The 50,642-nt window shown below is 58.7% G+C and carries 58 protein-coding genes, 1 tRNA gene and 2 pseudogenes; 28 read left to right on the top strand and 33 right to left on the bottom strand.

Translation table 11 applies throughout. The features are described from left to right. Nucleotides 1–329: 329 nt before the first annotated feature. Nucleotides 330–650 (bottom strand): DUF1330 domain-containing protein, encoded by a 321-nt coding sequence (locus ACR65N_RS21375; protein ID WP_440458655.1) that lies wholly within the window; start codon nucleotides 648–650, stop codon nucleotides 330–332. A 219-nt stretch (nucleotides 651–869) separates the two neighbouring features. On the opposite strand from ACR65N_RS21375, the gene ACR65N_RS21370 reads away from it, so the two are divergent. From ACR65N_RS21370 to ACR65N_RS21360, 3 genes are all read left to right on the top strand, one after another. Beyond that, on the top strand, nucleotides 870–1,688 hold the full coding sequence (locus tag ACR65N_RS21370; protein ID WP_440458654.1) for a helix-turn-helix domain-containing protein: 819 nt from the start codon (nucleotides 870–872) through the stop codon (nucleotides 1,686–1,688). A 218-nt stretch (nucleotides 1,689–1,906) separates the two neighbouring features. Beyond that, on the top strand, nucleotides 1,907–2,332 hold the full coding sequence (locus ACR65N_RS21365; protein ID WP_440458653.1) for a VOC family protein: 426 nt from the start codon (nucleotides 1,907–1,909) through the stop codon (nucleotides 2,330–2,332). A 68-nt stretch (nucleotides 2,333–2,400) separates the two neighbouring features. Next, entirely contained in the window at nucleotides 2,401–3,063 is a 663-nt protein-coding gene (locus ACR65N_RS21360) for a GNAT family N-acetyltransferase (protein WP_430306305.1), read from the top strand. Between the two features lie 99 nt (nucleotides 3,064–3,162). Here the strand turns inward: ACR65N_RS21360 and ACR65N_RS21355 are convergent, their stop codons facing one another. Then, nucleotides 3,163–4,065 (bottom strand): LysR family transcriptional regulator, encoded by a 903-nt coding sequence (locus ACR65N_RS21355; RefSeq protein WP_430306306.1) that lies wholly within the window; start codon nucleotides 4,063–4,065, stop codon nucleotides 3,163–3,165. A 91-nt stretch (nucleotides 4,066–4,156) separates the two neighbouring features. Between ACR65N_RS21355 and ACR65N_RS21350 the strand changes: the two genes are divergently transcribed. Together ACR65N_RS21350 and ACR65N_RS21345 are read left to right on the top strand one after the other, a co-directional pair. After that, on the top strand, nucleotides 4,157–5,173 hold the full coding sequence (locus ACR65N_RS21350; protein WP_440458660.1) for an NADP-dependent oxidoreductase: 1,017 nt from the start codon (nucleotides 4,157–4,159) through the stop codon (nucleotides 5,171–5,173). Nucleotides 5,174–5,243: 70 nt separating this feature from the next. Continuing rightward, the gene (locus tag ACR65N_RS21345; protein ID WP_440458652.1) at nucleotides 5,244–5,546 is read left to right on the top strand and encodes a putative quinol monooxygenase; all 303 of its coding nucleotides are present in this window, start codon (nucleotides 5,244–5,246) and stop codon (nucleotides 5,544–5,546) included. A 265-nt stretch (nucleotides 5,547–5,811) separates the two neighbouring features. Here the strand turns inward: ACR65N_RS21345 and ACR65N_RS21340 are convergent, their stop codons facing one another. The 11 genes from ACR65N_RS21340 to ACR65N_RS21290 form a co-directional block, all read right to left on the bottom strand. Next, on the bottom strand, nucleotides 5,812–6,558 hold the full coding sequence (locus ACR65N_RS21340; RefSeq protein ID WP_430306309.1) for an ABC transporter ATP-binding protein: 747 nt from the start codon (nucleotides 6,556–6,558) through the stop codon (nucleotides 5,812–5,814). Beyond that, the gene (locus ACR65N_RS21335; RefSeq protein ID WP_440458651.1) at nucleotides 6,555–7,331 is read right to left on the bottom strand and encodes an ABC transporter permease; all 777 of its coding nucleotides are present in this window, start codon (nucleotides 7,329–7,331) and stop codon (nucleotides 6,555–6,557) included. The genes ACR65N_RS21340 and ACR65N_RS21335 overlap by 4 nt, the downstream gene beginning before the upstream one ends. Next, the gene (locus ACR65N_RS21330; protein ID WP_440458650.1) at nucleotides 7,324–8,163 is read right to left on the bottom strand and encodes an ABC transporter permease; all 840 of its coding nucleotides are present in this window, start codon (nucleotides 8,161–8,163) and stop codon (nucleotides 7,324–7,326) included. The genes ACR65N_RS21335 and ACR65N_RS21330 overlap by 8 nt, the downstream gene beginning before the upstream one ends. Before the next feature lie 13 nt (nucleotides 8,164–8,176). Beyond that, the gene (locus ACR65N_RS21325; protein WP_440458649.1) at nucleotides 8,177–9,232 is read right to left on the bottom strand and encodes an ABC transporter substrate-binding protein; all 1,056 of its coding nucleotides are present in this window, start codon (nucleotides 9,230–9,232) and stop codon (nucleotides 8,177–8,179) included. Nucleotides 9,233–9,244: 12 nt separating this feature from the next. Continuing rightward, the gene (locus tag ACR65N_RS21320; protein WP_430306313.1) at nucleotides 9,245–9,583 is read right to left on the bottom strand and encodes a 4Fe-4S binding protein; all 339 of its coding nucleotides are present in this window, start codon (nucleotides 9,581–9,583) and stop codon (nucleotides 9,245–9,247) included. Further along, on the bottom strand, nucleotides 9,580–11,145 hold the full coding sequence (locus ACR65N_RS21315; protein WP_430306314.1) for an FAD-dependent oxidoreductase: 1,566 nt from the start codon (nucleotides 11,143–11,145) through the stop codon (nucleotides 9,580–9,582). The genes ACR65N_RS21320 and ACR65N_RS21315 overlap by 4 nt, the downstream gene beginning before the upstream one ends. A gap of 323 nt (nucleotides 11,146–11,468) precedes the next feature. Next, entirely contained in the window at nucleotides 11,469–11,747 is a 279-nt protein-coding gene (locus tag ACR65N_RS21310; RefSeq protein WP_430306315.1) for a hypothetical protein, read from the bottom strand. Between the two features lie 534 nt (nucleotides 11,748–12,281). Next, nucleotides 12,282–14,111: a sensor domain-containing phosphodiesterase gene (locus ACR65N_RS21305; RefSeq protein ID WP_440458648.1), complete on the bottom strand. Its 1,830-nt coding sequence runs from the start codon at nucleotides 14,109–14,111 to the stop codon at nucleotides 12,282–12,284. A 411-nt stretch (nucleotides 14,112–14,522) separates the two neighbouring features. Further along, entirely contained in the window at nucleotides 14,523–17,255 is a 2,733-nt protein-coding gene (locus ACR65N_RS21300; protein ID WP_440458647.1) for an EAL domain-containing protein, read from the bottom strand. 63 nt (nucleotides 17,256–17,318) lie between these two features. Beyond that, the gene (locus ACR65N_RS21295; protein WP_440458646.1) at nucleotides 17,319–18,458 is read right to left on the bottom strand and encodes a FecR domain-containing protein; all 1,140 of its coding nucleotides are present in this window, start codon (nucleotides 18,456–18,458) and stop codon (nucleotides 17,319–17,321) included. A 193-nt stretch (nucleotides 18,459–18,651) separates the two neighbouring features. Continuing rightward, complete coding sequence (locus ACR65N_RS21290) at nucleotides 18,652–19,671, bottom strand: ketopantoate reductase family protein (protein ID WP_440458645.1); 1,020 nt, start codon at nucleotides 19,669–19,671, stop codon at nucleotides 18,652–18,654. A gap of 371 nt (nucleotides 19,672–20,042) precedes the next feature. Between ACR65N_RS21290 and ACR65N_RS21285 the strand changes: the two genes are divergently transcribed. After that, nucleotides 20,043–20,297: a DUF6894 family protein gene (locus tag ACR65N_RS21285; protein ID WP_430306320.1), complete on the top strand. Its 255-nt coding sequence runs from the start codon at nucleotides 20,043–20,045 to the stop codon at nucleotides 20,295–20,297. An 86-nt stretch (nucleotides 20,298–20,383) separates the two neighbouring features. Here ACR65N_RS21285 and ACR65N_RS21280 read toward each other — a convergent pair whose 3' ends face one another. Both ACR65N_RS21280 and ACR65N_RS21275 read right to left on the bottom strand, forming a co-directional pair. Beyond that, complete coding sequence (locus tag ACR65N_RS21280; protein ID WP_430306321.1) at nucleotides 20,384–20,617, bottom strand: hypothetical protein; 234 nt, start codon at nucleotides 20,615–20,617, stop codon at nucleotides 20,384–20,386. A gap of 428 nt (nucleotides 20,618–21,045) precedes the next feature. After that, nucleotides 21,046–21,219 carry a DUF6894 family protein gene (locus ACR65N_RS21275; RefSeq protein WP_440458644.1) on the bottom strand — a complete coding sequence of 58 codons (174 nt, stop codon included), beginning with the start codon at nucleotides 21,217–21,219 and terminating at the stop codon, nucleotides 21,046–21,048. A 248-nt stretch (nucleotides 21,220–21,467) separates the two neighbouring features. Between ACR65N_RS21275 and ACR65N_RS21270 the strand changes: the two genes are divergently transcribed. From ACR65N_RS21270 to ACR65N_RS21260, 3 genes and pseudogenes are all read left to right on the top strand, one after another. Continuing rightward, nucleotides 21,468–21,680, top strand: coding sequence for a hypothetical protein (locus tag ACR65N_RS21270; RefSeq protein WP_440458643.1), 213 nt, complete (start codon nucleotides 21,468–21,470; stop codon nucleotides 21,678–21,680). Then, entirely contained in the window at nucleotides 21,680–22,018 is a 339-nt protein-coding gene (locus ACR65N_RS21265) for a hypothetical protein (protein ID WP_440458642.1), read from the top strand. The genes ACR65N_RS21270 and ACR65N_RS21265 overlap by 1 nt, the downstream gene beginning before the upstream one ends. 160 nt (nucleotides 22,019–22,178) lie before the next feature. Next, nucleotides 22,179–22,471: pseudogene (locus ACR65N_RS21260) on the top strand (SOS response-associated peptidase); the annotation flags it as partial. A gap of 39 nt (nucleotides 22,472–22,510) precedes the next feature. Here the strand turns inward: ACR65N_RS21260 and ACR65N_RS21255 are convergent. Next, nucleotides 22,511–23,476: an alpha/beta hydrolase gene (locus ACR65N_RS21255; RefSeq protein WP_440458641.1), complete on the bottom strand. Its 966-nt coding sequence runs from the start codon at nucleotides 23,474–23,476 to the stop codon at nucleotides 22,511–22,513. A 532-nt stretch (nucleotides 23,477–24,008) separates the two neighbouring features. On the opposite strand from ACR65N_RS21255, the gene ACR65N_RS21250 reads away from it, so the two are divergent. Then, nucleotides 24,009–24,455, top strand: a complete 447-nt coding sequence (locus tag ACR65N_RS21250; RefSeq protein ID WP_440458640.1) for a hypothetical protein — start codon at nucleotides 24,009–24,011, stop codon at nucleotides 24,453–24,455. Nucleotides 24,456–24,516: 61 nt separating this feature from the next. Here ACR65N_RS21250 and ACR65N_RS21245 read toward each other — a convergent pair whose 3' ends face one another. After that, nucleotides 24,517–24,906 carry a response regulator gene (locus tag ACR65N_RS21245; protein WP_440458639.1) on the bottom strand — a complete coding sequence of 130 codons (390 nt, stop codon included), beginning with the start codon at nucleotides 24,904–24,906 and terminating at the stop codon, nucleotides 24,517–24,519. A gap of 49 nt (nucleotides 24,907–24,955) precedes the next feature. Then, on the bottom strand, nucleotides 24,956–25,219 hold the full coding sequence (locus ACR65N_RS21240; RefSeq protein WP_440458638.1) for a DUF982 domain-containing protein: 264 nt from the start codon (nucleotides 25,217–25,219) through the stop codon (nucleotides 24,956–24,958). A gap of 640 nt (nucleotides 25,220–25,859) precedes the next feature. Between ACR65N_RS21240 and ACR65N_RS21235 the strand changes: the two genes are divergently transcribed. Further along, complete coding sequence (locus ACR65N_RS21235; RefSeq protein WP_440458659.1) at nucleotides 25,860–26,825, top strand: TIGR03885 family FMN-dependent LLM class oxidoreductase; 966 nt, start codon at nucleotides 25,860–25,862, stop codon at nucleotides 26,823–26,825. 102 nt (nucleotides 26,826–26,927) lie between these two features. Here the strand turns inward: ACR65N_RS21235 and ACR65N_RS21230 are convergent, their stop codons facing one another. Beyond that, nucleotides 26,928–29,306 carry a PAS domain S-box protein gene (locus ACR65N_RS21230; protein WP_440458637.1) on the bottom strand — a complete coding sequence of 793 codons (2,379 nt, stop codon included), beginning with the start codon at nucleotides 29,304–29,306 and terminating at the stop codon, nucleotides 26,928–26,930. Nucleotides 29,307–29,528: 222 nt separating this feature from the next. Here ACR65N_RS21230 and ACR65N_RS21225 point away from each other — a divergent pair, with 222 nt between their 5' ends. The 7 genes from ACR65N_RS21225 to ACR65N_RS21195 all read left to right on the top strand — a co-directional run bounded on the left by ACR65N_RS21225 (nucleotide 29,529) and on the right by ACR65N_RS21195 (nucleotide 33,253). Beyond that, nucleotides 29,529–29,849, top strand: coding sequence for a hypothetical protein (locus ACR65N_RS21225; protein ID WP_440458636.1), 321 nt, complete (start codon nucleotides 29,529–29,531; stop codon nucleotides 29,847–29,849). A 141-nt stretch (nucleotides 29,850–29,990) separates the two neighbouring features. Continuing rightward, the gene (locus tag ACR65N_RS21220; protein ID WP_440458635.1) at nucleotides 29,991–30,755 is read left to right on the top strand and encodes a Crp/Fnr family transcriptional regulator; all 765 of its coding nucleotides are present in this window, start codon (nucleotides 29,991–29,993) and stop codon (nucleotides 30,753–30,755) included. A 510-nt stretch (nucleotides 30,756–31,265) separates the two neighbouring features. Continuing rightward, nucleotides 31,266–31,448, top strand: a complete 183-nt coding sequence (locus ACR65N_RS21215) for a hypothetical protein (RefSeq protein WP_440458634.1) — start codon at nucleotides 31,266–31,268, stop codon at nucleotides 31,446–31,448. A gap of 342 nt (nucleotides 31,449–31,790) precedes the next feature. Continuing rightward, on the top strand, nucleotides 31,791–32,024 hold the full coding sequence (locus ACR65N_RS21210) for a hypothetical protein (protein WP_440458633.1): 234 nt from the start codon (nucleotides 31,791–31,793) through the stop codon (nucleotides 32,022–32,024). 294 nt (nucleotides 32,025–32,318) lie between these two features. Beyond that, entirely contained in the window at nucleotides 32,319–32,549 is a 231-nt protein-coding gene (locus tag ACR65N_RS21205) for a hypothetical protein (protein WP_440458632.1), read from the top strand. Between the two features lie 51 nt (nucleotides 32,550–32,600). Then, nucleotides 32,601–32,671, top strand: a tRNA-Lys gene (locus tag ACR65N_RS21200). Between the two features lie 405 nt (nucleotides 32,672–33,076). Then, on the top strand, nucleotides 33,077–33,253 hold the full coding sequence (locus tag ACR65N_RS21195) for a hypothetical protein (RefSeq protein WP_440458631.1): 177 nt from the start codon (nucleotides 33,077–33,079) through the stop codon (nucleotides 33,251–33,253). Nucleotides 33,254–33,526: 273 nt separating this feature from the next. On the opposite strand, the gene ACR65N_RS21190 is transcribed toward ACR65N_RS21195, so the two are convergent. Together ACR65N_RS21190 and ACR65N_RS21185 are read right to left on the bottom strand one after the other, a co-directional pair. After that, nucleotides 33,527–33,718, bottom strand: a complete 192-nt coding sequence (locus ACR65N_RS21190; protein ID WP_440458630.1) for a hypothetical protein — start codon at nucleotides 33,716–33,718, stop codon at nucleotides 33,527–33,529. A gap of 105 nt (nucleotides 33,719–33,823) precedes the next feature. Continuing rightward, nucleotides 33,824–34,096, bottom strand: coding sequence for a DUF6894 family protein (locus ACR65N_RS21185; protein WP_440458629.1), 273 nt, complete (start codon nucleotides 34,094–34,096; stop codon nucleotides 33,824–33,826). A 230-nt stretch (nucleotides 34,097–34,326) separates the two neighbouring features. Between ACR65N_RS21185 and ACR65N_RS21180 the strand changes: the two genes are divergently transcribed. Next, a complete protein-coding gene (locus ACR65N_RS21180; protein ID WP_440458658.1) occupies nucleotides 34,327–34,503 on the top strand; it encodes a pyocin activator PrtN family protein in 177 nt (58 codons plus the stop codon). A gap of 93 nt (nucleotides 34,504–34,596) precedes the next feature. After that, nucleotides 34,597–34,986, top strand: a complete 390-nt coding sequence (locus tag ACR65N_RS21175) for a PAS domain-containing protein (protein WP_440458628.1) — start codon at nucleotides 34,597–34,599, stop codon at nucleotides 34,984–34,986. Between the two features lie 63 nt (nucleotides 34,987–35,049). Here the strand turns inward: ACR65N_RS21175 and ACR65N_RS21170 are convergent, their stop codons facing one another. The 3 genes and pseudogenes from ACR65N_RS21170 to ACR65N_RS21160 form a co-directional block, all read right to left on the bottom strand. Continuing rightward, complete coding sequence (locus ACR65N_RS21170; RefSeq protein WP_440458627.1) at nucleotides 35,050–35,340, bottom strand: ArsR/SmtB family transcription factor; 291 nt, start codon at nucleotides 35,338–35,340, stop codon at nucleotides 35,050–35,052. A 564-nt stretch (nucleotides 35,341–35,904) separates the two neighbouring features. Beyond that, nucleotides 35,905–36,270 (bottom strand): annotated as a pseudogene (locus ACR65N_RS21165) (response regulator); the annotation flags it as partial. Nucleotides 36,271–36,407: 137 nt separating this feature from the next. Then, a complete protein-coding gene (locus ACR65N_RS21160) occupies nucleotides 36,408–36,791 on the bottom strand; it encodes a response regulator (protein ID WP_440458626.1) in 384 nt (127 codons plus the stop codon). Between the two features lie 173 nt (nucleotides 36,792–36,964). Between ACR65N_RS21160 and ACR65N_RS21155 the strand changes: the two genes are divergently transcribed. The 4 genes from ACR65N_RS21155 (at nucleotide 36,965) to ACR65N_RS21140 (ending at nucleotide 38,696) form a co-directional block, all read left to right on the top strand. Further along, a complete protein-coding gene (locus ACR65N_RS21155; RefSeq protein WP_440458625.1) occupies nucleotides 36,965–37,222 on the top strand; it encodes a hypothetical protein in 258 nt (85 codons plus the stop codon). An 87-nt stretch (nucleotides 37,223–37,309) separates the two neighbouring features. Further along, a complete protein-coding gene (locus ACR65N_RS21150) occupies nucleotides 37,310–37,801 on the top strand; it encodes a sigma-70 family RNA polymerase sigma factor (RefSeq protein ID WP_440458624.1) in 492 nt (163 codons plus the stop codon). A gap of 290 nt (nucleotides 37,802–38,091) precedes the next feature. After that, nucleotides 38,092–38,340 carry a hypothetical protein gene (locus ACR65N_RS21145; RefSeq protein WP_440458623.1) on the top strand — a complete coding sequence of 83 codons (249 nt, stop codon included), beginning with the start codon at nucleotides 38,092–38,094 and terminating at the stop codon, nucleotides 38,338–38,340. Between the two features lie 95 nt (nucleotides 38,341–38,435). Further along, nucleotides 38,436–38,696 (top strand): hypothetical protein, encoded by a 261-nt coding sequence (locus ACR65N_RS21140; protein ID WP_440458622.1) that lies wholly within the window; start codon nucleotides 38,436–38,438, stop codon nucleotides 38,694–38,696. A gap of 63 nt (nucleotides 38,697–38,759) precedes the next feature. Here the strand turns inward: ACR65N_RS21140 and ACR65N_RS21135 are convergent, their stop codons facing one another. Next, nucleotides 38,760–39,113 carry a hypothetical protein gene (locus ACR65N_RS21135; protein WP_440458621.1) on the bottom strand — a complete coding sequence of 118 codons (354 nt, stop codon included), beginning with the start codon at nucleotides 39,111–39,113 and terminating at the stop codon, nucleotides 38,760–38,762. Nucleotides 39,114–39,255: 142 nt separating this feature from the next. Further along, nucleotides 39,256–39,480, bottom strand: coding sequence for a DUF982 domain-containing protein (locus ACR65N_RS21130; RefSeq protein WP_440458620.1), 225 nt, complete (start codon nucleotides 39,478–39,480; stop codon nucleotides 39,256–39,258). 405 nt (nucleotides 39,481–39,885) lie between these two features. On the opposite strand from ACR65N_RS21130, the gene ACR65N_RS21125 reads away from it, so the two are divergent. The 4 genes from ACR65N_RS21125 (at nucleotide 39,886) to ACR65N_RS21110 (ending at nucleotide 44,401) form a co-directional block, all read left to right on the top strand. Then, nucleotides 39,886–40,752, top strand: coding sequence for a methyltransferase domain-containing protein (locus ACR65N_RS21125; RefSeq protein ID WP_440458619.1), 867 nt, complete (start codon nucleotides 39,886–39,888; stop codon nucleotides 40,750–40,752). A gap of 211 nt (nucleotides 40,753–40,963) precedes the next feature. Next, on the top strand, nucleotides 40,964–41,638 hold the full coding sequence (locus tag ACR65N_RS21120; RefSeq protein ID WP_440458618.1) for a GMC oxidoreductase: 675 nt from the start codon (nucleotides 40,964–40,966) through the stop codon (nucleotides 41,636–41,638). Next, nucleotides 41,631–43,073 carry a c-type cytochrome gene (locus ACR65N_RS21115; protein WP_440458657.1) on the top strand — a complete coding sequence of 481 codons (1,443 nt, stop codon included), beginning with the start codon at nucleotides 41,631–41,633 and terminating at the stop codon, nucleotides 43,071–43,073. Before ACR65N_RS21120 ends, ACR65N_RS21115 begins: the two co-directional genes overlap by 8 nt. 371 nt (nucleotides 43,074–43,444) lie before the next feature. Beyond that, nucleotides 43,445–44,401 (top strand): c-type cytochrome, encoded by a 957-nt coding sequence (locus ACR65N_RS21110; protein ID WP_440458617.1) that lies wholly within the window; start codon nucleotides 43,445–43,447, stop codon nucleotides 44,399–44,401. Here ACR65N_RS21110 and ACR65N_RS21105 read toward each other — a convergent pair whose 3' ends face one another. From ACR65N_RS21105 to ACR65N_RS21075, 7 genes are read right to left on the bottom strand one after another with little or no spacing between them, the layout of a single operon-like run. Then, nucleotides 44,402–44,812, bottom strand: coding sequence for a c-type cytochrome (locus ACR65N_RS21105; protein WP_440458616.1), 411 nt, complete (start codon nucleotides 44,810–44,812; stop codon nucleotides 44,402–44,404). Then, entirely contained in the window at nucleotides 44,787–45,680 is an 894-nt protein-coding gene (locus ACR65N_RS21100) for a cytochrome c oxidase assembly protein (protein WP_440458615.1), read from the bottom strand. The genes ACR65N_RS21105 and ACR65N_RS21100 overlap by 26 nt, the downstream gene beginning before the upstream one ends. Further along, nucleotides 45,668–45,967 (bottom strand): hypothetical protein, encoded by a 300-nt coding sequence (locus ACR65N_RS21095; protein ID WP_440458614.1) that lies wholly within the window; start codon nucleotides 45,965–45,967, stop codon nucleotides 45,668–45,670. Before ACR65N_RS21095 ends, ACR65N_RS21100 begins: the two co-directional genes overlap by 13 nt. Nucleotides 45,968–45,975: 8 nt before the next feature. Then, the gene (locus tag ACR65N_RS21090; RefSeq protein WP_440458613.1) at nucleotides 45,976–46,578 is read right to left on the bottom strand and encodes a cytochrome c oxidase subunit 3; all 603 of its coding nucleotides are present in this window, start codon (nucleotides 46,576–46,578) and stop codon (nucleotides 45,976–45,978) included. Then, nucleotides 46,575–48,488, bottom strand: a complete 1,914-nt coding sequence (gene ctaD / locus ACR65N_RS21085) for a cytochrome c oxidase subunit I (RefSeq protein ID WP_440458612.1) — start codon at nucleotides 48,486–48,488, stop codon at nucleotides 46,575–46,577. Before ctaD ends, ACR65N_RS21090 begins: the two co-directional genes overlap by 4 nt. Next, the gene (gene coxB, locus ACR65N_RS21080; protein ID WP_440458656.1) at nucleotides 48,485–49,465 is read right to left on the bottom strand and encodes a cytochrome c oxidase subunit II; all 981 of its coding nucleotides are present in this window, start codon (nucleotides 49,463–49,465) and stop codon (nucleotides 48,485–48,487) included. The genes ctaD and coxB overlap by 4 nt, the downstream gene beginning before the upstream one ends. Nucleotides 49,466–49,470: 5 nt before the next feature. Next, nucleotides 49,471–50,067, bottom strand: a complete 597-nt coding sequence (locus ACR65N_RS21075) for a c-type cytochrome (protein WP_440458611.1) — start codon at nucleotides 50,065–50,067, stop codon at nucleotides 49,471–49,473. Nucleotides 50,068–50,642: the final 575 nt, after the last annotated feature.

Genomic DNA, 50,642 nt, shown 5'->3' with positions numbered 1-50,642 from the left:
TGGCTCTCTACGGCTTCTGTCGATACACGAGGCTTAGGCATGAAGGAGAAAAGTGAACGGCAGCCTAGCAGGAGTAGACGCGCAATTGTGGAATGGCTTAGAAGGGTCACTTCCGGTGACCCATCCTTCGCAAAGTCGATCGCGAATGCTAGGTTTTTGCGACAGAAATTTTGCTGAAAATTCAACGTCGCTGATTTATCGCGAATTTCAGCGTTCGCCGCACTTGCACCGAAGGTGAATGACCCCTGTGGGCCGAAGCAGTTCTACTGCGGAAGCGCCACCTCCTCATAGATAACGCGTGTGCCGTTTTGCGATGCCGGTTCGATCAACTACTGCAGGATGTCGGTCGCGCGGTGGGCTTCGTCGACACCCTCCATCAAGAAGACGTCCCCATCGGCTCCCTGGCTCCTCAACCCAATCAGCGCCTGATAGGCGGGTGAGGCATACCAGGAACGCGCGGCCTCCATAGTCGGGAAGCCGATGACGATCAGGTCATCGGATGGCGCTCCTTCCAGCACTTCCTTTCTGCCACCGTGAATGATGAAACGCCCGCCAAACGGTTCCAGTGTTGCGTCTATACCGCACAGGTAAGCCACGATCCCATCGTTCAGGCGAACGTTACGGAGTAATCCGACGGCATAGGCGGTCATCGAAGTCGATCCACGTAAGGCGGTGATTGGCACTATGGCCGTGACGCCTGGTTTGACGGGAGGGGACGGGGTCACTTCTCCAGTCGATTTTGTCGGCACGTTCGGTAATGTCATCCCAATGTCTCCGGTTTCTTGCAATGCCGAGTATCGGAGACGGACACAGCCGGGTCGATTACCAATGAGGTAATCAAACTGATCTATACGAGAAGTCATTTGGATATGGACGCTCATTCTCGCTCGATCGGTGATCTGCTTCGGATGTGGCGCAAACGTCGCCGCCTCAGCCAACTGGAGCTTTCGCTGGATGCTGGGGTCTCGCAGCGTCACCTCAGCTTCATCGAGTCAGGACGCTCGCGGCCGAGCCGGGAGACCATTCTGCGGCTCGCCGAACCGTTGAAAATGCCGCTTCGCGAGCGAAACGCAATGCTGGTAGCGTCGGGCCTCGCGCCAGAATTTTCCAAAAGGCCGCTGACTTCTCCTGACATGAAGCACATTCAGGAGATGGTCGACCAGATACTGTGTGCACATCAACCTCATCCAGCTCTGGCATTGGACCGCGGCTGGAATATTTTGGCGCGGAACCGCACTGTCGGCGTGCTGACAGAGGGCGTCGACCCATCGCTGCTGGAGGGTGAGGTCAACGCTCTGCGGCTAACGTTTCATCCAGGCGGCCTAGCGTCGCGCATCGTCAACTTCCATGATTGGCGCGACCAGGTTCTGTGCAGGCTTTCGCACGACATCGATATAACTGGCGATAAACGACTGATAGAGCTTTCTGAAGAACTGAAGTCTTACCCTGTTCCTTTTCGAAGAACTACGTCGTCGACCCCTGAGGTGCCCGCCATTGCAATCCCTCTCATTCTCAACAGTCGGTATGGACAACTGACCTTCATTAGCGCGACGACCGTTTTCGGTACGGCCGTTGACGTCACCGTGTCCGATCTTGCGATAGAAACCTTTCTACCTGCCGATGAGCAGACCAGATCTGCATTGTTGCGGTACGCCAGCTCAACAAGTGACGGCCAGATGCGGCGTTAATAGCTCGTGTTGCCTAGACAGTGCTCGAGAGCTTCGCGCCGTAAGCAGACCTCCTTGACGATGGAAGCCTTGGAAGCTAGCTTCCTAAGGTCTAAAACAGGTTAGGTTCGGGAAGGTTGGCCCGACCCCCACTAAGGTGGGTCCTTCCGCTGGCATCTAGCGGCCCAAGACTACGATGGCATGTGCATGGTGCGCGTGCCGACTGTAGGAGCATGGGCATGAAGGCTAGAATATCCGTTTTGACGCTGGGCGTTGTTGATCTTGAAAGAGCTGTCTCTTTTTACCGCGATGGACTTGGCTTACCGACAGACGGCATCATAGGCCGAGAGTTTGAACATGGCGCGGTCGCATTCTTCGATTTAGCTGGAGGTCTGAAGCTTGCACTCTGGTCGCAGAGAGAGATTGCTCACGACACTGGCTTGCCCTTACAGCCTCGAAGCCCCACGTCTTTTACAATTGGCCACAATGTCTCGACGATGGAAGAGGTCGACGCCGTCATAGACGCCGCAGCGCAAGCCGGAGCTGAGATCATTAAAACTCCGATGACTACATTCTACGGCGGCTACGCTGGCTATTTCCGTGATCCGGATGGACATCTATGGGACGTGGTCTGGAACCCTCATTTGCTTCCTCCTGCCGACTAAGCTTGCAGAGCATCCCCAAGGCTCTCGGCTGATGCGATGTAGGTCATCCTTGTTGAACTGGAGGCTGAATGGAAAATTTACCTTGGGAACCGGGCGGACCTAAGCTGACTTGTGTAGTTCCTGGCAAGCGGGAGCATATCGGCGAAAGCGTCAAGCTGGTACCGCTCGATGAGCAACATACTGAGGACCTATGGAATGCAGCTCAGAATGCTGATGAAAGCTGGACCTACCTGGGATACGGTCCGTTCGCGACCCTTCAGGATTTCCGACGCCACATAGCAAAGCTAGCAGCTCTCGCCGATCAACCTTTCTTCGCCGTGATCCCGAAAGCCGGGACGGCTAGCGGCTGGCTATCATACTGCGATATCGAACCTCATAATGCTGCCATCGAGATCGGCAGCATCTGGTTTGCTCCCAGTCTACAGCGGACACGCGCTGCCACGGAAGCCGTTTACATTCTGCTCGATCATGCCTTTGGACAGGGGTTCAACCGCGTGGCGTGGCGCTGCAATGCTCTGAACCTCCGCTCACAGCGGGCCGCCGAAAGATTTGGATTTTTATACGAGGGAACGTGGCGGAGGGCTCACCTTGTCAAGGGACGGCGGCGGGACACAAGCTGGTATTCGCAGTTGGCAGACGAATGGCCTGCAAACAAAGCAGCTTTCGTTCATTGGCTAGGACACACCAATTTTGACGAGAGCGGTTATCAGCGTGCCCCGCTGCGGCGGTAAGCATACCGTCACCTTGGTTTCTTGTCACTGCAGCGGACCGCTATACGCTGGTCGCCGTCATGGCTCAAATGCGCCAGAAGCAGACATTCACTGCCAATGTCACGACAGCTCTGCTAGGGTGTTGAGGAAGGCGCGGACGGCGGGGTTCGACCGTCGGCTCTCAGGCCACAGCGCTGTTATATTGTGCCGGTCCACCGCATAGTCGGCCAGAACCGGCACTAGCGCTCCACGCCTCACCCAGGCGCTGGCCATGAAGCTCGTTGCCATTCCAATGCCGGCACCCGCCGAGATCGTCGCAAGCACGGCTTCGCTCGCGTCAACGATAACGCCGGAGGTCGGCACGATCTCCACCTCCCTGTCGCCGACACGGAAAGGCCAACGGAATAGCTGGCCACTACTCTGATAGCGCAGGGTGACAGTCTCGTGCTCTTCCAATTGGTCCGGATGGGTCGGCGGGCTGCGCCCGGTCAGATATCCGGGTGAGGCATAGCAGCATAGCCGATGCGGCAGAAGGCGGCGGGAAAGCAGGCGCGAGTCTGACAGATCGCCGATGCGGACCGCTACATCGATACCGCCTTCAATAAGATCAACCATGTGATCGCTCAGACGCAGATCTATGTTAACCTTCGGATGGAGCCTGCGAAACTGAGGAAGCACGGGCGCTATTACGTGCAGGCCGATCGGCAAAGATGCGGCGATCCGTAATGTGCCGGCTGGCTCGGTGCGCGCTGCTTTTGCCGCCTGCTCGATCTCTTCGGCGTCGTTCAGCAGCCTGAGCGCACGCTCATGCAGATCGCGTCCTTCGGCCGTCAGGGTCAGGGAACGTGTCGTGCGCGCAAAAAGCGAAACGCCGAGCTGCTTTTCCAGCCGCTGAATGCTTTTACTGACCGCCGAGGGTGAGATGGACAAGGAGCGGGCGGCGGCGGTGTAGCTTCCGAGCGAGCCGGCGCGAGCGAATGCAATCAGCCCCGTCAGCCTATCAATTCCGATTTGTTCCTTCATGGCACTAGTAAAGCGAATTGTCTGATGATTATCAATCGAAGGAGTTGATCGTATCTTCAGTCATCGAAACCAGTATCCAAGCGAGGCCATGATGACTGACATGATGAAAGCCGTGCGATTGCACGAATTCGGTGGACCGGATGTCCTCCTCTATGAGGATGCACCCCGACCGGAAATCTCGGCGGACGATGTGCTTGTTCGCGTCCATGCCACGAGCCTCAACCCGCCGGATCTCTATCTGCGCGATGGTTATCGGGCTCTCCCGCCGGAATGGCAGCCCAATCCAAGCTTTCCGCTGATCCTTGGCACGGACGTTTCCGGCACGGTTGCGGCCGTCGGAGAAGACGTGACGCAGTTCAAGGTCGGCGACGAGGTCCATGCGATGGTCCGGTTCCCGCATGATCTCATGACGGGAAGCAGCGCCTATGCCGAATATGTTCGTGTTCCCGCATCGGACTTGGCGCTGAAGCCCGCCGGGATCGACCACATCCAGGCTGCCGGCGCGCCGATGTCGCTTCTGACCGCCTGGCAATTTTTGGTCGATCTGGGACACGATGCGCCGAACCCTTTCCAGACCTTCCCGCATGCCCCGGCTCCGCTCGACGGCAAGACAGTGCTGGTGAACGGTGCCGCCGGCGGCGTCGGCCATCTCGCAGTCCAGATCGCGAAATGGCAAGGCGCGAAGGTGGTGGCCGTTGCTTCCGGCAAATATGAGGCGCTTCTCAATGATCTCGGTGCCGATATCTTCATCGACTACACGAAGACGTCTGCCGAAACCGTGGCCAAGGATGTTGATTTGGTGCTCGATGCCGTCGGCGGCGTGAATATGGAACGCTTTCTCCGCAGCATTAAGCCGTATGGCGCCCTGTTTCTCGTCAACCCGCTGGGTTTTTCAGGTCATGACGAAGCCGCCCGGCGGAAGATAACAGTCTCGACGACGCAGGTGCGCTCGAACGGCGCGCAATTGGCAGAGGCCGGCCGTCTGCTTGAGGACGGCTCCGTACGGGTGGTGATCGACAGGACTTATCCGCTGGCCGAGGCATCGGCAGCGCATCGTCGTGCTTCCGAAGGAAGCATCCAGGGCAAGATCGTGCTGGTCGCCGTCTGATCACCACTTGACCAGTCAAGGCCCAGGCCGCCGCGAACAGGTGGTCGGGGCCTAATGGAGGGGCTATCCCATGCTGATTATCACCGGCTACATGCACGTCGATCCAGCCGATCTGGCGCAATTAATGACAGAACTGAATGCGCTGGCATCCACAACACGAAAGCGTCCGGGAAGCATCACGTATGATGCTGCCGTGGACGATCCACAATCAGGTCGATTGCTGATATCGGAACGTTGGGTCGATCCGGCTGCGCTTAGCGCTCATTTGCAGGCAGCCGACACGATCGCGTTTGTCAGCCGCTGGAGCGGTAAAATGCGAGGCGAACTCAGGAAATACGACGCATCGAATGAACGCGACATCCTGGATTGCTGATGCTGCTACCTGGTTGGAGCTCTATGTCCGCTTTGGGCCGAATGCGGTCGACTGCTTCACGCTCGAAGCCGTCCCAGGAGTGAGAGTCTCGCATAGGCGAGGGCGTGCTCAGCCTGCACGATCCGAAAGCCTTTGGTAAACTAGATTAGCCGGCTAATAAAAACCGATAATATAGGTTATGGAACACACTAACCTTCCGCTAGGAGAAACGGCTGACAGAATCACTTTCGGGATCCGTAATGCGTTCCAGGCCAAATCGAGAGTTTCAGACGAGCATCGACAGGCACTGTCGCCGGAGCTCGATCAGGCGACTTGCAGCGCGGTCTCGAGGCCGGGGCAGATCGACCTCGATGATGTCGCGAATCCTCCCCGGGTTCGGCTCCATGACAATTATCCGGTCGCCAAGGTAGAGGGCTTCCTCCACATCGTGGGTGACGATGACGATCGCAACGCGGTTACTCTCCCAGATCGTCAGGAGCTCTTCCTGCAGTCGCATGCGAAGGATGGAATCGAGGGCGCCGAACGGTTCATCCATTAATAAGATCTCCGGTTCCTGGGCGAGAGCCCGAGCGATCGCCGCACGCTGCGCCATGCCACCCGAAAGCTGGCGTGGATAGGCCTTGGCAAACTCGGTGAGGCCGACGAGATCGATGTAGTGTCTAACCTTCTCCCGGCGCTGCGCTTGAGAGAGCGCGCTGTTATCGAGCGCCAGGCCGACATTGGCTTCGACCGTCAGCCACGGGTACAGCCTGTGATCCTGGAATACCATGCCGATCCGCCTGTCGCTGGCGTTGGCATCATGCTTGGTGATCGATCCACGGTAGTCCGTGTCAAGGCCGACGATCAACCTCAGCAGTGTCGACTTGCCGCAGCCCGACGCGCCGACGATTGAGACGATCTCGTTGTGTCCGACGACAAAGCTGACGTCTCGCAGAACGGGGCGGTGGACGCCGTCAAGCGGATATGTCTTCGTCACGTGTTCGACAGAGAGAGCCGATGCTGGTGCGTTCATGCGATGCCACCCGTCCATGGAAAGAGTTTTCTAATTGCTGTCGTCACCAGGCTGTTGAGTAGGATCCCGCCTGCCGCGAGCGCCACGACCCCGACGATGACGATGTCCATCCGGAACTGGTCCCGGGCGCTCGCGATGTAGCTGCCCAGCCCGCGCCCGTTGCCGATCGCATATTCTGCACCGATCGTTCCGATCCAGGCCGATAGCACGGCGATCTGGAGCCCGACATAGATAGCCGGCAGCGCGGCGGGCAAATAGAGCTTCCAGAGCCTAGTGCGATATCTCAGGCCGAGGACGTTAGCGGTCTCGATAAGCGAACGGGGTACCTGACGTATGCCCTGTTCAGCCGACAGGAACAGCGGGAAGAAAGCAGAGAGCGCGGTGAACGTGAGCTTCATGCCTTCGCCGTTGCCGAACCATGCGGTCAGCAACGGGATCCAAGCAAACAGCGCCACCTGCCGGACCGTGTGAATGGTCGGCGACAGCCCGAGCCCAGCGAGCCGGTAGAGGCCGGCGACGTAACCGAGGGAGAGACCGAGCAGGCTGCCGGTCACGCCTCCCGCCGCGACGCGGGCAAGGCTGGTGGCGAGCGCTCCCCACAGCTCTCGGCCGGACTGATCGAGAAACGGCGCTTCGATGACCTGCCGTGGTGTCACGACCAGCGGACCAGAGAGGAGGCTGGTCGAGGTCGCTCCGCACCAGAGCAGCAACACCGCCAGGGGCAGGATCGCCCCACGGGGAAGGTTGCGCGAGACGATGCCGGACTTAGCCATTGGCCCCGCTTTCCGCGCGGATGAAGGCTTCGCCCCTCTTCAGGAGAAGATCAATTAGAAAGCCCACCGACCCGACGACCAGCATGCCGACGATGACGATATCGAGCTGGAAGAGCGTCCGACCCCAGACCATCATGTAACCGAGGCCGTTCGTGCCTGCGAGCATCTCGACAACGATCAGCGACACGAAGGCCTGGCTGAGCGCGAGCCTGACGCCGCTGGCGAGAAACGGGGCCATGGCCGGAATTACGAGCTTGAAGAAGCGGGTCGTCCTGCTGACGCCCAGCACGTGGGCGACTTCCGACAGGTGCCTGGGGATGTTGCGAGCACCTTCGGTCGTGCAGATCACCATCGGCACGAAGCAGGCTTTGGCGAGGATGACCATCTTCAGCGCCTCCTCGATGCCCAAGAGCAGGATAAGGATCGGAAGCCATCCTAGTGACGGAACCGCCGCCAGCGCCCTGAATGTTGGCCCCAGATAGGCCTCGGCAGATTTGGAGTGACCGATCAGCAGGCCGAACAGGAAGCCCAACGTCGCACCGATCAGAAACCCTTGCGCGATGCGCCTGAAGCTGATCATCGCCGCTGATACGATTTCGCCGCTACTCGAAAGATCCACGAATGTCGAGAATACCCAGATCGGCGGCGGCAGGACCTGCGGCGACACCCAGGCCCGGGTTGCACTCACCCACCACAGCAGCAGGATGAGTGCTGGCACGAAGAGGATGACGGCAGCGCTTCCGAGCCTCCCGATCAGAGAGGTGCCGGACGCGCGCGCGCCGGTGCGAGCTTTCCGGTCGGAGATGTCAATGTTCGCGTCGAGCGCTGCCATCGATCCGCTCCGATCAGTTCTGCAGGGTGCCGTTGGCACCACGGTCGGGCCAGAGGGCCCGCAGCTTCAGCGAAGACACGGCGTTCTCGACATAGGACCGGTCCACCCATGCATCGAGATCGACGTCGCGGCGGATCAGTTTCTGCTCGGCGTCGAAGGCGATACCGCTCCGGTAGCGGGCGGTGAAGAAGGCGTCGAGGCGCGGATTGTACTTGTCCCTGAGCTGGCTGCCTGCATTGGCCTTGCGGATGACCTCGATCGGCGTCCCGGCACGTGACCAGATCTGGTAGGCCTCCTCGCGGTTCTTCTCGTCGGCCAGCCACTGGGCCGCCTTCACGAAGCCGTTCACCACTTTCTGCGTCGCCTCCGGATATGCCTTGCGGAACGTGTCGGTGGTGAGGAAGGCACCGAAACCATCCCCGGCAGCGCCCTGTTCGGATGATTTGTAGAAGACCTTCGCGACGCCCTTCTCCTCGAGCGGAAGCAGGAAGTCGGCACCGAAGGCTGCGTCGACGCTCTTGGCGGCTAGGGCTGCCAGTTGGTCGGCGTTCTTCAGGTCGACTATCGTCACGTCCTTCTCGGACAGCCCGGCGTTCTTGAGCGCTGAGATAAATGCCCAGTGAATGATCGTCGCCTTCTGGATCGCAACTTTCCGGCCTTTGAGATCGCTCACGGACTTGATAGTCAGGTCGGGCCGTGCGGCACCGAAGACCGTCGTTCCGCCGTAGGAGGCGAGAATGACCGTGTCCAGCCCGTTTGCCTTACCGATGATGTTGGGAACGGCGCCGTAGGAGGCGAAGTCGAGCTGCTTGTTCGACAGAGCCTCGTTGATGGCCGGCCCCGTGCCGGTGAAATAGGTGAACTGCAGCTTGGTCGGAGTTCCGTCGAATTCTTCGGCGATGAAGCCCTTGGCGTCTGCGATCGCCAGAAGGCCGACACCGAAGGGCGTGCCGAAACCGAAGCCGACATCACCGAAGCGGATCGTCTGCGGTGCATCTTCGGCGCGTGAGGGAGCGGCGGTGACAGCCACCGTGGCGGCGAGGATTAAGGAGGATATTAGTCTGCGCATGGTGCTCTCCAATCAGGGAATGATCGTGCCGGTTTCAAAGATGCGGTAGCTAAGGTCGCCAGCGGTTCCCCGCGGCTTGGCGTTCTTCCAGCCCATCTCGCGACGGAAGCTGCCGAGCACGCCGCGCTCGACCAGATCCCGTTCGCTCGTGCCCTCGATGGCTTCCGAGAGTGGCGAGACGTAAAGTGCGTCGGTCGGACAGAACAGCTCGCAGAGAAAGCAGGTCTGGCAATCCGCCTGTCGTGCGATGACCGGAACGCCGTCCGGCACCGCATCGAAGACGTTGTCGGGGCAGGCATCGACGCAAAGGTCGCACTGGACGCACCTGTCGGCGCTGACGATCTCGATCATGATGCTTCGCTCCTTGCCTGATGATCAGCGGTGACAGCGGACCACAGCGTGTCGGTGCCGCCGGTTTCAATGCTGCGGACAAGTGCGGGGTTCTGACCGGGGTGATCCAGCCGCCGCTGCAGGCCGCGGCTTTCCGGGCGCAGCAGTGCGCTTTCGGTTGCCCATCGGGCCGTGGCGATGAGAGCCTCGGCCTCGCGAAACTTCGCAGCGGGCAGTTCCCGCCATGTCCGATCGTGCCAGAGGTCGCGCAACGCCGAAGACGTCTCGTCCAGCGACCGTGCGGTGCGGAAGAAGCCGCGCTCCAGGGGCAGCATCCGGCTTTTTACAAGCTCGGTGACGGCGGTGACGTCCGGCCGGTTCCTGGCCGCCATCAGGAGCGGCGACGTGTTGACGCGCGCGACGGATCGCGACCGCCATTGCGAGCCCAGGCTTTGCACATATCTCGCGGCGTCTTCTCCTGCCCACGATCCGGTCGCCATCGCCCAGCTGGAGTTCGGACCGCCGCCGCCAGTGGTCGCGCCCGACATCGCTTCCCGCGTTGCTGCGTCGCCAGCTGCGAACAGGCCCGGAACCGTCGTCGAGGCGCGATGGTCTATCTTCAGCCCACCTGTTCCGCGAACCGTTCCCTCGTGCCGGAGGGTGATCGGAAAGCGCTCCCGGAACGGGTCGATCCCCATCCGGTCGAACGGCATGAAGATGTTCGGTTGCCCGCGCCGGAGCCCTTCCTGAAGCCGCGGAGGTGCCTTGTCCAGCACTGCATAGACTGGCCCCTTGATCAGCTGGTTGGCGACGGCTGTCTGACGATCTCCCGCAGCGCCGAGCACATTGCCGTCCTCGTCGGTAAACGTTCCCCAGAAGTAGACGACGCCCTTGGTGACACTCGAATAGGCCGGTGAAATGCCGTATTGGGCCGAAAACTCCATCCCTGACAGCACGGCCCCTGCCTCTGCGGCGATCAGGTAGCCGTCGCCGGTGAGGTTATTGGTGCCAAGCGCGCCGCTGAGGAAAGCGCAGCCACCCGTCGCGATAACGACCGCCCCGGCACGGATTCCGGCAGCCTCGCCGGTGCGACGATCCCGCGCGATGGCGCCGGCGACGCCGGTGTCGGAGACGAGCAGTTCTTCGGCCGGGAAATGATCAAGGATTTTGACGCGCGCCTTGATGAGCTTCTGGCGCATGAAACGGAGGTAGTCGGGTCCGCGCAGCATGCCTCGGTAGGGACGACCGTCCTCGTAGGACGGGAAAGGATATCCCCACTCCGCCAGCAGGTTGAGGTTCTGGTGGGTCCGGTCGAGCACCCGCTCGACACGATCCGGTTCAGTGAACCCGTGGCCGAGCCTGACCCGTTGCGCGATCGTCGCTGCACGTTCGGCGCTGCCATGCTTCGTATAGATCGTAGTGGTGTTGCCGGCCGCGGTCGCGCCGCTCGTTCCGACATAGCCTTTGTCGAGAAGTACGACATCCAGACCCCGCGATACCGCGTTCCACGCAGCCCAGCATCCCGCCGGACCGCCGCCGATTACCAGGACGTCCGCTTCGATAGTGTCAGTCAATCCACTCATCCGTCACCCTCTTTCCTCCGAAAGACTACCGGTTGAGTAGAGTTAAGCGAGGACGGGGGATTGCGGCTGATCTTGATGATGCGGAAATTAATTCTAAAGTTGCGCAGCAACCGGGAGGAGATGACCTGCCGCCCTCCGAAAGACGACGGTTACCACTTCCGGCGAAATCCCTGATGCCATCATCTGGTTGACTTTAGTGGTGGGAGGAGCAGAGGCCGATCGCGATGCCAAACTTTGTTGCTATCGAAGCGATGCTTCAACATACCGTTTGCTACTCTTCAAACCTCAAGCTCGGACGATCGCATGACGCGGTACCTCAAAAGTCACCACTGCTTCTGCGGCAAGGTGATGCCGCTGTCAGCGAGGAACCACTCGATGTGGATCATCTCGCCCGTCTCGATGGAGGCGTTTGCCGCGACGCCTGTGAGGACTGGCCAGGCGTCATCGATATGGCTCGAACCGCGGCCGTACCGGTTACCGGTCACCGAGGGATCGAAAAGGTGCGAGAGCATCACCGGGTCGGCACCGCCGTGATCGCCTTCGCCTGACCACACGTCTAGGCTTTGCGGTTCCTGGCCAGCCAGGTGCAGGATCGTCGTCATCGATCCGAATCCGTGCGACTTATTCTGATTGCCGCCGAACACTCCATGGATGGCGGGAGGCTGTGGGGGTTCCCGGCAAAGCCTAATCCTCAAATTTTCAAACGTCGTCCGCTGAACCTTCCGATGGCCCGACTGTGATGTTCTTCCGTCGGCAGCCAACTTTGGGAGCAGAAATTTTGTCATCCACGTTCACCTAGAAGTCGGCAGCCGCACAAACTGAATGCCATCTTCATCTAGTCAGATAGCTCACCTTCAGCTCGTAGACGAGCATCTGAACACCGATTAATGTCTGGTCGCGTATACGCTTCCACCCTCGAAAGATGACCAACTTCAGACCTGATTGGACGAAGCCGAATAGGACGTCGCCCTGGTTCCCAGTCGTGGGCCGGAGCCATTTCTGTCGGACTAGGCAAGCGTCGAATACCGACGCTAAGCTGGCAGACCGCGAAGGCCCCCGACCGTTTGGGGAATGCTCGAAATCGCCGTCTGCTAACTGAGTGCGAACGCGCCGACTGAGTGATAGGGCGGCCCCAGTCAATCGCTCGTGCGACGCTCAGCCCGTATCGGTCCTGACGGTTGTGTCTGAGGCTGACCGAAGTGCTGTAATAGGAGTGTCGCAGCAGTGATGTCTACCGCCTTTGAGAACAAGTAACCCTGGCCCAAGCTGCAGCCGAAACTCAGAAGCCTTTCTAGCTGCTCCTCCGTCTCGATGCCTTCTGCAACGACTTTGATGCCGAGCCTGTTGGCGATATTGATAACGCCTTCCACGATAACGCCGGCGCCCTCCTCGAGCGCCAGCCGGTCCACGAAAGACTTGTCGATCTTGATGATGTCGATCGGCACCGTCAGCAGATGGGTCAAAGATGCAAACCCTGTTCCGAAGTCATCAAGAGCGACACGCATGCCGAGAGATCTCAGGCCCCTTATTTCGTCGGCCACGACATGCTCGCCGTGTCCCAGATAGACCGACTCCGTCACCTCCAGGATGACATGCTTGAGCGGAACACCTGTCTCTCCGAAGATGCGTGAAAGCCGTTCCTTGAGATTCCTGGCATGAAAGTCTGCAGCTGCGAGATTGATGCCTACATGCTGAAGGGGCAATCCGCTGTCGATCCAGTCGCGCATGTCCCGGGCAACCTTGAGGAGCATGCACTCGGTCAGGTCGGATGCGACGTGCGCATCCCTTGTTGCCTCGTGAAAATTGGCCGCTGAAATGATCGTGCCATTCTTTGTCATCATCCGGCATAGCGCTTCGAATCCGACCACCTCGCCGGTGTCTAAGCGAACGATTGGTTGATAATGCGCGGTTATGCGGCCTTCAGCGAGAGCCAGGCCGACATCACGTATCGCGCGGAAACGCCTCGTAAAAGCCGTTCCCATGCCGGAATTGTAATGGACGTAGTTCCCCTTCGAACGCTCCTTCGCGTGGTAGAGCGCTATGTCAGCAGACTGTCTCACCTGGTCAGGGGTGTCGCCCTGTTTAGCTATCGCTCCACCGATCGTCACACTCGGCACGACAACGTGGCCATGGCAACTTGCAGGCTCCTTGATGGTGGCGAGTATCTTCGAAGCTTCCGCCTCGAGATCTATCGCAGTTTCACCATCTATAACGATAGCGAACTCGTCCCCGCCAATCCGGAATGTCCTGCCTTCTGGAATTGCTGCAGCCAACCTCTCGCCAGCTATGCAGATAAGACCATCACCGCTAGAGTGGCCGAACGTGTCATTGACCAGCTTGAGATTATCAAGATCCGCAATCAGAACACCCCACCATCGTCCTTGTCTGGCCGCTTGCTCAGCTAGAACAACGTTGAACCGTGCACGGTTCGGTAACCCCGTCAGGGCGTCGATGTAGGTCAGGCGCTGACGCTCTCGAACACGCTCTTCCCGTTCGATCGCAATGGCGCAAAGGTTAACGCAGGCAGCTACAATCTGCTGCTCGACGGTGGTCGGCCCTCTCAGTTCACGAAAGTAGAACGCGAAAGTTGCCACGACGCGACCATTGCTGAAGATTGGCGTCGACCAGCAGGCATTTGCGTTAAGCTGCAAAGCGAGATGCTTGAAATCAGCCCATCGCGGATCGTGTTCCAGATCGATGACTGTGACCGCTTCACCTAAAAAGGCTGCAGTGCCGCACGATCCTACCGAAGGACCAATGGGGATACCCTCGAGGGCAGCCGAGTAAGCGGCGGGAAGAGAAGGTCCTGCAAGCGGACGCAAACGATCGCCAACGACAGCGAGGACAGAACAGATGACGTCGTCAGCGATAAGCTCGACATCGCGACAGAGTTTATCCAGCGTCTTTGGCAAGGGCTCGCCGCGGGCTATCATCTCCAGAACGACGTTTTGCAGCTCGAGCAGCATGACGCATATCTCCTTGGCTGGTGGCCTGAATATCATGCGAGCATTAGGTAATGTTGACTTAACTAGTTAAATGGCAAGTTACTTCTCGAAGAGCCAGACGCCCGGAAGTTGAGTTACCAGGGCGGCGTTCGTCGCTTATTAGAAGGTCCTGGAGTTTTAGCGCTCCGATCACTAGACGTGCACCCACCTTTTCGTCCACTGCCGCACCGCCGAGATTCTCATACGATCCAGCAGCGTGCTTGGATGCGTGATGATTCCTTCGTGGAAAGGTTTTCACGGGCGCCTGAACAGCTCTCTACAAGCTCAAGGAGCATGGCCGGTTCCGGACCCAAGCCGGAAGGAGCAGTCTGCGACGCGGCTACTTGCGCAGCTACAATCGTGGCCGTGTGAGCCAGATGCCATCATCCGGCGTTAAGCTGCCGTGATCCAAGGGGCAGCATCGAGCAGTCTTAGTATATCTTTTGAGGTCTGAGGCTTTCCGAAGTAGTACCCTTGCCCCAATTCGCAGCCCATGGCAGCCAGCAGCTGAGCCTCAACTTGTGTTTCAACACCCTCCGCGACAACGCGCAAACACAACCCCTCTGCCATGGACTTGACGGTCTGGACAATTGCCAGGCTGCGTGGATCGTCAGCCAGCTTTCGGACAAAAGACTGATCGATCTTGAGTTTGTCGAGTGGGAACTCCGCGAGATGGGCCAGATTAGAGTAACCGGTTCCAAAATCATCAAGGGCGATCTCAATACCCATTTCCCGTAATGCTTTGATCGTGCCGAAGACTTGGCTGCTTCGTTCTACGAACGCAGATTCGGTGATTTCGAGTTGAAGCCTGCGCGACGTGATGCCGTGCCTCTGCAAAGCGAGCCCGACGTCGGCGACCAAGTCGCTCCGGATTAGCTGGACAGGGGCGACGTTGACGGCAACGCTTAGCTCGTCCGGCCACAGAGCGGCTTGACGGCACGCCTCATTGATCGCCCAACGGCCCAGCTCACACACGAACCCGTTCGCCTCCGCAACGGGGATGAAAGTGGCTGGCGATACCAATCCGAATGATGGGTGGTTCCAGCGCAGTAACGCCTCGGCACCGCGGAGACGTCCCGTCCGAAGGTCGACCTGTGGTTGGTATGCGAGATAGAACTCGCCGCGCGTGAGGCTGTCGCGCATCGCCCGTTCCAGTTCACGCGCATGTTGCTGTTGAAGGGCGGCAGCCGGATCATACGCGCGCCAACCACTTCCCGCCACCCTCGCTGCATCGTCAAGCGCATGCTCGGCGCGCTCTACCCATACATCACCTGCTTCATCCGGCAGCATGTCGGCACATATTCCGACGCGCACGCTGAGCTGGTTGCTGCTGAGACCAACCTTCATCGGTGCAGCGAAAAGATCCATGACGATCTCGATCATCTCTTCTTGTCGCTCGACACCACGTTTAGGGATCACGATGGCGAAGACGTCGCCGCCCAGCCTCGCCACGGCGGTTATTCGAGGCTCAGCCGTCAACAGAGCTGCGACACCTCGCAGCACATCATCTCCGGTGTCTCGCCCCATGGTCGCATTGATGACGCTTAAGCGGTGCAGCCCGATAGCTAGGACGAAGAACTGCCCTTCGTATTCCTTGAGATGGGTCGAGAAGGTTCTGCGGTTCATCAAGCCGGTTAGGTCGTCGAACTGCGAAAGGTATCTCAGACGCTCTTCATAATGTCTGCGCGCCGTCATATCCCTGATCATCAGGCTGCCGATAAAGGAGGTAGTGACGCTACGGCCCGTTTCATCGGGACGTTCCAAGGGAGACAGTGTCACGGTTGCATCCAGATGTCGAAGTGACCCATCGACCTCCACAGCCACCTCGTGGGTACACCCATGGACAGCAAGCGGCTCACGCACAAGCTCTGCTACGAGGCTGAGCACCTGACGATAGAGGGAGCTTGGCAACACATCTTCAAGTGATGTCCCGCGCCGACTTGAGGTGCTGGCGGCCAGCATCGGGCCGGCCGACGCGCTGACTTCGAAGATATTCATGTTGTGGTCGAACGCGATGACGGCATCCGTGCTGTCCGTCACGACCTTGCGCAACAACCGGCGAATGTTTCGTTGTTCGGCATTGGCAATCTCCATCAGGAACCGACTGAAATTCACCTTCTCGGTCAACGCTAGCAGTATGCCCAGCAGCAGGACGGCCCAGCAGCTCGCGGTAGAGAGGAGTATCCCGTAGTTCTTTTGCAGGAAGAAAGCCAAGCCTTCGATAGCTATCAACATCGCGGTGGCAAGCCACGCCACAAGGAAGGTAGGCCGGGCGCGCAAGCTCAAGACAACGGAGATTACCAGAGCCGCGAATCCCAAATCCAGCGGCAGTCGAGGCACAGGTCTCAGCAATCGGTCTTGTTTAAGGGTTTCCGCGCCAAGAATGTGCAGCAATGGCCCGGGAAGCTGTCGGTAGACTGGAACCGGGAAGATATCCTTGAGCTCGCTTGCATAAGCTCCAACGACGACCGAACGGGCTGCCAGCCGGTTGTCGTCGAACGCAGGATCGAACACGTCGGCCAAGGAAATCATGGGCACTGTCTTCGGATCGATCGAGTAGTCAATCAGCACGCTGCCGTCAGCATCATCAGATCGGCCCAAAACAGCCGCAACTGATTGTGTCTTCTGACCGTCCAACATATCGCCGCCTCGGATCGACCGCACGATGCTGTCGTCATCTGCAACGACGTTTGCAAATGCCAGCCAAGCGTTTGCACCGAGCATCGGTATTGGCCGGGTAACGGCCAGCAATCCAGGATCTCCCGCCGAAAGACGTTGACTGAAGACGGGAAGAATGACCCCGCCACCGACTTTGGCAAGGCCTTCTGCCAATGCGGTGTCCTCTGTCGGAGAGGATGGAGTGCTGAAATCGATGTCGATGAAAATGTCGTTGACGCCTGCCCCGGATAGCTTCTCCAGCAACTTCGCGTAAACGCTGCGCGGCCACGGCCAGGTGCCCACGGTATCGAGGGTCTTCTTGTCGATTGCCAGGTAGACGATCTCTCCCGATGCCGGGCGAGGAGCTGCCGCGAAGCGTCGGGCAACAAGTTCATTATCAAGATACTTAAGGAGCGGAACTGCCGCTCCTGCCAAGACTACCGCAAAGATCAGTCCGATAACGACCAACCGGACTGCGCGCGAAGCAGACGGTACTGTTCTAGACCAGATGGCTGAACAACGTCCCATCGCTCAATCCTTTTTCCCGTTCCCGTTCCCGGTCCCGCTGGTCGCACCGCGGCCATTGCCTTCATTTCCAGTACCGTTTCCTCCGCCGTTACCCTTGCCGTTACCCTTGTTTCCGTTGCCGCTATTTCCGCCGTTACCAAAGCCCTCGCCGTTTCCTACTCCGTTTCCGTTATCCGCCTTCCCGGTTCTAGTTCCATCGGTATTCCCGTTTCCGACGCCGGCGTTACCTTCCCCCGGACCTCTCCCAAGGCCGTCAGTTTTTCCGTTCCCGTTGCCGTTGCCGTTTCCTGCGCCGTCCTCGCCGCCCTTAGAACCTCCGTCACCTATGCCGCCGCTGTCTTTCCTGCTTTGACCGCCGGAAGAGCCGCGAATACCGCCACGACCCTTCTGGTCGCCGTCCGTTCTGCTGGTATTTGATTGATCGCTGTCGGGGTTGCGACTGCCGCCCTTCGCAGAACTGGCGCCGATAGAAGGGGCAGAAGGCGCTCTGCCTGGGGAACTGGAGCCAACTGCCGGACCGACTGGAGCGACTGCTCCCACAGCATTAACAGGAGCTGTCGACGGAGAAACAGAGGTGATGGACGGAGCCGACCGCACGCCGGAAACCGTCATACCATTTGAAGTGTCTACCGATGCGCGCTGACCAGGCCCTACATTTGCACGCTGGCCTGTTTGATAGGAGGTGACCTCAACCAGCCCCCGATTGACGGCCACTTTGGCACTGCCGTTGGCCACGGATACGCTAAAGTTGGTACCCTTCACCACAGCCGCCAAGTATGGAGTCACCACGGTCGTGTGCGGTTGATTGCGCTTCTCTATCTCCAAATCCAAGACCCCAATCTGCTGAATGACCTTGGTCTTTCTCTCGATGTCACCTCTGGTAAAAATTCCTGCCATGGAGTTTGGCTGTATGATTATGCTTTCGGTGCCGCGGACCAGTTGCGCACGGCCCCTTGGGCCGGTCTGAATCCAGGACTTGTTGGCGACGACATCGCCCACCTTTACCGCATGCCAAGGACGATCGGTGACCTTGACCGTCACCTGTTCGGTTGCCTTGACTACCTGCCAATCGCCCTCATCAGCTAAAGTGAAGGTCGTAATAGCAAAATACACGAATACTATAGCGAGAATTCTCAGCATCATTGCCCCCATGCGACAAAGAAGGGTAGCTTCTTCCTCTTAACACCGGTTGAATCGTCGGTAATCAACCTGCGAAACCAGAGAACTACACAATGCTGCGCGTCAGGAATTGCTGACGAACATGCGGGTTAAATGTGACTGCTGTAGAGGGAGCTTTCGAGGCGGGCCCTGCCATTCTCGGCCGGAAGGGATGGTTTTAAACGGCCGCTCTCATAGCTGCGTCGCTCTTGTACCTGGCGATAGCGGTGATTGTGCGGGTCAACGGCATGTCCAGTCCTCGAATGTCACCTAACTCTATTACTGCGTCGCAGATTGCTCCGAGTTCAAGGGGGTGCCCACTTTCGTAGTCCTGGAGCATCGACGTCTTGACCTCGCCCATTCCGGCAGCGAACTTCATCAGTGACTCAGGATCAAGTTCGAGGCGCGCGCCATAGCTGGCCGCTACAAGGAGCGCTTCGTTCAGGAGCTGCTTCACGACCCTGGACAAAGGTTCGAGCCCGCACAGGTCTCTCAGGTGAGTTTCGGCGACTACAGAAAGTGGATTGGACATCAGATTCGCAATTACTTTGGTCCAGAGCGGATCACGGATCCGTTCGCTGACGCGGGTCTCGATCCCGCATGCGTTCAAAAGGGCTCCAAGCTCGTGGCTACGGGGTTTATCCTGGTTATCAATTTCTCCCAGCACTAGCTTCACACCATTCATGGCCACCGCTTCCGATCGTGATATCCTGGCGGCGGTAAACATTGTGACGCAGCCAATAACGCAGGCGGAGGGCAGTAGCGCCTTCAGCTCGCGACCAGGATCCACAGCATGGATGTCGTGTGGCCGATGGCTAGCACCGGCGCCTTCGAAGTACCACCAGGGGATACCATTCACCACGGGAACGATGAGCGTTCCTTCGTGTAGAAGCGGCTGAATGTCCTTTGCCAGTTGGGGTAGATCCTGCGCTTTGGGGCACAGAAACACCACATCTTGGATCCCCAGCCCTTCAGCTGACGCCACGGGCACTTCCAGTGCGCGATGACCGTCTCGATCCGTTAATGCGATGCCCTTTTCACGAATGTCAGCTAAAGTTCGACCACGAGCCAAGATGCTTACGTTGGGGTACTGGGCTGCAAGCTTTGTGGCGAGCGTTATGCCTATAGCGCCTGCTCCAGCCACACATAGACGCAGCTGGTGCTGCTGCTCGGCAATGTTGTCTTCGACATCTTTCATTTTGGCACTCCGACGTTGCTGCGAGCGCTTATGGCTGGGCGTCGCCAACCTTCTATTGCAGGCGACCGCCGGATGGTTTCAACCTTAATGGGTAGAGCTTCGCTTGGGCTCCAGTGACTGTAACATGGGAAGTCGCTACAGCGCGCGACGCGGCGGCCACCGAGCTACTCCTACCAACTGGCTCCACCGTGGCATGCACCGGTTGGGAGCAGTGATCTGCTGCGGCGCCTCGGAGCGCACTCCAAATCTTCACACTCGATTGCCGTCGTCAAAACGGCGTCTTTGGCTGCCACAAAGAGTTGTGTCGCCCTTTGATCCCGGCGCTGGCGACTGAGAGAGTGACTGGCTCTTGCCCGATGTGGAGCACGAGCGTGGCCCTCTATTTCTTCAATATCTACAATGGCGAACAGATCCGCGACGAGATCGGAACCGAATGTGCCGACGCAGCTGCAGTGCGGCTTGAAGCGGCAGAAACCATGAGGCACACCTTCAAGTGGCGCAAGCTTGAAGAGGAAAACGCGGTCGCCATGACGATCAATGTCGTGGATGCAGACGGCAAGACGGTCATGATCGTGACCTGTGCGGCGACACTTGAGCCCGTCATCGGCTCTTCACTTGCAGCCTGACCTCGCGGACCTCACCTGGGGTGGCGGAGCTCCGGAAGCTGCTACTCGATCAGCGCGTCAATGAACCCTTACTGAGCACTGGCTGTTCACGAACGCGGCGTCAGCAGGCGAGCCTCGCCCTGAGCAAGGCGATGCATAAGGGAGAACAGCGCCTGGCTCAAATCACCGTTGCCGAGAGCGTCAGGATCGCCGAAAGCAGAAGCCAGGGTACGATCAACGAGCTGTCGCTGTGTTTTTTCGATGTGGCTGTACCGGCCGGCTCGCACCATGAGGAATTCGCGCAGTTGCCAAGGTTCTCTCAGGTCGATTGGCGGATACATGTCGGCCACTCCGGATTGAAACAAGTCGTGCCGCGGGAAGATTGAACCGTAAGCAGGGATTATAGCCGTGGAACTAAAAGTAGTTGGAAGTACGGGATTGCGGGCTAACGCCGCCGACTAATTATGCCTATGCTACGACAGTCTGAACCGATCGGATTGCCGGGTCGGCAAACAAGCTCTGTATCCTGTACCGCGACAGCCTCACCTCGTACGAATGACATGCGTCGTTGCGCAGCGACAGCGAAGGGACGCACGACTATTCGGAAGAGAGCGGCTCAGGCGCATCATCTTCATCGTAAAGCGGGAAGTTGCGCTCGATCATGCCCCAGAGCGGACTTGCTGGGCAGCTTTTCGCGCCAGAGCGGTGCGGCTTAAGAGGACCTCAGGAAGCAACTGTCTCAGCACCTGGATGATCACTGGTGGCGACACTACAGCCGGATGACAGAGTGAAACGGCACGCTAGTAATCAGACCGCGGCCGTGTACCCAGATCTCGAAACGCCGTCCGTCGATCAGAACGTTGTTGAGAACGGCCTCTGCGACCATCTCTCGCGCGGCCCCGACAGCCTCGTCCAGAGCCGCCTCGTCGGAATCCAAAAGCACCCCCTCCGGATCCTATTCGAAGACGTCGCCCTGGCGAAGATGGAAAAAGTACCTTTGCATCGCACCAAAACGATAGCTGCGGGAAGAGGTTCCTCTTCAGCAGACTGGTGGATTGTGACCCACAGTCGCAACCGGCCGGCTTGACTCCCATCAACCCATGGAACATATAGGGAACATCTGCCGCATGATCAGCGGCCATTTCCGACTTGATGACGAACCAAGCGTGCTTTCCGCGCGAAGGAGAACGTGTGTCTGCTGAACCGATCGCTGTTGAGCACGAGCAAGCAAGTCTCGCTGAGGAGATCGAGGCCGCCCTCGCCTATCATGGCGGCGACGCGCGTGCTGCTGTCGCGACGCTGCTCGATGACTGCCGGCATCTGCGGCTGCAGCTGGCATTGGCGGAGGGTGCCATGAGCCGCGGTATGACGCGCGGGTGGCGGCCGAGCTTCGAGCGCTCCTGATGCCTGCGGGCTACTATGCGGGGAGGTCTCACCCGTACCGCGACAACAAGATCCCTCGCCTGTCGAAGGCTCATGAGATTGGACAGTTCGTGCGGGTGAACTGTTCAATCTGCAGGATCACCCGTCACTATCAACCATCCGACATCCAGCAGCTGTGTGGCGACCTGAACGTCTTCCAGCTGCGCGGCCAGTTCCGCTGCGACCGCTGCAACGATCGAGACAGCGTGTCGATCGCCTTCGTCAGTCTGCTCGCAACGGAAATGCCGGGCCTCGTCGTGCGGCACCTAGAGCGCATCGAGATGCGCCGGGTTCCCATCTGGCGGGATGTGACGCTATGATCTGTATTCAGGAGATGGACCTTAGGGTTGGAGGACCCGACATGACGAGCAATTTGCTGTCGAACGCGATGTTATTCCTTGCAGTCCTTGCCGCAACCGTCTCTTCCGGCTTGCACGCCGCCGTCAGCTTCGGCTGGCTCTAACCGCGGAGCGATATAGCATGTGCAACCTCTACAACGTCTCGACGAACCAGGACGCCATCAGGGCGCTGACCAAGGCGCTGGACCGCCTCGGCAATATGCCCCCGGCCCTTGATGTCTACCCCGACTATCCCGCGCCGATCGTCCGCAACAATGGAGGCGAGCGCGAGCTGGCAATGGTGCGCTGGGCATGCCATCGTCGAAACGGGCATTGTTCGATGCAGCTTCCAAACGCGCTGACAAGCTGCGTGCCAAGGGTAAGTCTGCGGACTTCGATGAGCTCCTGAGGCTGGAGCCGGACGGCGGGACGTCGCAGGATTGAAGTTTCGCTGAGAGGCGATGGCTGATGTCGTCAGCAAGGCAAACCGATTTGCTCCGTGATCCACCTACGAATGTAGGCATTTGTCGTGGCCGCCACGGCTGTCGGCAAGCGGTTGAACCCGTGCGGTGCCTGGGGAACGACGACCAGCCTCGCATTGCCGTTGTGACCAAGCCAACTGCGATACATCTCCAGACTGTCATCTAGAATGGGATCGAGTTCGCCGGCGACTATCAGAGCTGGCGGCATATCATGCAGCGATGCGAACCGCGGGCCGTCCCGCTCCTCGTTTTCGAGGTCTGGGCGTAGTCTCTCAAGGTTGAGATATGCCGATGGCCCGCTGACGATCAAAGAGGAGGCGCCAGCGTGTCTCAAGCTGGGGGAGCCTTTCAGGTTGAAAGCGCCGCAGGTGGATACGAACGCCGATACTCTCTTCAATCCTCGCGACCGCCTCAACCGCAGCAGCGCTTGCGCTGCCAAATGCGCACCTGATGACTCGCCTCCCACGACGACGCTTTGAACATTGAAGGCGGAGAGGTTTTCAAGGACCCACTCAAGAGCGGCTTCGCAATCATTCAGTGAGTCACTGAGACGATCATCGGTAGCATTATGAAAATCTACCCCCACGACCAGAAGACCGCATTCCTTGGCAATCATCGAGGTCAGTCCATCGTCGAGACGAGCATTCCCTATAACCCATGCCCCGCCATGAAAATGTATGTATGCCCCCCTTGGTGCTCCGTCCGGCCGCAGTATGCGCAACCCGACGGTGCGCCCATTGGCAGTGATCGTTGCCTCTGCAACCGGCCGGTCATGGAACCAGCGCGACGGAACCGCCCCCTGCCCCAACTTGATCAGCAGGTTGATGAGTTTTGCGTTCCAGCGGCGGTGCGTGTGGTACCGCGGAAGCAATCGCATCACTTTATTCAGGCGCCGGGCATCTACGACATGCCTTGGCTCAAACAGAGGCTCACAGTTCGTCAGGTCTGTGGTGTGCATCCGGCCATCATTCGATTGCTCTGGCATCATCGGGCCCATGGTGAGGACGTTTGGAGAAACTGAGCTTCGAGCTGGAAGTTTCCGTCATCTGGGTCTGGTCGGACGCGCCGGAACGCGGTCACGCGAATGCGACTGTTACCGGCTTGTGGTGGCAGAGTGGCCGTCTGAGAGCGTACAGATTTGACAAGCGATAAAAGGCGGAGCCACATCTAGCGGCCGATCGTCTCCCGATTTTCTGCCAATCGTTGTTGAGCGCTCTGCCGGCCTCAAGAGCCAGAGTTACAGCTACTAAGTCGACGGAGGTTTTCCGCAGCGCATGGAAGAAGGTATCTGGCTCGGCATGTACCGAGCGTGCGGCCGATAAAATTCGTCATCGCATGCACAGGAGCGCACATTCTCCATGGCACAAGCTGATCCAGTCCTGCGAAACTTCTGGGATGAAAATTTGTAAGGATGCCTGTCATGTGGACGCTTCACCTTTTGATGGGGAGTCGCGTCTAGGAACAGCAACAGTTGCCGACAGGATCATCACATGAACTGCAGAGACGCCGACATGCAAGCTTCGGAAGGCGGCACGACGCGACGCATCAACGATCTCCTTGCAGAAGTGGAAGCCGCCAAACAGCGAAGTGATGAGCTTGCGGGCCTGCTTGAGGCAAAACATGATGGTGTTGAGGGAAAGATCTCGGCCTTGAACCAGCGAATGATGCTCGACACCCGTCTGCTCCTGGTGGTCGTCGAAGCACTGATCAGAAATCAGATGCTGGATGGAATAGCGGTTGCTGCTGCCTTCTCGGAAGGCGTGAAGCGCCTCCGATCTATCTTCGATGATGCGGCACGGGTTCACGCAAAACATCTTGCTGAGCAGGTTCGCGCAATGCATTCCAGCGGGGCCTCTGCCTCCGATCAGACAGGGACAGGTCCCGTTCTCGTCGTGGATAATCTAACTCCACACTCGGAGGGGCGAAACGATTGTTAGCTCCCGGACCGGTCGGAGTAGGTCCTGGATCGTGATGCGCCCTCATAGAAGCGATGACCCGTCACGGTTGAAGTGGCTCGTCGTCAACGCAGCCGCGCAGCAACCGGATCAACTCGCTCTCATCGCAGGGCTTCATCAAACAAGGCGCTGCAGCGAGATCATGTGGCATGACGCGAAGGTCATAACCAGTCACGAAGACGAATGGTATCCCCTGCTCAGATAGCGTGGCCGCCACCGGATAGACCATTTCGCCATCCAGGTTTACGTCAAGGATGGCAGCGTCGAAGCCGAATGTCGAGGCTTCGACGACTTCAAGTGCACGTTCGACGTCGGACACCGGTCCGAAAACTGTTGCGCCATCCTTTTCCAACGCCTTCAGAAGACTGGAGGCAACGAGGTACTCATCTTCAACGACAAGAAGGCGACAACCGATCAGCGTCGGCACGGACATCTGAATCTCCTGTGGTGACAATGACAATGGGCTTGAGACCGCCCCGCTTCTAGTTGAGAATCTGTGCCTCAATGGATGCGCGAATGAAAGCTTCCCTCGCTAGGTCACTCGCCAAGCGCTTCTTCATGACCGCCGTGCAGCTTGCCTTGGCACCCAGATAATGCCGTCCTCGCTTCATTGGCCAGTTGCAGCTGAGGCGCTCCAACGCTTGCTTGGGGCTAGTAATCGCCTCGGGTGGTTCCTCCCCATGACGCACCCAGACCGGTGCAAGCCAGCGATCTTCATGAGCATTTCCTGGGGTGCCATTCTTCATATGCACTGTCTCCAAACTGTGTGAGACAACTGCGGGTCCGATCAGCCGGTTCCGGGTTTGTACGCATCCGAACCAAGAGAAGCGTGAAACAACCTTCGTAATTGAACTCTGTCGCTCATCGAATTTACGCCCGTTTGTCAAGCCGCACGTCGCAGGGTTTGCAAGTCCCTGATGAAAGTAAGGCTTCGGCCATCCAGGGGGGTCTCCTTGCAGATTGAGCGAAGCCGGTTTGCCATTGCCGCTCCCGAAGGCACGTACCCGCGAGGAACTCTCGAAGGCTGAACTTGTTAGTGTCCTCTGCAAAAGAGACCACGATATGGAAAGGGGATCTGCGGGACCAGCTTTCACTGCACACAGAGAAGCACCGGCTGCATCCGCTCTCGGTGCCTATGCCCGTCGGCTTTTGAAGGTGGAGAGCTGTCCTACCGGCACAGGGTGGGTTCGCACCCTAAGGAGCAAGACCAGCGGTGTAGATGATCAGGAGCATTTTCGACCTGACTGTCACCGCGGCAGACAATGGGAGTCTTAGTGGCCCGAGCGGAACCAGAGCTAGTCTGCGGCTCGTGGTGGAGCATCGATTTTGAACACATGATGCGTGGATGTGCAAAGTGCTGACGGTCTGGGAAATGAGGGAAAGATGATGTTGATCGGGTATCACGCGTCTCACGAGCAATTTGCTGCGAGCGATCTCCTTACCTTTGTACAGGCTGCCGAGGCTTCTGGCTTCCAGTCAATCATGACGTCCGATCATGTGGCGCCTTGGAGCAGACGACAGGGAAACTCGGGGAACAACTGGGCATGGCTAGGGGCCGCCATGGCGAAGACCTCGGTGACCTTCGGCAGCCTGGCGATCCCTGGAGGCTGGCGATACCATCCGGTTGTTCTCGCCCACCTAATCGCGACTCTCGCTGAAATGTTCCCCGGGCGGCTGCGCTGGATTGCAGTCGGAAGCGGTGAAGCGCTGAACGAACATGTCGTTGGTGGGCTTTGGCCAGAAAAGGATGAGCGCAACATACGCCTCAAGGAAGGAACTGACGTCATGAGGTGTCTTCTACGTGGCGAGGAGGTAACAAGAACAGCTTCGCACTTCGAGGTCGATCAAGCCAAGCTCTGGACCCTTCCACAAGAGCCGCCTGCCTTGTTCGGCGCTGCGCTGACCGACGAGACAGCGAAATGGCTTGGCTCTTGGGCAGACGGCCTGATCACCGTGCGTAAGTCGGTTGACGACCTTCGTCGGATAGTTCAACTATTTCGCTCGGGCGGCGGGCATGGCAAGCCGCTTGCTCTGCAGCTTCAGGTAGCTTGGGCAGAAAATAAGGAAAATGCGCGAGCGGCCGCTTGGGATCAATGGCGCAATGCCGCTGCTCCGCCGGCCTGTCTTGCTGATCTTCGCCGGCCTGAAGATTTCGACTACGCTACTCGCGACGTCGACCTCGAAGATATTGACAACGTCATTCCGTTGATCACAGACGGGGACGAGTTGGTTGAGATCATCTCCGACGTGGCTTCCTGCGACTTCGGCGAAGTGTTCATTCACAACGTCTCGCGCGATCAGCTGGGCTTCCTCGCCTTCATGAAGCGCCAGGTGCTGCCATACCTGCGCTGAGACAAGACCTGCCCAACCCTTCGGGGACAGCTACGTCGTGGCCAGCGAGCCTCTTCCTGAACGCTGCCTTTAACGGGCGAGTTTCGATGGCACGCCCACCATTCAATCCTGAATCATCAGCACGATCCGTTGAGAGAGTGCCATCATGTCGAATGGCTTCGTGATAATCTGCATGCCGGGCTCGAGGTCGCCCCCGCCCAGCACCGAGTTCTCGGCATATCCGGTAACGAACAGGATTTTGAGGCCGGGCCGAAGCTGGCGCGCCGCATCTGCAACCTGCCTTCCGTTCATTCCGTTCGGTAGGCCGACATCAGTTACCAACAGGTCGATGTCGACCCCGGAGCGCAGGATGTCCATGGCTTGGAGACCGTCCCCCGCCTCCAACGGCGTGTGACCGAGGTCTTCAACCGCGTCAAGTACTAGCATGCGTACCAGTGGTTCATCGTCGACGACCAGAACAGTCTTGCCTTGAATGCCTGGGCGCATGGTATCCCGACTCGCCTGAGGCTCCAGCCTTTCCTGCTCGTCGTGGCGAGGCAGATAGATGGAAATCGTGGTGCCGTAGCCAGGCCGAGAAGCAATCTTTATCTGGCCGCCCGACTGGCGAACAAAGCCGTAGATCATCGACAGCCCCAATCCGGTTCCCATTCCGATGGGCTTGGTGGTGAAGAAAGGATCAAATGCCTTGTCGATCACACCCTTCGCCATGCCGGTGCCCGTATCGGTAACGGACATCAGGACGTATTCGCCGGGAGGTACATCAAGCTTGAAGGCTTCTTTGTCGTCGAAGGTATGATTGCCTACCTCAACGGCGATCTCTCCGCCACTGGGCATAGCGTCGCGAGAGTTGATGCAGAGATTCAGAAGCGCGTTCTCGAGTTGGTTGGGGTCAACCAGGATAGGCCAAGTGTCATCGCCGGCGTTGATCTTAATCGCGATGTGGGGCCCGACTGTTCGCTGAACCAGGTCCTGCATATCTGTGACCAAGCGTGAAATGTCGGTTGGCTGGGGAGCTAGTGTCTGCCGGCGAGAAAACGCGAGAAGCCTGTGCGTCAAGGCCGCCGCCCTTTTGGTAGCTCCCTGCGCTCCCGCCATGTACCGGTCTATTTCGCTGATGCGTCCATCGTTTATGCGATTCTGCATCATCTCAAGGCTGCCCGAGATACCAGCCAAGATATTGTTGAAGTCGTGCGCCAATCCGCCTGTAAGCTGACCGACGGCCTCCATCTTCTGGCTCTGGCGCAGAGCTTCCTGCGCCTGCTCAAGTGCATCAGCCTGTATCTTTTCGGCCGTGACGTTGCGGCCGGTTGCGTAAATCACTTCTCCTACGGAGGCTGCCACCCAGGAGATCCACCGGATGGAACCATCCTTGTGACGATACCTGTTGCTCAAATGAGGTTGTTCACCTTTAGCGGCAAGCGTAGATGCGTCAACGGTCTTGGCATGATCGTCCTTTACGACGAACTCGTTCACGTGGTGACCGATGAGTTCGTCTGCTGAATAACCTAGCATTGCGTGCCAGGCGGGGTTGACCTTCAGGAAGAACCCTTGCCGGTCGCTTACGAGCAACAAATCTGGAGACGCGTCCCAAAGGCGCCCAAGTTCCAACGTGCGTTCCTGAACCTGCTCCTCAAGCGTGTCGTTGAGTTTGTGCAGATCCTCTTCATTTCGCTTACGCTCCGTGACGTCGTTGAAGAAGATGGCGATTTGCCTCTCCGCAGGTTCGCCCACACGCATTGCCCGGACGTCGAACCATCGCTGGAATGCCTCGGCGTAACTTTCGAAAGTAGCTGGCTCCCCCGTCTTGGCGACGTGACCGTAGGTATCAAACCAGAACTGCTCAAGATTGGGAGCGTACTCGCTGACCCATCTGCCCCGGAGGTTAACGCCAGCTTGCCGCTCGAACGCCTGGTTTGCCTCGATAAACCGGTAGTCAACGGGCTGGTCGTCAAAATCGAATTTGACCTCGACGATCGCGAACGCAGTCTCGACACCCTCAAGGAGCGCCCTGAACCGCTCCTCCGTGATCCGCAGCCGCTCCCCAGCTTCCCTCTGACCCGTTCGATCGCGCAAGATCTTGACGAAGCCTTGATGGCTTCCGTCATCACCTCGCAGCGGCATCATCTCACCTGATGCCCAAAATTTTGACCCGTCCTTGCGCAGGTGCCAACGCTCATCCGGCGCACTGCCATCGCGAAGAGCGATCGCCATCTCCGCTTCGATCCGACCGACCGCTCGATCCTGTGGTGTGAAGAACCGTTCCGCAGTTGAACCAATCATTTCCTCAGCCGACCAGCCGATGGTGTACTCTGCACCGCGATTCCAGTCGCTAATCACCCCAGCCGGGTCTGTCACAATGATAGCGAAGTCAACAGCGCTATCGAAGATCGCGTCCCGTCCCCGGGCCCTTTCTCCTTCACGCACCTGCTGACGCAGACGCGTGACTTCAACTTCCAATTCATCTCGAGATATGGCTTCCAATACAATCACCACACAAAAAATTACGGCACAGCATTACTACATATCGGCGCAGAATCTACCCCGCCGCCCCTGTTCTAACCATCGCCGACTGCTGCAGGAATAACCTTATCTGGTGCCGGCCAACTGCGGCGATCCTGTGGGGATCTTTCAGCCTGCTCCGTTCGGGCGCCATTGCCTACGAGGCCTCGACTCATGCACTGTCGAAGCCTTTTGCAAATCAAGTTGGCCGCCACCGCCGGTGACACCGGAGGGCTGCTCGAGAGCGTGCAAACCTTCAAGACGACGATGCCGGCGGCCGGCGGCGATGAGACCTTGGTTTGCGATGTCTCACGCGAATATCAGGACGTCTGCAGAAACAGCAAAGCCTGCAATGCTTTGTCGGGGGCGATAGAGTGGCAAATCGAGCCCCTTCCGATCCGCCGCGCCGATGCTGAATCTCTACATCATTCGCGCCGGCAAGAAGCTGCCAAAATCGCGCCTGGCAGCCGTCGATCGAGCCAAGGACGAATTCCGCAAGGATTTGGCAAGCAGCTAGAACGCTGATAAGCCTTATCGAGGCGCGAGCGGCGCATCACTGAAACTCGGAACTGCCTGGGGGATAGTACATTTGGGCGTCGTGCAGCGACCGTCGAACCGGATCATGTGGCGATGCTATGCAGACGATGCAGCGTCAAAGAGGACAGCATGGACAGCCCGCTGATCACCAAGCTAGAGCAATTCACGGCTTTCAGCAAGGAGGACCGAAATCTCTTGAACAAGATCACGTCAGAGCGACTGAAAGAGTATGGACCGCGCGAGGATATTATATCTGAAGGTCAGCACTCACCGGACATTCACGTTGTTATCAGTGGCTTGGCCTGTCGCTATAAGTACTTGAAGGATGGGTCTCGCCAGATCATGGCTTTCCTCGTTCCCGGCGACCCCTGCGATTCTGAAATCTTCATCCTCAACGAGATGGATCACAGTATTGGGACGTTGGCGCCAAGTGTGGTGGCCTCCATTTCGGGCAAGACAATGAAGGACCTGCTGCTGAACCGACCAAGTCTTGCTTTGGCCTTCTGGTGGAACACGTTGCAGGATGAGGGCGTGCTGCGCGAGCGCATCATCGACGAGGGCCGCCGTGATGCGTATTCACGCATCGCGTTTCTGATCTACGAGGTTTTTGTGCGCATGCGGGCCTTCGGGGTGATCGAAGACGAGGTCTTCGATTTCCCGGTGACGCAGGTCGATCTCGCCGACGCGACTGGGCTGACCCCGGTGCATGTCAGCCGCATGCTCGGCCGGCTTCGCCGGGAGAAGCTGATCGCCATCGATGGCAAGACCTGGACCGTTTGCAATCCGCTTGGTTTGAGAAAAGCGGCGCAGTTTGAAGGAAATTACCTGCACCTCGACCGGGCGAAGGACGAGCCCGAGAGCGAACCGGGCAGGCGTCTGAAGGGTCTTGTCTGATGAACACTCTCGAACCGGACGCTCCTTTCTTCTTCTGATTCACCGTTCCGGATCAATCCAACAGTGATCGCCGACGGCATGAGCTGGAGGGAAGCTTGCTACACGTTACTGGTTCGATCCCAGTCCGCGAACGTTAGCTTCAGCATTCGCCCTCTCGATGACGTCGAAGACGGCCGGCGCAACCAAGGCGTTTCTTGACCATCTATGTCCTCACGTCCCGATATGGGTGTCCTTCGCCGCGACCGAAGAGGCGGAATGCACGGCCGATGACTCCTGTTTTCCCTCGGGGCAACCCGCATCAGTTCGAGCGTCTGAACGGAGAAATTCGTATCTGGATGATCGACTGGTCGAGGAATATGGGTACTGATTGTGCCTCACAACCTATCCTGCGGCGACATTCGGTGATGCAATCCATGTTATGGCAGTGAAATGTCACATCCTGTTTAGCTGGCTTTCGAATTCGAATTCGAACGCGAGGCGGACAAGGTGCCCTCTACATTGGAAAGCGGCATGGAGATGGCGTCCCGGCACGTGGTGAGTGCCGACATGATCTGCAGCCGTCAAATCGAATTGATCCAGTGGATGACCGCCCGGGGCATGGATACAGCCGCCGCCGAGAACCTCCTACGGCTGTTCTTCCACATCTTCGCCCTGCATCACGCACGGCTGAAAGCCCTGACCCGTCGTATTTGATATGCCATTGAGCTTCGGAGCCTACGCGATCGGTCAATCCGAACTTGCGGTAGACCTGATAGGCCGATGATGATCGAGATGCACTTAGCCAAGATTTGCAGTTGCGATAGCTTGTCGTCTTATCACAATCCCGATCGTTCGTATTCGCGCTCAGGAACTCCATGACAGCCGGCGGGATGTCTTCCGGCTTTCATCTGCTGACTGCGCCTATAATACCGGGGGTCCCTTTGATGACGTGGTCGCCCTCGAGAGGGTGGATCTGGTGCGGGAAGGTCTCACCCGTACCGCGACAACAAGATCCCTCGCCTGTCGAAGGCTCATGAGATTGGACAGTTCGTGCGGGTGAACTTTCCAATCTGCAGGATCACCCGTCACTATCAACCTTCCGACATCCAGCAGCTGTGTGGCGACCTCAACGTATTCCAGCTGCGTGGCCAGTTCCGCTGCGACCGCTGCAACGATCGAGACAGCGTGTCGATCGCCTTCGTCGGTCTGCTCGCAACGGAAATGCCGGGCCTCGTCGTGGGGCACCTCGAGCGCATCGAGATGCGCCGGTTCCCATCTGGCGAGATGTGACGCTATGATGTATCCCGGAGATGGGCTGTCGGGGATGGACGTCGCCCAGCTTCCAAACGTGCTGACAAGCTGCGTGCCAAGGGTAAGTCTGTGGACTTCGATGAGCTCCTGAGGATGGAGCCGAGCCAGCACTGGCGGCCATGGCTTGGCGTCGGCAACCGTTGCCTGGTGCCGCTGACACGCTTTGCCGAGCCAGATCCATTGAGCAAGGTTGACGGGGGCCGGACACCAATGCCTGGTTCGCTGGTGGACGTGACGAGCCGCTGATGTTCTTTGCCGCCTGTGGGTACCCCAGTGGCAGGGCGTGCGGAAGATGAAGGAAGGCTGGATCACCTCCGACCACTTTGCCTTCCTGACCACCGAGCCAACGGCATCGTCGGCCCTATCCATCCCAAGGCGATGCCGGTCATCCTGCGAACGGAAGACGAGATCGAGATATGGATGCGCGCACCAAGGGACGAGGCAAAGGCCTTGCAGCGTCCCCTGCCCGAAAATCAGTTGATGCTGCTGGCATCGGTCGAATGAACATGCCGCTCGCGCTTGGGCTGAAATAGGGTGTCAACAGCTGGCTCGACCGTGTGATCAGCATGGTAGAGCAGCTGGCTCTTAATCAGTGGGTGTAGGTTTGAGCCCTACATCACCCACCAAACAACCAGCTGGAAGCGCTGCATAAACCTCAGGCCCCTTGGGCGCTATGGGTATTTGCGTTCCCAGGAATCGGAAGCGGTTTCCAATTTGCGTTCTGTTCCTGTTCCGAACCGCCATCATCAAGTGCTTCCCAGCCTGCACCTGGTGAAAGTCGTTCTGGGGCTTTTGGAGCGGCTTGATAGGGCAGGCCTCTCACGGCATCTAACCATCAGCTCGAGAGCGGCGGGCGCAATCAACTTGACCGATGCGGCTGGTCCAGCGAGGTAACACGGATGGACGAACCAAAACCAAAATATTAGTGGCGCCAGACTTGGGCCGACGAGGCCGATCACTTCACTGGATATGACGGCGAGCGCAAGATCGCGCACATGCACGCCCACCATATGGTAGGCTGGATGTGGTTCATGATCTTCGAGCTGCCGTGGCGCATCAAGGCAGTCATCCAGCTGCTGACGGGCTACACTGATACGGTGCGACAGGCGGCATGCGCTGCCGAGGCGCACGATGAAGCTGTGCTGGCCCGTGCGTGGCCAAGATGGTGCAGACGTGAATGGGAGTTGGAGCCGCCGATGAGCATCTGACCATCACGGTAATCGAGCGCCTGACGTACCAATCATTTAGAGAGCGACCCGCGCCGCCGACGAATGTCAACGAGAACGGAGAGGGATCAGACGATGAAACGGCGGCGAAAAATTTGCCTAGCTGACCCTCACCGTGGCTCGGCAAACCAGAACATTCAGCCACCCCAATAGAACATGGCCGAGGAACAAGCAGGCATTGCTGTTTTAGTTCAGGCATGTCCCGGTAGAACCGAGTGGGAACAGGAGCAGAACCCGTCATCGCATACTGAAACGTCAGCCGCTTTGGCGCGACCGTAGCGCTTGGCTCTCGCTGACGATCGCCCGGAGGCGCTCTCGCTCAGTTCTGAGCTCACTGACCATCGTGCGTGTGAAGGTCGTCTGTTCCTTCAGCTGGCGTCGGAAAAAACGAGCGTCCTCAATTGCTTCTAGGAGCTGCCGGTGAAGGCAGTCCAGTTCCTTGTTCATGCGCATCATCCGTATTTGGCGGACGACGAACAGGCGTCAGCGAGAATAGTTGCAACGCAGCACGGAAAAACGGCAAACGCTAAAGCCTGGATGAACCAGCCGCTTTTAGACTGCTTTCCAGATCAAAGCATCACTTGGCTGGAACACCTGAATGAGCACATCTTCGGTGAATATCTCCGCCAGCGTGGTGCCCGACCCGTCGCAGATCCGGACGCTAGCCAGGCGGAAGGACCTTCCCTCGATAAGAGCCAGCGCGCCAAGATCGCGGACGGTCAGCTCAGCCTCCGCTTCTGCCGCCTTGAGGTTCTCGTACTCGGCACCTTCCTGGTCAATCATCAGCTCGTCAAGGTAATTGAGGTTATGGAAGTACCTCGGCAACTTCCCAGCTCCTTTACGATTTCCGACAGGCGAACTTGTGCCCAGGGTGAGAGTTCCTCGGCAGCCTCGCCACCTATCAAACGAGGGAGGCGTTAGCTATCTCTCCCTGTTTCACTTTTCTACTACCGGCGAGGGACAACGCTGATGAACACGGCCTTCCTGCTCCTCGCTCTATATGATGGACAAGCCGTCATCCCGCTGAAGGACGTCTGCCGTGACTATTTTCTCATATCACCGTAGAGATCTTCCTCAGGAAGGTCGCTAGAGGCGATATCAAGATCCCCGTTATGCGGATGGAGGACAGCCAGAAGCCGGCGAAAGGCGTGCACTTGCAGGACATGGCCTCTTTCCTCGACGCCCGACGCGCTGCAGCTGTTCAAGAGCTTAAGCAGATGACGCGCTCCTGATCCGTTGGACGGCATGCTACGTAATGCTAATCTTGCTTTCATAAGTGATATCTTTTGCGCAGGAGATACGAAGTGCGGCCAACGGATGAAGCTGTGTTTGTGGCTCAGGTAGCCGGAGAGGCGCCGCCTGAAGTGGGCTTCTTCACCTGGGACGTTCCAGATAACATAGTCTACGCCGATGCAGCGCTCGCCTCGCTCTTCGGACTGGACGCCCATGATGCATCGACCGGCTTAGCTGTCGAAGCCTACCTTGATCGTGTGCATCCAGAAGATCGGTCACGGCTCGCAAAGACAATTCGAGACAGCATCATAGCAAACCGACCCCAGCAGGAAACCTACCGTGTCCTCAACAGCGCGAGCGAGTACGTCGTTGTAACGGGGTTCGGCCGAGGCTTCCGCGACGGGAATGGTAACACGGTCCGCTATGCAGGCGTCGTAGTCGCTGCCGGCGAAGAACCTCGCCGGAGCGCGATGCGCCACTAGGGCGTGGCAATTCCCTCTGCTCGTACTTCTGCTCTTGCCCGAGCATTAGCACCCAAAGCTGGACTAATCGGCTTCGCCGTAGATCTCGTCGAGCGTTTTCAGGACAGCCAGCACCCTAGGGTCTCGGGTTGAGTAGAAGATGGTCTGAGCGTCGCGCCGCGTTGCTACAAGGTCGGAAGCCCTTAGCTTAGCAAGATGCTGGGAAAGTGCGGACTGACTAAGGTCGACCCGGAAAGCGAGATCTCCGACTCCCAACTCTTGCTCGGAAATGATCTTCAAGATGTGTAGGCGCTTCTCGTTCGCCAGAGCCGAAAGAAGCCTCGTCTGGCGCGCCAGCGACTTATTGGTTTTCACGTCACGATTTCCCAGAGAACTTGCGAGCCAAAGTAGAAGCTGCTCATACACCATTCTCATGGTTAACGAAAGCGCTGCAGCGGCCGACACCGCACATATACCCGTCTTCAGGACTCTCATGTCAGTTAATACGCATCGAGTACGCGTAAGCATCAGACGCGGCGACAGAACCGATGTCTTGTAACAGAAATCACAGCCTCAACCGAAATGGGTCAAGCAGTCTTAACTCGGCAGCGCTTCTCATGTTGATCTGGCACGTCCTGATCCTCATTGATTTGACGGAGCTCGCTTCGAGATAGGTCCGGGTATTTCACCGGACTCCAAATGACATCACGCGCTCGCCCTTGATAAGGAAGAGGCCGAGAGTTCAAATCTCTCTAACAGCACCACTACTTCCCCTTATTTCTGGGTTTTTGGATGCCCGGGGCTCATCGGAGGCTCCACCTCAGAACCGCATCAACACACAGAACAAAGCGTGAAGCAGCTTGCACTTCCGGCAGAATCCGTGCAGCACGTTCTGAGTTTGATCCGTAAGTAGACGACCCTTCCAGTCTAAAAGGCATCTCACTCCAAAGAGTGGTCCAGCACCCTTGCAGCCGTCATCAAACGCGCGACGTGTCGCAGAAGCCGATTGGTGTCCGTGGGTTTTCCGAGGTTGGGGCTGCCTGCCAGGACATCGTCCTCAGCTATCTCCCCGTCTTCGCAGACGCTGGTGAGGAGAAAGGGCACACGGAGCTCTTTCAGTCGCGCGGCTACAGGAGTGACTAGATCGCGTTGACGCCCGAGGAAGATGTCAAGCACCGCTACATCCGGTCGCTGCTTGCGAAGGATGTCCAGGGCTTCGTTGCCTGAAGGGACCGGTCCTAAAACCCGATAGCCCGCCTCTTGGAGCGCAAGCTCAACGTCCAGTGCGATCATTGGCTCGTCCTCAACGACGAGAACGACGCCGAGCTGCGCATTGTTATCATGAGCTTCGAAGCCTCGCTCTGCCGGAGTGGCTGATTTTCGCCCCTAGACTACACGGACCCCAGTTCGCCCGCAATGTCACTCATACATCGCCCCAGGGGTCAAACCGCGCTACAAAGCCCGTGAATGATCTTCACAAGCTGCCCCATGTCCGTTGGCTTGCCCAGATTGTGCGCTTGAGCCAGAGCTTCGTTGCCTGCGATCAACGAGTAATCGGTGGCGCTCGCCATCACAAATGGCACCGCACGTTCTTTGAGGAGAATTGCAGCCGGTGTCACCGGCTCATCGTGCAGCATGTAATCGAGAACAGCGACGTCGGGGCGCTCCTGATGGATCAGTTCAAGCGCATCCCCGAGCGACGGTACGGGGCCGAGCACTATGAACCCTGCTTCCTCCAGGACCGCCCGGATATCCATAGCGAGCAGCGGCTCATCTTCAACGACAAGCACTCGGCAGCCTGAGGCTCCACGCATCGAATTCTGCATTAGCTTCCCGTGCTACATTAGCGTTTCATGATCGTCTCATATAGTGCGCTGTGATCAGCTTCAACGTGCGGTGCTTGACGAACATGTCCCTTCCGATCATCTAGCCACCGCTCGATGCGGCGGGCTGACGACCAACAAACCGATGCGGCCGGTTTCCATAACTGGACACCAGGATGGACAAGAAGCAGAACACGCTCGCCGAGTTTCAGCTCCCCACCATGAAAATGATCTGCACGCGCTGCGAACGACGTGGTCGCTACGATGTTGAACGGCTGAAGCAACGGTTCGGCGCCGAAGCTCCAATTCACCAAGTCATCGATGCTATCGCCGACTGCCCTAGGAAGAAGCTTGGTCGATGCGGTGCCGGCTGCGACGATCTGGTGTGGATGTTTCAGCCCGCACCCTTTGGGCGGCATTGGCCCCAGGAATGACATCGCCCGAATCCTCTGAGTGAGGATTGAGCGAGGAACAAACGCCTCTACCTCATGTTCATACGGCATCTGGTGAGAGAGGACATCATGACGGATATCCCTGCAAATGATCGCGTGCGCGCACAGATGATAGAACTCATTCCGGCGCTGAGATCATTCGCGCGTCGGTTCGAGCGTAATCCTGCCAACGTCGAGGATCTCGTACAGGAGACGCTTCTGCGCGCCTTGGCAAATCTCGACAAGTTCAAAGAGGGCACCAGCCTGAAGTCGTGGATGTTCACGATCCTGCGCAACACCTTCTGCACCAAGTTCGGCCGAGCGAAACGCGAGGTGGTCGGGCTTGACGAATGCGTCTCCGCCAGATCAGCAATAAGCGCGCCGCAGGAGTGGGGTATAGCCGCACAGGAGTTTCATAGAGCGGTGCTCAGCCTTCCCAGGCAGTACAGGGAGGCTTTTGATATGATCCTGCTGCAGGGTCAGTCGTATGAAGCAGCGGCTAAAAGTTTCGGATGCCCCGTCGGCACGGTGAAGAGCAGGGTCAACCGAGCGCGCGCTCAACTGTCCGAACAACTCAATTGACCGGCGGACGTCGGTCTCCGCACTTCTAAGCCTTTAGCCGCTCCGAAAGAACATCCTCCATCGCGGATGTGTACGACAGCAGACTGAGGGAGAACTTTCTGTCGATATCACTGTTCGAGAAGCAGACGCCCCCTCCCCGGAGACGTCTACTCCTACATCTCCTTAGGTACATCTCCTTAGGCTCGCTTCGGCGAGCCTTTTTTCTTCCGCCTTCTGGCGAAGTTTCAACCGTTTGCTGATCCAAACCGGTCAAGCACACGTATAAGCTTATTCCTTAGCAGGAGCGGCCGATGGATGAGCGCATGAATGCTGACGATTTCAATAAGTTCGTCGAGAAGGTCGCAGCTGCGGCAATAGCCAATCAGGCGATTCTGAAGTGTTCCTTGCGCGGAATACCTGTCAGCGTTGATGCTGTCATACCCTTCGTGGGGGACTTCTTGCAGCCGGACAATCCGCGCTTCCACCATCTTGCGCTTCTTGTTCAGCGGACCTTGGAGGAGATGCTGGATCAGCCTTCATCTCACCAAACGGCGAACTAAGCCCTGTTCCGCCCGCTGTGGTTGGAGAATTTTGCTATCCTCAACAAAGACGGAATCGGGGAGATGATCTCCGGCTAACCATGAGGAGGATAGCTATGACGAAGGACGGGCCTGCTGATTTGTCGGCAAGGATGGGGGACGCATGCGGCGCATCCAAAGGCCAATTGTGGCCCGACATCTTGAGCAAGGTGGTGATCGATCTGTGCGCAAAGCAGGAGGTCATTACGAACACCGAGGTTGTTGCCGAGCTGCGCAAGATCGCGGAGGACGAACGAGCTGACCGACTGGTGCGTGACGGTGCTGGCGAGGCTTTGAAGCGGCTGATGGGAAAGCCAGCAGCTGTGAGATCAGATTGAGAAATGCGATCCTCCTCGCCTTGTCCGGCAAGCACGACGTCCTTGTACTCCGGTTTGCTGGCCTCAGAACCACAGGGCCCGCGGTATCGCTTGGTCCTTCTTCGTCTCAGCCAGCAGCGCCTTAGGCTGTAGAGATCCGATCGCCTGCCGCGTGGAAACAGGGTTCGGGCGCGCGCTACCCTGCTCCAACAGTCCGCGAAGATCATTGAAATCGCGCCAAATGGCTCCGAGAACCGCGGCACTCGCGATCGGTAGGTGTATCACTCGATCGACCTTGGTCAGCAAGGCCGACCCCATGCGCCGCAAGTTTGGGGAGGCGCTTCGATCTTCGCACACCGCGGTCGCGATGACGTGGATCTGCCTTACCGATTTCACTTCCCCCGCAGCCTTGAGGTAGGCAGAAATGCTCTGTCCCATGCTTCGCTCCGTCCCAACCCGGGTGGTAACGCAGAACCCGCCAAACCGCATGCCGGAAACCGCCCCCGTAGTTAACAACGCTTTGACCACAGCTGGCTCGCTCGCAGAACCAGTCGTGATCATGACTGCTGCCGCAACACTTTCAGTGCCGGCTGAGAGCCGCTAGCTGAACGGCCGACCTGGCTTCATCCGCTGGAAGTCGACCCTCGTACACTGCGCGGCAAGTCTGCCAGGCATGCCGCCACTTGTCGTTCTTCTGGTCGCGCTCGTGCGAAAGCCAGTTGATCGCCTCCTCAGCCGACGTCAGCGTGATACGGATTCCGTTTTCTTGGATAACAATAGGCTGCTTCCAACGGTTCACCAGCATGTTCAACATCCTAAAGTGTTCGCCGATGCCATTTCAATGAAGATGCCGTAGCCATAGTTCCGCGCTTGCTGGAGATGCGGCACACCAGTGGCAGTCGCTTCAGGTTTCCCACTCACTGTTCCGAAAAGCAGACCCTCGCACGCCGGATGCTGGCAAGCACCGCTATCAGTTGGCAAATCCCATAGGGAAACCCCGGCTCTGAGGTGTGCGGTAAAGCTGAATTCGGTCCCCCAAAGCGCTGTCGCGCTAAGACAATGCGGGTACCTGTTTTTTGAGGATGAGTAGGTTTCTCATCACATCACCGTCTTGCAACTGCAACAGTTTTCCGGTGGCCGCCTTCATGGAAGCCTGCTCTTAGTCCGCTTCCAAACGATCACCTAGCTAAGGCTGAGAGAGGTATACGATATGTCTGAGACCTTCATCCCCCGGATCCAGGAGTTCGCCAAATCGGCAAGAATGCTGGCGCTTGTCGGTGCGTCTTTCAAACTGCGCTCCGACGCTTCAGTCGATCCGGTCATCCGTGAGCAGATTGATCTTGGTGCAAGGATGGCGCTAGGGGAAGTCTTAGATGCAGCCGATGAGGAGCAGGTTTCCCTTGCCTTGACTATGGTCGAAATGGCGTTGAGCGAGGCTGGTGAGCTCTTTCGCAATCCGGATCGGGGATCCAACTGGAAGATAATGGATCCTGCTGCGATGCAAGCTATGGGTCGCGCTTCCAAAAGCGCCTTCACCCGCATCCAGTCCATTGCCGAGATGCACCCAAGAATGCGTGAAGCGCTTAAGGGTACCTTTCTAGACGTCGGCACCGGGGTTGCCGGAATTGCGCTCGAAGCGGCGCGGACTTGCCCTGATATGAAAATCGATGCGATCGACATCTGGGAACCGGCGCTGGAACTCGCTCGAAAAAACGTGGCTGAAAGCCCATACGCGGACCGCATTACCGTGCGCAACCTTGATGTTTGCGCACTTGATCAACACAGGCGGTACTCGCTGGCCTGGCTGCCGACCATGTTCCTCAAGCGCCCGATCCTTGAGACCGCACTCGATCGCATCGCTCGTGCTTCGCTCAGTAATGCCTATCTCGTGGCGGGCGTCTACACCCGCCCGGAAGACCCGTTTCTGGCACTGATGGCCAATCTGAGGACGCTGCGTAGCGGAGGCGAGGTAAGCGATCCAGTCGACATCAGGGCGATGATGGAAGCCCGAGGATATGTCGATGTCGAGATGAGCGCGACACCGGTTGCGACTTTTGTGTTCGGAAGGCTCCCCTGAGGCTGCGGGGCCTCCACCTTCGCTTCGGCGAGATCAGCCTAGGCTCACCGCCGTCCATTGGTATGACAACAACAGACAATCTCACAAGGCGACTGGAAGGGCCTTCGTCTTGGCATGTAACAGTTTGGAGACGCCCCGCCTGCTGCTGCTGGCAGCCAACCCCCGCAACCCTCGTGGCATAGCCAACTCTTCGGACCAAGTGGGGAGAAACATGATGGATCACTCGGGGTTCCACTGCACGTTTCTCGCGGACAGGCCAATGTGGATCGGCCGAGGCCCTGCTCAAAGCAGTTGTCTGGTGGGCCCACGCGACGGAGAGTTTCGTTCGCAATATTCCGCCAACAAGATGATCCTCAACAACATCTCACGGGTGGGGCCGGCGACGCAGCAAGCTCTGAAGAAGGGACTGGTCGGACGGGCTTTGGATGACGAAATACGACGGCGAGCGACCTTTGGCGTAGACCTTTCCATCAGCCTCGAACCGCTTCCGAACCCCAGCAACCGGTTGACGTTGAGCGAAAGTCGGCGAGACCCGCTGGGACTTGCTTGTCCCGAAATTTATTATGATGTGGGTCAATATGTTACGCGAGGGGCCGAAGCGGCGCATCGGCAGTTGGAGCATATAGGGTCACTCTTCAATGCCACTGAGTTTGCCATCACCACGGCGCTGAACGCAAACAATCACATTATGGGCGGGACGATCATGGGCTCTGATCCGAGGGATTCGGTGGTTGATGGTAACTGCCGCGCCCACGACCACCCCAATCTGTGGTTGCCAGGCGGAGGACCAATGGCCTCAGCAAGCGTCGTTAACAGTACGCTCACGATGGCGGCCCTTGGCATCAAGGCCGCCGATGCGATCGAAGTGGCGCTTGGCCATGCATGATGCTTTTTCTTACATCTTCACGGCAGCTTCAGTCGTGCTTATCACGTTCGGCTTGCATGTGTCGCGAGGGGAAGCGTATGCGCAAGGTGACAAGGCGGCCGTGATCGAGAAAGGTCGACAAGTCGCAGTGGCAGCCGACTGTTCTGCCTGCCACACGAGCGGCATTGACGGACAGCCCTATGCCGGTGGCTACAGCATCATGTCTCCGATCGGCGCGATCTTCTCGACCAACATCACGCCATCAAAGACGGCGGGTATCGGAGATTACTCCGAGCAGCAGTTTGCGCGGGCGGTGCGGGAGGGCGTGAGATCAGATGGCGCTCATCTCTATCCTGCCATGCCTTATACGGCCTATGTGGGCATGACGGACGAAGACCTCCATGCCCTTTACATGTACTTTATGGAGGAGGTGAAACCGGTGGATGACGTCGGCCGCCGAACTGCGCTGCCCTTCCCGTTCAATATTCGCCTGTCCATGATGTTCTGGAACCTTCTGTTCCTCGACAAGAATAGGTTCAAGCCTGATCCGGCGCAAAGCCGGGAGTGGAACCGCGGAAAGTACTTGGCAGATGTGCTTGCCCATTGCGGAACCTGCCACACACCGCGGAATGCGCTGATGGCGGAAGACAGCCGCAGGACCTACGGCGGAGCGTCCCTTGGTAACTGGTTTGCGCCAAACATCACCTCAGATCCCGTCAGTGGGATTGGCGCATGGAGTGATGATGAGCTTGTGCAGTATCTCGCCACGGGTCGTGTGCATGGGAAGGCGCAAGCGGGGGGCGGCATGGCCGAGGCCGTGACCATGAGCCTTCAATACCTTCCAGCGGACGATCTCAAGGCAATCGTCACTTATCTGAGGTCTGTCCCCCCTCAAGAGGATGAAGCACAGGAAAAGCCAGGCTTTGAATTCGGTGCACCTGCACCATTCGAAGAACATCTACGAGGGGCGAGCCCCAGCGATAGCCCCTCGCATCCCCAGAGTGGAGAGGCGCTCTACAGCGCTTACTGCGCGAGTTGTCATCAAGTGAATGGGGCAGGCACACCGGACCAACGGTATCCATCATTGTTCCACAACACTGCGACCGGCCGCAACAATCCAGACAACTTGGTCACAGCAATCTTGGTGGGCGTCCAGCGTGAGATCGGCGGCAAGCAGGTATTCATGCCACGGTTTGACGAAGAATCGTATGTGCAGTCGCTTTCGGATGAGCAGGTCGCTACGATCAGCAATTACGTCCTACAGCAGTTCGGAAATCCTGCGATCGCTGTGTCAGCAGAACGCGTGGCCCAGCTTCGTGCAGGCGGGACCCCATCGCCACTAGTGGCACTTGCACGTTTCTCGGTACCCGCTTGCGTCGTAGTCGGACTGCTTGCGCTAGTCGCCATTGGTATTTGGCAAATTAGACGAAGACAGAGGCTAAGGTCCGCCGCATGATTCAAGGCTGTACCGTCTTGTACGGATACGGACCTGCGTCATCTGACCCTCGAAGGGCCTCGTTCATCTGTCCTATCAAAGCCAAGGTTCCGAGTGAGAGTAGTGCTGCTGCGCGACAAAGGCATGAGCACTTCGGCGATACAGTCGAAAAGTTGGCGTTGTCGATGTTGATGCCGTGTTTCCGTCGCCCGGCTGAGTTGCGGAGGATTTAGTGGCGCCCGCGGTAGATCCTTATCGTCAGTCATGTTCTCTCGGCCATCGAACCTGCTCGCGCTCAGTTCGGGACGCTTGGGTGAGAAGGTCTTCCACGATGAAGTACCTGCCCTAGATCACGCAGGATCGAGTTGCGCGTGGGCAGTTGGAGCCCCTGGATGAACTTGCGGCCTAAATTGCTTCCGCCCACGAGGTCTTTTTCTGCGATCTGGCGCTGGCTCCTGCCGCTCGGCGCATTGACGGCCGCGCTGGTAGTCTCGCTTGCGTGGGAGGCGACTGAAGCAGTTCCAACGTTCCAGTCCGGCGATCCTCGTCTGGAAGGCGGCGATCCGGAGCTTGGTGCAAAGGCTTTCGCAGCAGGCCAATGTTCCTCCTGTCATGCGAGTCCTGGGCAGACGGATCGGCTGAGACTCGGCGGGGGACTGGCGCTTGCGTCCCCTTTCGGCACCTTCCGCGTTCCGAATCTATCGCCCCATCCGACGGACGGTATCGGATCATGGTCGGTTGCCGACTTAGCGAATGCCTTGATTGCAGGTGTGTCGCCGAAGGGCCAGCATTATTACCCCGCGCTGCCGTACTCGCATTATACCGGCATGACGCTCACAGATGTTCGTGACCTCTTCGCGTACCTGCGAACGCTCGAACCGGTTGGCGGACGTGCGCCACCCCATGACCTGCCGCTGCTTTTCCGAATCCGCAGGGGGATCGGCGTCTGGAAGCTGCTGTTCTTCAGGCAAGGCCAATCGGAAGCGATGCTAACTGGCAATCCGTTGCACGATCGTGGCGCTTATCTGGTGGAAACGCTGGGTCACTGCGCCGAATGTCACTCGACCCGCAACGTGCTTGGCGCCATCAAGCCTTCCACCCGCTTTGCCGGTGGGCCCGATCCGGAAGGCACCGGCTTCGTGCCTAACATCACGCCGACCCGGATCGGCAACTGGGCAGAAGCGGATATCGCAAGGATGCTGAAGACCGGCGAAACGCCAACCCATGGGCGGGTTGGCTCTTCCATGGCCGATGTGGTTACGAACATGGCGCTGCTGCCCCAGAGCGACCGCGACGCCATTGCCCGCTACATCAAATCGCTGCCTGCACAGCCGACACCGCAGCCTTGATCAGTGGGCATACAGATAGGCCGCCAGATGACGGGCTTCGCTTTCCTTGATGCCGGTTTCTGGCATGGCCGAATTAGTCGAAAAGCGTTGGGGCGACACGATCCAGGCTACGAGATTGTCGGCGTTGTTGTTGGCGACGCCGCCGATGTAAACCTGATCCGACAGCCCGGCGAGTTGGCCTCCAACCTTGCCGTCAGCTCCCGGAATGCCCGGAATGGCGTGGCAACCGCCACAGCCATAGCGGCGGAAGATGGGTGGTGCGAGCGCCAGATCGCCGCCAGTCAGGGCTTCGGCCACCGCATCCTGTTTCAGCCTCGCCTTTGCTGTGGTGACGGCAATTCCCGCAACAAGTGGGACTCCGAAAAGAAGGGCGAAGCCAACAACCTTAGGCCAAACGGATGTGGTCGGCATCGGCCCCTCCCTTGCTTGCGTCCCTGATCCAGGTCTTGAGGAACCACAATGCCGCGCCGGCATAGATGATGCCCCCCGGGACCCACATGATGATGCCGGCGAGTTGCTGATCCTCGAGCGGCGTCATGCCCCATTCGAGCGCGTATTGGGTCTGGACTCGATACAGCACCGTCGGCACGAGGGCAATCAGGGCGCCGAGGATGCTGGTGTGTAGCATTGTGACGAACTGGTGCCACGCGGCGGCTCCACGGCCTGCGCGCCAGATCAACGCCCACCAGAACAGGATCGCGGTGCCGAAGAAGCTCAGGTGCTGCAGCCGGTGCATCAGCCCATGGGTCACGGTCGCATCGAACAGCGGCGGATAGTGCCAGATCCAGATGGCAAGCCCGTGCAGGGACGTTGCCACCACCGGTGCGGTCGACGTTCGCCACAAAGCGCGCGAAGCACTGCTCCCCATCGCAGCGCCCGTCACGCGGCGGATCGACTCCGGCAGGCCCCAAAGCATTATGGCGGCCGGTTTCGCCAGGACGAGAAGCGGGGCTGCAACCGCCATGACCATCTCGTGCTCGATCATGTGGACGGTGAACAAGTGCTCGCCCAGTTCATGGACGGGTGACACCAGCGCCAGAACGAGAACGGCAAGCCCGCTCCAGAAAAACCAGCCTGCCCGCCGCACCGCCTCAACGGGCCGACCGCGCCGCAGCCGGAGCCGGGTCACGCCTGACGCGTAAAGCAGCGCCATGAGGAGCAGCGGAGACACGATCCAAGGGTCGAAGGTCCACCCTACGGAATTGTGGCTTTCGCCATTGTGGGCGGAGGCCTGGACGGTCAAGAGGAGGAAAAACAGGCCGGCGATCAGTGCAGGCATGGGCTCACCAGCAGCGTGGCTGCTCCCTGCAAGGTCAAGGCGAAGGCGAAGCTGAGGCCGGCAAAGGTGGCAACGTAGGTCATGGCGCGCTGGGTGCGGGAGATCACGTGGCTCTTCTGCTGCCAAGACAGGAAGCCCGCGCCTGCGGCAGTAGCTGCCGCGGTGAAAACCGTGGTAGCTGTCCAGCCCGCACCCGAACTGCAATCGCCGTAAGGCACGATCTGGCCGAAATGGGTGCTTGCCAGCCAAGCGGTCGGCGAGATGATCAGCCCCCCATAGCGCGCCATTGCCCCGGTCATAACCGTGCCAATCCGTAGATGCAGCCGTAAAGCGGAAGCCACGTGATTACGACAAAGTTCCAATACATCGAATTGTCCTGCACATCGCCGTAGCGGCGGGTATTATCGGCGTGGCGCGAGAACATCAGGCAGGTTAGGACGACCGTGTCCACCACGTCGGTCAGGATATGGGTGGTGTGAAGCCCTAAGAGCATCCACAGGATGGAGCCGTAGGCATTGTCGTCCCAGCGGATGTTGAGCGTGGTGAATTCGAAGGCGCGGAAAACGAGCGGGACGATGCCCAGGATCGTCATCACCACGAGGCCGATCTGCACCTTGCGCAGTTCCCGGCGATGCGCCCATCGCGAAACCAGCAAATTCGGCACGACGCTGGCGACAAGGATGACGGTCAAGCATGCGCCGGCCCACAGATCCGGCGGCGGCGCTTCCATCGGCCAGGTGGGCGCGAGGCTCATCAGGTAAAGGTAGACGGCGATCGCCAGGGCAAAGCCGCTTCCCTCGATCAGCATGAAGGCGCCGGTTGCCCACCAGGTGGGACTGGCGGCTCCCATCCCATGCATGGGCAGGGCCGAGGCATCGAGAACGATACGGTCCTTCATGACTCATCCTCCCCCGAACCTTTCGGCCAGAACCAGCCGATCAGGGTGATTGTAAGGGGGATCGAACCCCAGACGACCGCCCAGGGCGTGAAGATCGACCAGATCAGCATGATCGACGTCGCCACCGCTGCCCAGAAGGGCCAAACCGAATCGGTCGCGGACGATTCCCGTGCCTGCGGGAGCGCTTCAACGACGCTGGTTACCAGCAGTTCCCGCCGATCGGTTCGCAAACCTGCCACGACGGCTAGCTCATTCTCCTCGGGCGTCAGCGGATCGAGACTGCTGACAACCGGGATGCGGCGGAAATTGTAGGGCGGCGGTGGCGAAGATGTGGCCCATTCAAGGGTCGCAGCGCCCCAAGGATTGGAACCGGCGGGCAAACCATTTCTCCAACTGCCGATGACGTTGACGAAGAAGACGAGGAAGCCGCCGGCGAGAACCAGCGCGCTGAGGCTGACGAACAGGTTGAGCGACGCCCAGGGCAGTTCCGGCTGGTAGGTGTAAACGCGCCGCGGCATACCCCAGAGGCCGAGGATGTGCATGGGGAAGAAGGTCAGGTGGAAGCCGGAGAAGATTAGCCAGAAGCTCCAGCGACCGAGCCGCTCGCTCATCATCCGCCCGGTCATCTTGGGGAACCAGTAATACACGGCCGCGATCAGCGGAAACACGGCCCCGCCGATCAGCACGTAATGGAAGTGCGCCACCACGAAATACGTGTCGTGGACCTGCGTGTCGAACGGCACCGAGGCGACCATGACGCCCGTCATGCCGCCCATCACGAAGGTGACGATGAAGCCAAGGATGAAGAGAAGCGGCGTCTTGTAGATGGGTTTCCCGGCCCAGAGGGTCGCGAGCCAACAGAAGATCTGGATGCCGGCCGGGATGGCGATCGACATGCTGGACGCGGTGAAGAAGCTCTCGCCGACCCGCGGCAGGCCGACGGTGAACATGTGGTGCACCCACAGCCCGAAGGACAGCACGCCGGTAGTGATTAAGGCCATGACCAGTAACATGTAACCAAACAAGGGGCGGCCGACGAAGGCGGGCAGTATGGTGGACACCATGCCGACAGCGGGCAGGAAGATGATGTAGACTTCCGGATGGCCGAAGAACCAGAAGAGGTGCTGCCACAGCAGCGCATCTCCCCCTTCCGCCGGGTTGTAGAAGTGGGTGCCGACTAGCCGGTCGAGAATCAGCGTGGTGCTGGAAAACATGATCGCCGGCATGGCCATGATGACCAGGAAGGACATCACCAGCATGGCCCAGACGAGCACCGGGATGCGGTCGAGCGACATGCCGGGCGCGCGCTGCTTGAACACGGTGACGACGATCTCCACCGCAACGGCGAGCGCAGCGACTTCGGTAAAGGTGATCATCTGCGCCCACAGGTCGGCGCGCTTTCCGGGACTGTATTGCGGCCCGGCAAGCGGCACATAAGCGAACCAGCCGACATCGGGCGCGGCATCCAACGCAAAGGCCACCCACAGCAGGATGCCGCCGAACAGGAAGACCCAATAGGAGAAGGCGTTGAGCCGGGGGAAGGCGATGTTGCGCGTGCCGACCATCAAGGGCACCAGATAGGCAGCCATGGCTTCCATCACCGGCACGGCAAACAGGAACATCATGGTCGTGCCATGCATGGTGAAGATCTGGTTGTAGCGGTCCGGGCTGATAAAGCGGGCTTCGGGCTGAGCAAGCTGAAGGCGCATGGCCACGGCTAGCAGGCCACCGAGGATCAGAAATACGAAAGCAGTCGCTATATAGCGGCCGGCGACGATCTTATGGTCGACGGTAGCAATCGCGCCCCAGATGCCGGGGCTGGCGCGCCAGGTTTTATCCAACCGCCTTTCAAGTTCGGCATCCGAGATGTCGACGTCCAGCGGTACCCTCGCGCCTTGATCCCGCGTCATTTCAGTTCTTCCATATAGGCCGAGACCTGACGCAGTTCGTTGCTTGTGAGCGGCACGAGCGGCATGTTGTTTCCGGGCTTGAGCGTTTGAGGGTCGGCGATCCAAGCAGCGAGCGTACCGCGCGTGGTTTCAAGAAGACCAGCACCAATCGTGCGGCGGCTTGCCACGTGAGTGAGATCGGGGCCTGACGTGCCGCTGGCCGATGTGCCCCGGATCGTATGGCAGGCGGCGCAAGGCTTGCTCATGAACACCGTTTTTCCGGCTGCAGCTTCCGCAACCGTAGGCTCCGCTGCGGGAGCGGCCTGAGCCGTGTACCACAGCCGATAGGAGGGCTCTTCCTCAGCCACGACAACGAAGGCCATGTGGCTGTGCTGCAGGCCGCAGAATTCCGCGCATTGGCCGCGATAGACGCCGGGGCGCGTCGCACGAATGGTGATGGTGTTCTTGCGGCCAGGGATCATGTCGAGCTTGCCGGCAAGGCTCGGGATCCACAGCGAGTGGATGACGTCGAGGGATTCGAGTTCCAGTCGGACATCCTGGTTGACCGGGATGTGGAGCTCGTTGGCAGTCAGGAATGCCGGCTGCTGGTTGGCGTCCTGGTAGATGAACTGCCACCACCATTGCTGCGCCTTGACGCGCACGACGAGGGAGGCGTCGTTGCCGCTATTCAAGTTCCGCGTGGTGGTGAAGCTGGCAACCGTCAGGCCTGCCACGGTGAGGGCCGTGACCGCGACTGCGACACGGACCGAAAGCCTCATCCTGCGCTCGGCATCGTTATCGCGTCGGGGCGCTTCACGCTTGCGGGCGAGTGCCCAAAGAAGGAAACCGACCACAAGCAGCCACACCACCGTGCAGACCGCGACGATCAGGATGATCAGGTCCTTCAGGGCATCCGCCGAATGACCGGGGGTATCAAGTGCCGACTGGTTGCCGCTGCATCCCGAAAGCAGGACAATAAGGAAGAAGCCAAGCAGGATCCTGATCACGGTCTCGGCCCCTGGTCCGGATGCAGGGGCGCGGGCCCCTGGTTGAAGAGGATGGAGGCCGGGGCTCGGTTCTCTGCCGGACGGTTGATCTTCTCGTCGCTGCGGCTGGTGGCGGTGACGCTGGCGGTATGGGCCCCGAGCGACTTGATGTAGCCGGCAAGCTGCCAGATCTCGTCGCTGGTCATCCGGTTTCTGAAGGCCGGCATGCCGTGCGGGCGACCATCGCGGATCGACGCCACGATCGACACCATGGATGGGCCGTAGAGCCACCAGCCATCGATAAAGGACGGCCCCTTCCCGCCGGTGGCTTCGCCATGACAGGCGGAACAGCCGAACCAGGAATAAAGCCGCTTGCCCTGGCCGAGGGAGAAGGCCGTGGTTTCATACGGCTTGCCCATGGCGAAGTAGACTTCGGGCGGGGTCCCGCTGATGCCATTCGGCATGAGGCGGAACTGGTCTAGCGCGGCGCTGAGCGGTGGCGAGGAGCGGTACTGCCGAGGCTCGCGTATCCAGCCCACGGCTGCCGCCAATGCAGCGAGACCGGTAGCAACGGCTCCGACAACCCAAATCCTTGTCAACGGTTCGTTGCCCATGGCTCCTTCCGACTGAATGCCCATTATCTATTGGACGGGCTCAGTCTGCGACCGAGTGAAGCGGATTGGCAAGAGGCAACGAGCGTTCCACAGCTTGCTGATGCCCAGAACTTACTCGAGGCAAGTGATCGCAGCCTCTCGCGTGTATCGGCGTATTCTGCTGCCACTCTTCGTAATGTTTCAGCCGCGTCGGAATGGCTGCTTCTAGGGAACATCATAGTTGCCACACAGTTCCTCCTCCCGAGGAGATCTGCGATGGACCCACGCACTAAACGAATGCCCTTCCTGCCAATGGTTGTGCTGGTCGCAGTCATCTTGATCGGATTTGTCGTTGCCGCATATGTGACGAGAGCGCCGTCTACAGCCACTCTCCCGCCCGACCGTGAAGGAACACACAACAGCCTGCCTGCAGCTCCTGGAAGCCGTGAGGATTTACCCGGAACTCCAGAACCTCCCGCCAGTCCCTAACGGGTCTTGGCTGCTGCCGGCTTCACCGGATATTGGCTTCACGTGTCTCAGCTAGCTGCTGCCAGGGTTATTACGCCGTAGCATCCAGGGCGAAGAAGTTTTGCGCA

The organism is Rhizobium sp. SAFR-030 (genome assembly GCF_059415005.1).
The sequence above is the reverse complement of the archived record's forward strand: the minus strand, read 5'-3'. Positions and strand labels throughout refer to the sequence as shown.

Excerpts from the sequence above, each read along its gene's own strand:
- ACR65N_RS21375 (WP_440458655.1), bottom strand. The coding sequence starts at position 650 with ATGACCGCCTATGCCGTCGGATTACTCCGTAACGTTCGCCTGAACGAT.
- ACR65N_RS21370 (WP_440458654.1), top strand. The coding sequence starts at position 870 with ATGGACGCTCATTCTCGCTCGATCGGTGATCTGCTTCGGATGTGGCGC.
- ACR65N_RS21365 (WP_440458653.1), top strand. The coding sequence starts at position 1,907 with ATGAAGGCTAGAATATCCGTTTTGACGCTGGGCGTTGTTGATCTTGAA.
- ACR65N_RS21360 (WP_430306305.1), top strand. The coding sequence starts at position 2,401 with ATGGAAAATTTACCTTGGGAACCGGGCGGACCTAAGCTGACTTGTGTA.
- ACR65N_RS21355 (WP_430306306.1), bottom strand. The coding sequence starts at position 4,065 with ATGAAGGAACAAATCGGAATTGATAGGCTGACGGGGCTGATTGCATTC.
- ACR65N_RS21350 (WP_440458660.1), top strand. The coding sequence starts at position 4,157 with ATGACTGACATGATGAAAGCCGTGCGATTGCACGAATTCGGTGGACCG.
- ACR65N_RS21345 (WP_440458652.1), top strand. The coding sequence starts at position 5,244 with ATGCTGATTATCACCGGCTACATGCACGTCGATCCAGCCGATCTGGCG.
- ACR65N_RS21340 (WP_430306309.1), bottom strand. The coding sequence starts at position 6,558 with ATGAACGCACCAGCATCGGCTCTCTCTGTCGAACACGTGACGAAGACA.
- ACR65N_RS21335 (WP_440458651.1), bottom strand. The coding sequence starts at position 7,331 with ATGGCTAAGTCCGGCATCGTCTCGCGCAACCTTCCCCGTGGGGCGATC.
- ACR65N_RS21330 (WP_440458650.1), bottom strand. The coding sequence starts at position 8,163 with ATGGCAGCGCTCGACGCGAACATTGACATCTCCGACCGGAAAGCTCGC.
- ACR65N_RS21325 (WP_440458649.1), bottom strand. The coding sequence starts at position 9,232 with ATGCGCAGACTAATATCCTCCTTAATCCTCGCCGCCACGGTGGCTGTC.
- ACR65N_RS21320 (WP_430306313.1), bottom strand. The coding sequence starts at position 9,583 with ATGATCGAGATCGTCAGCGCCGACAGGTGCGTCCAGTGCGACCTTTGC.
- ACR65N_RS21315 (WP_430306314.1), bottom strand. The coding sequence starts at position 11,145 with ATGAGTGGATTGACTGACACTATCGAAGCGGACGTCCTGGTAATCGGC.
- ACR65N_RS21310 (WP_430306315.1), bottom strand. The coding sequence starts at position 11,747 with ATGACGACGATCCTGCACCTGGCTGGCCAGGAACCGCAAAGCCTAGAC.
- ACR65N_RS21305 (WP_440458648.1), bottom strand. The coding sequence starts at position 14,111 with ATGCTGCTCGAGCTGCAAAACGTCGTTCTGGAGATGATAGCCCGCGGC.
- ACR65N_RS21295 (WP_440458646.1), bottom strand. The coding sequence starts at position 18,458 with ATGATGCTGAGAATTCTCGCTATAGTATTCGTGTATTTTGCTATTACG.
- ACR65N_RS21290 (WP_440458645.1), bottom strand. The coding sequence starts at position 19,671 with ATGAAAGATGTCGAAGACAACATTGCCGAGCAGCAGCACCAGCTGCGT.
- ACR65N_RS21280 (WP_430306321.1), bottom strand. The coding sequence starts at position 20,617 with ATGTATCCGCCAATCGACCTGAGAGAACCTTGGCAACTGCGCGAATTC.
- ACR65N_RS21265 (WP_440458642.1), top strand. The coding sequence starts at position 21,680 with ATGCCTGCGGGCTACTATGCGGGGAGGTCTCACCCGTACCGCGACAAC.
- ACR65N_RS21255 (WP_440458641.1), bottom strand. The coding sequence starts at position 23,476 with ATGCACACCACAGACCTGACGAACTGTGAGCCTCTGTTTGAGCCAAGG.
- ACR65N_RS21250 (WP_440458640.1), top strand. The coding sequence starts at position 24,009 with ATGAACTGCAGAGACGCCGACATGCAAGCTTCGGAAGGCGGCACGACG.
- ACR65N_RS21245 (WP_440458639.1), bottom strand. The coding sequence starts at position 24,906 with ATGTCCGTGCCGACGCTGATCGGTTGTCGCCTTCTTGTCGTTGAAGAT.
- ACR65N_RS21240 (WP_440458638.1), bottom strand. The coding sequence starts at position 25,219 with ATGAAGAATGGCACCCCAGGAAATGCTCATGAAGATCGCTGGCTTGCA.
- ACR65N_RS21235 (WP_440458659.1), top strand. The coding sequence starts at position 25,860 with ATGTTGATCGGGTATCACGCGTCTCACGAGCAATTTGCTGCGAGCGAT.
- ACR65N_RS21220 (WP_440458635.1), top strand. The coding sequence starts at position 29,991 with ATGGACAGCCCGCTGATCACCAAGCTAGAGCAATTCACGGCTTTCAGC.
- ACR65N_RS21215 (WP_440458634.1), top strand. The coding sequence starts at position 31,266 with ATGGAGATGGCGTCCCGGCACGTGGTGAGTGCCGACATGATCTGCAGC.
- ACR65N_RS21195 (WP_440458631.1), top strand. The coding sequence starts at position 33,077 with ATGATCTTCGAGCTGCCGTGGCGCATCAAGGCAGTCATCCAGCTGCTG.
- ACR65N_RS21190 (WP_440458630.1), bottom strand. The coding sequence starts at position 33,718 with ATGAACAAGGAACTGGACTGCCTTCACCGGCAGCTCCTAGAAGCAATT.
- ACR65N_RS21160 (WP_440458626.1), bottom strand. The coding sequence starts at position 36,791 with ATGCAGAATTCGATGCGTGGAGCCTCAGGCTGCCGAGTGCTTGTCGTT.
- ACR65N_RS21155 (WP_440458625.1), top strand. The coding sequence starts at position 36,965 with ATGGACAAGAAGCAGAACACGCTCGCCGAGTTTCAGCTCCCCACCATG.
- ACR65N_RS21150 (WP_440458624.1), top strand. The coding sequence starts at position 37,310 with ATGACGGATATCCCTGCAAATGATCGCGTGCGCGCACAGATGATAGAA.
- ACR65N_RS21145 (WP_440458623.1), top strand. The coding sequence starts at position 38,092 with ATGGATGAGCGCATGAATGCTGACGATTTCAATAAGTTCGTCGAGAAG.
- ACR65N_RS21140 (WP_440458622.1), top strand. The coding sequence starts at position 38,436 with ATGACGAAGGACGGGCCTGCTGATTTGTCGGCAAGGATGGGGGACGCA.
- ACR65N_RS21135 (WP_440458621.1), bottom strand. The coding sequence starts at position 39,113 with ATGGGACAGAGCATTTCTGCCTACCTCAAGGCTGCGGGGGAAGTGAAA.
- ACR65N_RS21130 (WP_440458620.1), bottom strand. The coding sequence starts at position 39,480 with ATGCTGGTGAACCGTTGGAAGCAGCCTATTGTTATCCAAGAAAACGGA.
- ACR65N_RS21125 (WP_440458619.1), top strand. The coding sequence starts at position 39,886 with ATGTCTGAGACCTTCATCCCCCGGATCCAGGAGTTCGCCAAATCGGCA.
- ACR65N_RS21120 (WP_440458618.1), top strand. The coding sequence starts at position 40,964 with ATGATGGATCACTCGGGGTTCCACTGCACGTTTCTCGCGGACAGGCCA.
- ACR65N_RS21115 (WP_440458657.1), top strand. The coding sequence starts at position 41,631 with ATGCATGATGCTTTTTCTTACATCTTCACGGCAGCTTCAGTCGTGCTT.
- ACR65N_RS21110 (WP_440458617.1), top strand. The coding sequence starts at position 43,445 with ATGAACTTGCGGCCTAAATTGCTTCCGCCCACGAGGTCTTTTTCTGCG.
- ACR65N_RS21105 (WP_440458616.1), bottom strand. The coding sequence starts at position 44,812 with ATGCCGACCACATCCGTTTGGCCTAAGGTTGTTGGCTTCGCCCTTCTT.
- ACR65N_RS21100 (WP_440458615.1), bottom strand. The coding sequence starts at position 45,680 with ATGCCTGCACTGATCGCCGGCCTGTTTTTCCTCCTCTTGACCGTCCAG.
- ACR65N_RS21095 (WP_440458614.1), bottom strand. The coding sequence starts at position 45,967 with ATGGCGCGCTATGGGGGGCTGATCATCTCGCCGACCGCTTGGCTGGCA.
- ACR65N_RS21090 (WP_440458613.1), bottom strand. The coding sequence starts at position 46,578 with ATGAAGGACCGTATCGTTCTCGATGCCTCGGCCCTGCCCATGCATGGG.
- ctaD (WP_440458612.1), bottom strand. The coding sequence starts at position 48,488 with ATGACGCGGGATCAAGGCGCGAGGGTACCGCTGGACGTCGACATCTCG.
- ACR65N_RS21075 (WP_440458611.1), bottom strand. The coding sequence starts at position 50,067 with ATGGGCAACGAACCGTTGACAAGGATTTGGGTTGTCGGAGCCGTTGCT.